The 48718-nt window shown below is 69.8% G+C and carries 35 protein-coding genes and 3 pseudogenes; 19 read left to right on the plus strand and 19 right to left on the minus strand.

What is annotated here, in order from left to right:
* The 4 genes from ACH4FH_RS36305 to ACH4FH_RS36320 form a co-directional block, all read right to left on the minus strand.
* Nucleotides 1-1456 (minus strand): type I polyketide synthase (locus ACH4FH_RS36305; protein WP_398560245.1); only part of this gene is annotated, 1456 nt, incomplete at its 3' end.
* Nucleotides 1457-1603: 147 nt separating this feature from the next.
* Nucleotides 1604-2581, minus strand: a complete 978-nt coding sequence (rfbB, locus tag ACH4FH_RS36310; RefSeq protein WP_398560246.1) for a dTDP-glucose 4,6-dehydratase — start codon at nt 2579-2581, stop codon at nt 1604-1606.
* 4 nt (nt 2582-2585) lie between these two features.
* Nucleotides 2586-3461, minus strand: coding sequence for a glucose-1-phosphate thymidylyltransferase RfbA (gene rfbA / locus ACH4FH_RS36315; protein WP_398560247.1), 876 nt, complete (start codon nt 3459-3461; stop codon nt 2586-2588).
* A gap of 234 nt (nt 3462-3695) precedes the next feature.
* Nucleotides 3696-6443 (minus strand): ATP-binding protein, encoded by a 2748-nt coding sequence (locus tag ACH4FH_RS36320; RefSeq protein WP_398560248.1) that lies wholly within the window; start codon nt 6441-6443, stop codon nt 3696-3698.
* Nucleotides 6444-6879: 436 nt separating this feature from the next.
* On the opposite strand from ACH4FH_RS36320, the gene ACH4FH_RS36325 reads away from it, so the two are divergent.
* The 4 genes from ACH4FH_RS36325 to ACH4FH_RS36340 all read left to right on the plus strand — a co-directional run bounded on the left by ACH4FH_RS36325 (nt 6880) and on the right by ACH4FH_RS36340 (nt 10268).
* Nucleotides 6880-7716 (plus strand): metallophosphoesterase family protein, encoded by an 837-nt coding sequence (locus tag ACH4FH_RS36325; protein WP_393894097.1) that lies wholly within the window; start codon nt 6880-6882, stop codon nt 7714-7716.
* Nucleotides 7713-8438: a 4'-phosphopantetheinyl transferase gene (locus tag ACH4FH_RS36330; protein ID WP_393894096.1), complete on the plus strand. Its 726-nt coding sequence runs from the start codon at nt 7713-7715 to the stop codon at nt 8436-8438. Before ACH4FH_RS36325 ends, ACH4FH_RS36330 begins: the two co-directional genes overlap by 4 nt.
* A gap of 1000 nt (nt 8439-9438) precedes the next feature.
* Entirely contained in the window at nt 9439-9936 is a 498-nt protein-coding gene (locus tag ACH4FH_RS36335) for a hypothetical protein (protein ID WP_398560249.1), read from the plus strand.
* Nucleotides 9936-10268 carry a winged helix-turn-helix domain-containing protein gene (locus ACH4FH_RS36340; protein ID WP_398560250.1) on the plus strand — a complete coding sequence of 111 codons (333 nt, stop codon included), beginning with the start codon at nt 9936-9938 and terminating at the stop codon, nt 10266-10268. Before ACH4FH_RS36335 ends, ACH4FH_RS36340 begins: the two co-directional genes overlap by 1 nt.
* A 378-nt stretch (nt 10269-10646) precedes the next feature.
* Here the strand turns inward: ACH4FH_RS36340 and ACH4FH_RS36345 are convergent, their stop codons facing one another.
* The 3 genes from ACH4FH_RS36345 to ACH4FH_RS36355 form a co-directional block, all read right to left on the minus strand.
* The gene (locus tag ACH4FH_RS36345) at nt 10647-11501 is read right to left on the minus strand and encodes a hypothetical protein (protein WP_398560251.1); all 855 of its coding nucleotides are present in this window, start codon (nt 11499-11501) and stop codon (nt 10647-10649) included.
* Nucleotides 11502-11985: 484 nt separating this feature from the next.
* The gene (locus tag ACH4FH_RS36350) at nt 11986-12291 is read right to left on the minus strand and encodes a hypothetical protein (RefSeq protein WP_398560252.1); all 306 of its coding nucleotides are present in this window, start codon (nt 12289-12291) and stop codon (nt 11986-11988) included.
* Between the two features lie 210 nt (nt 12292-12501).
* Nucleotides 12502-13287, minus strand: coding sequence for a lysozyme (locus ACH4FH_RS36355; protein WP_398560253.1), 786 nt, complete (start codon nt 13285-13287; stop codon nt 12502-12504).
* A gap of 419 nt (nt 13288-13706) precedes the next feature.
* Between ACH4FH_RS36355 and ACH4FH_RS36360 the strand changes: the two genes are divergently transcribed.
* Nucleotides 13707-15008 (plus strand): DUF3103 family protein, encoded by a 1302-nt coding sequence (locus ACH4FH_RS36360; RefSeq protein ID WP_398560254.1) that lies wholly within the window; start codon nt 13707-13709, stop codon nt 15006-15008.
* A 233-nt stretch (nt 15009-15241) separates the two neighbouring features.
* Entirely contained in the window at nt 15242-15943 is a 702-nt protein-coding gene (locus ACH4FH_RS36365; RefSeq protein ID WP_398560255.1) for a FadR/GntR family transcriptional regulator, read from the plus strand.
* Between the two features lie 64 nt (nt 15944-16007).
* Here ACH4FH_RS36365 and ACH4FH_RS36370 read toward each other — a convergent pair whose 3' ends face one another.
* A complete protein-coding gene (locus ACH4FH_RS36370) occupies nt 16008-17867 on the minus strand; it encodes a GMC family oxidoreductase N-terminal domain-containing protein (RefSeq protein WP_398560256.1) in 1860 nt (619 codons plus the stop codon).
* Complete coding sequence (locus ACH4FH_RS36375; RefSeq protein ID WP_398560257.1) at nt 17864-19222, minus strand: hypothetical protein; 1359 nt, start codon at nt 19220-19222, stop codon at nt 17864-17866. The genes ACH4FH_RS36370 and ACH4FH_RS36375 overlap by 4 nt, the downstream gene beginning before the upstream one ends.
* A gap of 403 nt (nt 19223-19625) precedes the next feature.
* On the opposite strand from ACH4FH_RS36375, the gene ACH4FH_RS36380 reads away from it, so the two are divergent.
* A complete protein-coding gene (locus ACH4FH_RS36380) occupies nt 19626-20123 on the plus strand; it encodes a MarR family winged helix-turn-helix transcriptional regulator (RefSeq protein WP_398560258.1) in 498 nt (165 codons plus the stop codon).
* 934 nt (nt 20124-21057) lie between these two features.
* Here the strand turns inward: ACH4FH_RS36380 and ACH4FH_RS36385 are convergent.
* Both ACH4FH_RS36385 and ACH4FH_RS36390 read right to left on the minus strand, forming a co-directional pair.
* On the minus strand, nt 21058-23124 hold the full coding sequence (locus ACH4FH_RS36385) for a cellulase family glycosylhydrolase (RefSeq protein WP_398560259.1): 2067 nt from the start codon (nt 23122-23124) through the stop codon (nt 21058-21060).
* 240 nt (nt 23125-23364) lie between these two features.
* Nucleotides 23365-24318, minus strand: a complete 954-nt coding sequence (locus tag ACH4FH_RS36390) for a hypothetical protein (RefSeq protein WP_398560260.1) — start codon at nt 24316-24318, stop codon at nt 23365-23367.
* Nucleotides 24319-25132: 814 nt separating this feature from the next.
* Here ACH4FH_RS36390 and ACH4FH_RS36395 point away from each other — a divergent pair.
* Both ACH4FH_RS36395 and ACH4FH_RS36400 read left to right on the plus strand, forming a co-directional pair.
* Nucleotides 25133-27760 carry a LuxR C-terminal-related transcriptional regulator gene (locus ACH4FH_RS36395; protein WP_398560261.1) on the plus strand — a complete coding sequence of 876 codons (2628 nt, stop codon included), beginning with the start codon at nt 25133-25135 and terminating at the stop codon, nt 27758-27760.
* 228 nt (nt 27761-27988) lie between these two features.
* Nucleotides 27989-30601 (plus strand): LuxR C-terminal-related transcriptional regulator, encoded by a 2613-nt coding sequence (locus tag ACH4FH_RS36400; RefSeq protein ID WP_398560262.1) that lies wholly within the window; start codon nt 27989-27991, stop codon nt 30599-30601.
* 115 nt (nt 30602-30716) lie between these two features.
* Here ACH4FH_RS36400 and ACH4FH_RS36405 read toward each other — a convergent pair whose 3' ends face one another.
* Complete coding sequence (locus tag ACH4FH_RS36405) at nt 30717-33467, minus strand: LuxR C-terminal-related transcriptional regulator (protein ID WP_398560263.1); 2751 nt, start codon at nt 33465-33467, stop codon at nt 30717-30719.
* Nucleotides 33468-33985: 518 nt separating this feature from the next.
* On the opposite strand from ACH4FH_RS36405, the gene ACH4FH_RS36410 reads away from it, so the two are divergent.
* Nucleotides 33986-34333, plus strand: a complete 348-nt coding sequence (locus ACH4FH_RS36410; RefSeq protein ID WP_398560264.1) for a winged helix-turn-helix domain-containing protein — start codon at nt 33986-33988, stop codon at nt 34331-34333.
* A 130-nt stretch (nt 34334-34463) separates the two neighbouring features.
* On the opposite strand, the gene atpD is transcribed toward ACH4FH_RS36410, so the two are convergent.
* Together atpD and ACH4FH_RS36420 are read right to left on the minus strand one after the other, a co-directional pair.
* Complete coding sequence (gene atpD, locus ACH4FH_RS36415) at nt 34464-35882, minus strand: F0F1 ATP synthase subunit beta (RefSeq protein ID WP_398560265.1); 1419 nt, start codon at nt 35880-35882, stop codon at nt 34464-34466.
* Between the two features lie 153 nt (nt 35883-36035).
* Complete coding sequence (locus tag ACH4FH_RS36420) at nt 36036-36512, minus strand: ATP-binding protein (protein ID WP_398560277.1); 477 nt, start codon at nt 36510-36512, stop codon at nt 36036-36038.
* A gap of 411 nt (nt 36513-36923) precedes the next feature.
* On the opposite strand from ACH4FH_RS36420, the gene ACH4FH_RS36425 reads away from it, so the two are divergent.
* A complete protein-coding gene (locus tag ACH4FH_RS36425) occupies nt 36924-39089 on the plus strand; it encodes an AAA family ATPase (RefSeq protein ID WP_398560266.1) in 2166 nt (721 codons plus the stop codon).
* Nucleotides 39090-39180: 91 nt separating this feature from the next.
* Entirely contained in the window at nt 39181-39573 is a 393-nt protein-coding gene (locus tag ACH4FH_RS36430) for a response regulator transcription factor (protein WP_398560267.1), read from the plus strand.
* Here the strand turns inward: ACH4FH_RS36430 and ACH4FH_RS36435 are convergent.
* Both ACH4FH_RS36435 and ACH4FH_RS36440 read right to left on the minus strand, forming a co-directional pair.
* Nucleotides 39564-39953 carry a hypothetical protein gene (locus tag ACH4FH_RS36435; RefSeq protein WP_398560268.1) on the minus strand — a complete coding sequence of 130 codons (390 nt, stop codon included), beginning with the start codon at nt 39951-39953 and terminating at the stop codon, nt 39564-39566. The genes ACH4FH_RS36430 and ACH4FH_RS36435 overlap by 10 nt on opposite strands.
* A 119-nt stretch (nt 39954-40072) precedes the next feature.
* Nucleotides 40073-40294, minus strand: a complete 222-nt coding sequence (locus ACH4FH_RS36440) for a hypothetical protein (protein WP_398560269.1) — start codon at nt 40292-40294, stop codon at nt 40073-40075.
* Between the two features lie 19 nt (nt 40295-40313).
* Here ACH4FH_RS36440 and ACH4FH_RS36445 point away from each other — a divergent pair, with 19 nt between their 5' ends.
* The 3 genes and pseudogenes from ACH4FH_RS36445 to ACH4FH_RS36455 all read left to right on the plus strand — a co-directional run bounded on the left by ACH4FH_RS36445 (nt 40314) and on the right by ACH4FH_RS36455 (nt 42305).
* A complete protein-coding gene (locus ACH4FH_RS36445) occupies nt 40314-40718 on the plus strand; it encodes an HNH endonuclease family protein (protein WP_398560270.1) in 405 nt (134 codons plus the stop codon).
* 34 nt (nt 40719-40752) lie between these two features.
* A pseudogene (locus ACH4FH_RS36450) lies at nt 40753-41238 on the plus strand (FAD-dependent oxidoreductase); the annotation flags it as partial.
* A 263-nt stretch (nt 41239-41501) separates the two neighbouring features.
* On the plus strand, nt 41502-42305 hold the full coding sequence (locus ACH4FH_RS36455) for a maleylpyruvate isomerase family mycothiol-dependent enzyme (RefSeq protein WP_398560271.1): 804 nt from the start codon (nt 41502-41504) through the stop codon (nt 42303-42305).
* Between the two features lie 375 nt (nt 42306-42680).
* Here the strand turns inward: ACH4FH_RS36455 and ACH4FH_RS36460 are convergent.
* A pseudogene (locus ACH4FH_RS36460) lies at nt 42681-42904 on the minus strand (DUF5133 domain-containing protein).
* Between the two features lie 652 nt (nt 42905-43556).
* Between ACH4FH_RS36460 and ACH4FH_RS36465 the strand changes: the two are divergent.
* Together ACH4FH_RS36465 and ACH4FH_RS36470 are read left to right on the plus strand one after the other, a co-directional pair.
* Nucleotides 43557-44114 carry a hypothetical protein gene (locus ACH4FH_RS36465; protein WP_398560272.1) on the plus strand — a complete coding sequence of 186 codons (558 nt, stop codon included), beginning with the start codon at nt 43557-43559 and terminating at the stop codon, nt 44112-44114.
* A 56-nt stretch (nt 44115-44170) separates the two neighbouring features.
* Nucleotides 44171-44662 (plus strand): hypothetical protein, encoded by a 492-nt coding sequence (locus ACH4FH_RS36470; RefSeq protein WP_398560273.1) that lies wholly within the window; start codon nt 44171-44173, stop codon nt 44660-44662.
* Nucleotides 44663-45612: 950 nt separating this feature from the next.
* On the opposite strand, the pseudogene ACH4FH_RS36475 reads toward ACH4FH_RS36470, so the two are convergent.
* Together ACH4FH_RS36475 and ACH4FH_RS36480 are read right to left on the minus strand one after the other, a co-directional pair.
* A pseudogene (locus tag ACH4FH_RS36475) lies at nt 45613-45888 on the minus strand (DUF418 domain-containing protein); the annotation flags it as partial.
* Between the two features lie 112 nt (nt 45889-46000).
* Nucleotides 46001-46561 (minus strand): TetR/AcrR family transcriptional regulator, encoded by a 561-nt coding sequence (locus tag ACH4FH_RS36480; RefSeq protein WP_398560274.1) that lies wholly within the window; start codon nt 46559-46561, stop codon nt 46001-46003.
* 120 nt (nt 46562-46681) lie between these two features.
* Here ACH4FH_RS36480 and ACH4FH_RS36485 point away from each other — a divergent pair, with 120 nt between their 5' ends.
* Both ACH4FH_RS36485 and ACH4FH_RS36490 read left to right on the plus strand, forming a co-directional pair.
* Nucleotides 46682-47368, plus strand: a complete 687-nt coding sequence (locus ACH4FH_RS36485; RefSeq protein ID WP_398560275.1) for an SDR family oxidoreductase — start codon at nt 46682-46684, stop codon at nt 47366-47368.
* A 183-nt stretch (nt 47369-47551) separates the two neighbouring features.
* Nucleotides 47552-48556, plus strand: a complete 1005-nt coding sequence (locus ACH4FH_RS36490; protein WP_398560276.1) for an NADP-dependent oxidoreductase — start codon at nt 47552-47554, stop codon at nt 48554-48556.
* Nucleotides 48557-48718 lie beyond the last annotated feature (162 nt).

The raw sequence follows: 48718 nt of genomic DNA on the forward strand, positions 1-48718 counted from the left end.
CGAATACCGCGCGCCCCGTCGCCAACGAGAAACCCACATCAACCGGCGACACCCCCGGAGACAAGGCCACATGCTCACGCAACCGCTCCGCCTGCCCCCGCAACGCACCCACCGACCGACCCGACACCACCCACGGCACCACCACGCCAACACCACCCGGCACCGCGGGATCCTTTGGCTCCGCGGACCCTGACCAGCTCGACAGCACCATGTGGCAGTTGGTGCCGCCCATGCCGAACGAGCTGACGCCGGCGAGCAGCGGCCCGCCGTCAGCGCGCCGCCACTCTTCCCGTTCCGTCTGGACCCGGAGGTTCCATGCGTCCAGTGGAATGGCGGCGTTGGGCGTCTCGAAGTGGAGGCTCGGAGGGAGTTCCTGATTCTGGAGGGACAGGACGGCCTTGAGCAGGCCCGTGATCCCGGCCGCCCCCTCCAGGTGGCCGACGTTGGTCTTGGCGGAGCCGACCCGCAGCGGGGTGTCCGCTGTCCGGGCCCCGCCCAGAACGGTTCCGAGCGCTGCCGCCTCGACCGGGTCACCGACCTTGGTACCGGTGCCGTGCAGCTCCACGTACTGCACCTCGGCCGGATCGACCCCGGCGAGCCGGTACGCCTCGTGCAGCACCTCTTCCTGACCCGCCTGGTCCGGCGTGGTGAGGCTGAGACCGCCGCCGTCGTTGTTGATGGCGGAGCCCTCGATCAGGCAGTGGATCCGGTCGCCGTCGGCGACCGCCCGCGAAAGCGGCTTCAGGACGACGAGAGCACCGCCCTCACCGCGCACGTAACCATTGGCCCGGGCGTCAAAGGTGTAGCAGCGGCCGTCGGGTGACAGGGCGCCGAATTTCGATACGCCCGCAAAGCTCTCGGGGGCGATGTTGAGGTTGACGCCGCCGGCCAGCGCGCTGTGCGACTCTCCACGCCGGAGACTGTCGCATGCCATATGGACGGCGACCAGCGACGACGACTGGCCGGTGTCCACGACCATGCTGGGGCCGCGCAGCCCGAGGATGTACGAAATGCGGTTGGCGATGATGCTGCGCTGCAGTCCGGTCAGCGAGTGCTGGGTGACGGCAGGCAGACCCTGCTGGTGCTGCAGGGCCGCGTAGTCGTCCGCGATGGCACCGACGAACACACCGGTCCGGCTTCCTGTCAGCGAGGCCGGGACGGAGCCCGCGTCCTCCAGCGCCTCCCAGCTGAGTTCGAGCATGAGGCGCTGCTGCGGGTCCATGGCCGCGGCTTCCCTCGGCGAGATGCCGAAGAACTCCGGGTCGAATCGATCGACCTGGCTGAGGAATCCACCGCGGCCGGACTCCGGGGTGAGTCCGGTGGTCCGGCAGCGAGCCTCGGAGATTTCGGTGATGGCGTCGACACCGTCACGGAGCAGTTTCCAGAATTCGTCCGGCGTGGACGCCTGCGGAAGACGGCAGGACAGCCCGACGACGGCGATCGGATCGTTTTGCATCTCGGGATTCCCAGACATCACGATTCGGATCGCCTTTCCACAGAAAAATCAACGTTAAAGAATAAGTGGGTAACTCATGGGAGGTTATTCAGCCACCGTCAGCGAACCAACCTCTGATCAGCGAAATGACCCCCTCCTGCGCGTATCTCAGCCTTGGGGGCGCCTCAGCGGTTCCCACCAGTCACGGTTCTCCGTGTACCAGCGGATGGTCGCCGCCAATCCGGTCTCGAGCGAGACCTGAGGGGCATATCCCAATCGGCTGCAAATCTTGTCGATATTCACCGAATACCGACCGTCGTGCGCCTTTCGGTCAGGCACCCGATTCACCATCGAGTCGTCCAATCCGAAAGCATCGAGCAGCCGGTCCACGAACGCACGGTTGGTCAATTCCGTGCCGCCTCCGATGTTGTAGATCTCGCCCGGTTCACCGCCCTCAGCGACCAGGGCGATCCCCCGACAGTGGTCTTCGACATGGAGCCAATCCCGGACGTTCCCGCCGTCCCCGTACAGCGGCACTTTGCGGCCGTCCATCAGGTTGGTGATGAACAACGGGACGAACTTCTCCGGATGCTGGTACGGGCCGTAGTTGTTCGAGCAACGGGTGACACAGACTGGCAGCCCGTGCGTTCGGTGGTACGCCCGGGCCAGCAGGTCCGAAGACGCTTTGGACGCCGAATACGGGGAGTTGGGCTGGAGCGGCTCCTCTTCGCTCCAGGAACCCGCGTCGATGGAGCCGTAGACCTCGTCGGTCGAGACGTGGACGAACTTCGGCACCGCAGCGTCGGTCGCGGCCTGCAAGAGCGTGTGGGTTCCCACCACATTGGCCATCACGAACTCGGCCGAGCCGGCGATCGACCGGTCGACGTGGGACTCGGCGGCGAAGTGGACGACGAGGTCCGTGCCGCGCATCAGTTCCTCGACCAGCGGTCTGTCACAGATGTCGCCCCGGACGAAACGCAGCCGGGAGCTGGCGACCGCGGCCAGGTTCGTCTCGTTGCCGGCGTAGGTGAGCTTGTCCAGCACCACCACATCGGCCTGCGCGAATGCCGGGTAAAAGCCGGTCAGCGTCTGCCGTACGAAGTGCGAGCCGATGAAGCCCGCCCCTCCGGTCACCAAAATGCGCACGGGGCTATCTCACACCTTTCGACGCGACGTCTTTCAGGTACTCGCCGTACCCGGACTTGTTCAGTTGAGCTCCCAGCGCGTAGCAGGCTTCCGCGTCGATGAAGCCCATGCGGAATGCGATCTCCTCCAGGCAGGCGATCCGCACCCCCTGTCGCTGTTCCAGGACCTGGACGTACTGACCGGCCTGGAGGAGCGAGTCGTGGGTACCGGTGTCGAGCCAGGCGAAGCCGCGGCCCAGGTTCACCAGCTGAGCCCTGCCCTGCTCCAGGTAGATACGGTTCACGTCGGTGATCTCGAGTTCACCCCGGGCGGAGGGGCGCAGGTTCTTCGCGATGTCGACCACGTCACTGTCGTAGAGGTACAGACCGGTGATGGCCAGATCGGATCGGGGGTGGGACGGCTTCTCCTCGATGGACAGCAATCTCCCGCCCTTGTCCACCTCCCCGACGCCGTAACGCTCGGGGTCACTCACCGGATAGCCAAAGAGCACACAGCCGTCGACGTGTCGGGTGTGGTCGTGGAGCAGCTTCGAGAACCCTGGACCGTGGAAGATGTTGTCCCCGAGGGCCAGCGCCACCGATTCACTGCCGATATGGTCGGCGCCGATGACCATCGCCTCGGCGATCCCATTGGCCTGCCGCTGCTCGGCGTACTCGATGTTGAGCCCCAGGTTCGACCCGTCGCCCAACAACACCTGGAAGAGCGAGAGGTGATCCGGCGTCGAGATGATGAGGATGTCACGTATGCCGCCCAGCATGAGCACCGACAGCGGATAGTAAATCATCGGCTTGTCGTAAACCGGAAGCAGTTGTTTTGACACCGCGCGCGTCAAAGGGTGCAGCCGGGTGCCGCTGCCACCGGCGAGCACAATTCCCTTCACCAGGACTCCCAGTGATCGAATACCTGCATTTCTGACTTCTCCGATGTGGCGGTTGAACCGGCTGGAAGTGAGGTCGGAGCAGCTGCGCCGGCACAACCGAAACTATCAACGCAGGCGAGACGAAACCGACTTCAGAGATTCTTTTAGGGGTTTCTCCGTGCAGGACAGGGGGTGGGACGGCGGACGCGACCATTCCCCGTCACCATCCGTACCCGGTTGATTCCGTTAAGCGATTCAGGAGGCCACGGTGATGTGCTCCGCGCTCAAAGCGAAGTTCATCGTGAGCTGTCGCCGCCCCCGGATATTCAGCTTTCGGTAGACCCGGGTGAGGTGCTGCTCGACGGTACTCACCGTGATGTACAGCTCGGCCGCGATCTCTCGATTCGTGGAGCCCTGTGCCGCGAGGGCGGCCACTCGCGTTTCCGAATCGCTGAGCTTGGAGATCGGGCTGGACCTGTCGTCGTCCGGCGGAGACTGCTCGTACGCTTTGAGGCACCCCGGACGGATGGCTTCGCACAGGGCGTCGGCCCCGCATTCCTTGGCCATCTGCCAGGCCCGGTCCGTGATCACGCCGGCTCTGCTGAACTCGCCCAGCGCGCGGTGCGCCCGTCCGAGGTCGGCCAGGGCACGGGCCAGTTCCAGCCGGTCGCCGGAACTCTCCAGCTCCGCCACCGCCTGGGCCAGCGTTCGGGGCCGCAGCGCAGGCTCGCTGACGGCCGCGTGCATACGCAGGGCGGCCCCCCGGACGCGGGAACCACCCGCTCTTGTCAGCTGACTCCTGATCAGGCGCTCGGCGGGCTCGCGCTCGCCGATCCGCAGCCATGCCTCCGCGGCGTCCATGCTCCAGGGCAGGAGCACGGGCTGGTCGACCTTCCATTGCTCGGCGAGTCGTCCCGCCGTGAGGAAATCCCCCAGCGCGGCGTGCGCCCGGCCGGTCGCGAGGTAGTAATGCCCCCGCGCCCGCAAGTACTTCAGTCCGTAGACGCTCCGGAACACACTGTCCCGCACGGGGCGACTGATCTGGCGGGCCGCGGCGCTCAGCCGCCCCATCGCCGTGTAGGCCAAGATCTGGGTGGCCAGGGCTCCCGCAGCGAACACGCTCCCGACCTCCTCCGTTACGCCGTCCAGCGAAGCAGCCGCGCAGTCCACCGCCTCGTGCAGATTGCCCTGCCAAAGGAACATCTCGCCACGGATCATGGAAAGGATGGTCCGCCACCCTGGCGTCTGCCACCCCCGGGCCTCCCCGGTCAGCGACCCCCACCACGCTTCGATCCCGGCCGACCGGTCACCCCGGACCAGCGCGGACAGGGCCGTAGCCGCCGGCTCGAACGTCGCCTCGGTGAGTGCCAAGAGCTGGAGCGATCCCTCTGCAACGAGGACAGCCGGCTCATTGCGGAGCCGGCGTCCCGGGAGGGACACGGCAGATGCCGCCGGAGGGGCAGCCACCGATGTCAACGACGGGGGGGAGAGTGAGGTGTTGAGAACCCTGTACACGTCGGCCGTATCGGGAACGTTCTCCCCTGCACCATCGAACCGGTGCAGGGTCCCCCGCGCGTCGTCGAACCGCCCGAGTGCGAGAAGCAGACGGGCCAGCGGGCCGGCGCAGGATTCGGGCAGCGTCCCGGCACGCAGCAGCGCCAAGGGCTCCACCAAGTGGCCTTCGACGGCGCACGGGTCCAGCCGCAGCAGAACGGCCGCGAGCCGGAGCCGGATTTCGACGCGGTGCGCCGGGTCGGTGCAGGCGCCACAGGCAAGTTGCAGGAAGCGCACCGCAAGCGGTGCGTCGCCCGCGAGAACCTGCTCGGCTGCGCACCTGAGGACGTCGACGGCCCACTGGGCGGACGAGACAGAGGCGCCGGCGGCCAGCAGGTGCCCGGCAACCTCCGGACTGCTGCCGCCCGTGCGGTGCAGCAGCTCCGCCGCACGGTGGTGCAGAGCAGCGCGTACCTGCGGCGCCAATTCGTCGAGCAACGTCGACTGCACCAACGGATGGCGGAACCTGCAGCCGTCCACCAGGCCGATCGCGCCGAGTGCCTGCAGGCCTCCGTTCACCGCGCCGCGGCTGACGTCCAGCATGAGGCTCAGCAGTTCGGGCGACGCGGCCCGCCCCAGCACCGACAGGCCCTTGAACAGGTCCTCCGCGAGCGGCCCGGAACGCTTCAGAAGGCTGCGCACCGCCGCGACGAACGCCTCGCCGACCCGGGGCTCACAGGACGCCGGGGTCCGCCCGACTGCGGCCGCGCGGTGATCCTCCGTCAAAGACCTAAGGAGAAGCGGATTCCCACCGCTGACCGCCCACCAGGCGGAAGCGCACCGCTGCGACTCGGTCGGCCCGAGCGTCCCGTTGAGCAACTCGGCGACGTCCTGGGGGTTGAGCGGCGGAAGGTACATACGGACAAGGTTCGGCTGCTGCAGGAACAGCGTGCGCAGCGCCGGATCATCTCGGCGCGCGTGCTCGGACTCCGTCAGGACGAGCAACAGTGGCGATGCGCGTGCGAAGGACACGGCGGCAAGCAGGTGGCGCAGCGTCGCCCCGTCGACGTACTGCATGTCGTCCACCATGATCACCACGGGGGTGCGTCCGGCAAGGTCGTGCAGCGCGAGGCAGAAGGCACGTGCGCCCGCCGGGCCGACGGGCGCGTCGGGGGTCCCGGCGGCGCGCCGTCCGGCCAATACGGTGCGCAACGGCTCAGCCACACGGGCCGGCAGAGCCGGTTCATCGAGCAACTGTCGCAGGCCCGCCAGCGAAATTCCCTGCTCGTCTCTGGTTCCGGTGATGCGAAGAACGGTGGCGCGGCAGTGTTTCAAGTATCGCGCAAATTCCGAGAGAAGTGTCGTCCTGCCGAATCCGGCCGGGCATTGGAGGACCACAGTACTGGCAGCGCCGGAGAGGCATCGAGAGAACTTCTCCCTGAGTTCCCTCAATTGTTCGCCTCTGCCGACCGACGCACCCAGCGCCCCGCCATCGTTCATCTCTGCCATTTTCGGCAGTCACTCCTCCATGAAATCCGCCACACACCGAGGGGCGGTCAGGGCGTTTCGGCTCCAGCTGAACTCGGTGCGAACAACCTTCCGAACCCGAAAGGGGGGTTCACCTCGCGAATGTCCGTGATCGGATTCCGCTCACATCCCCCGCGCCCTGGGGGTATTGGTCGAGATGGCGCCGCACCGCCCCGGGGTCCGCGATCGAGCGCCTCCCCGGTTCCGAAGTCTCCCAACGCACAAGGGTGGGGACATGAGTAATGATCACTCATCTCGTACGCAGAGGCGTCCGGGCACCCCTACGAAGACAGCGGCACGGGGGGGGAGGATAGGGGTACGCGCAAGGAGACCGGTCGCCGTAGCCTGGTGCCGTGATACCTCTCCACAGACTCAAGCGGGACCGTCTCCACTCTCGCCTTCCTGGCCGCACCGGCTGATGCCCCACAGCCAACTGCTCGGCATCAGCGACCTGCACGTCGCCTTTCCCGAAAACCGAGCCAGACTTGAGAAAATCCGCCCGGAATCGGACCACGACTGGTTGCTGGTGGCCGGCGACGTGGGCGAGATGTTTGCCGACATAGAGTGGGCGCTGGGAACTCTGCGCTCCCGCTTCCGCAAAGTGATCTGGTCGCCCGGCAACCACGACCTGTGGACCCCGAGGGAGGACCCGGTCCAGGACCGCGGCGTGCAGCGCTATCGCCGCATCGTCGACATGTGCCGGCGCCTGGACGTCCTTACCCCCGAAGACGCCTATGCGCAGTGGCAGGGGCCGGACGGACCGGTCACCGTGGCCCCCCTGTTCGTGCTGTACGACTACTCCTTCCGCACCTCCACCGCCGCCACCAAGGAACAGTCGCTCGCCCAGGCGGAGGAGGCGGGGATCGTCTGCTCTGACGAATTTTTGCTGCATCCGGACCCCTACCCGAGCCGTGACGCCTGGTGCCGGGCCAGGCTCGCGGAGTCCGAGCGCCGACTGTCGGCCTGCGACCCGGATGTCCCCACGGTGCTCATGAACCACTACCCACTGGTCCGTGAGCCCACCAGGGTCCTGACACACCAGGAGTTCGCCCAGTGGTGCGGCACCGAAGGTACGAGCGACTGGCATGTACGGTTCCGTGCCACCGCAGTGGTCTACGGGCACCTGCATATCCCCCGCACTACCTGGCACGACGGTGTGCGGTTCGAGGAGGTCTCGGTCGGCTATCCACGTGAATGGCGGCGCCCCGGCCACCCGCGCACCGTTCCCCGCCGCATCCTTCCGGCGGGATCATGAGCGTCGGCACCGGAGGCCGTGGCCCGTCGGCCGGCACGCCGACCGACGGGCCGTCGCTGATCCGCGCCATACTGCCGGACTCCGTCGCCTCCGCCGAGACCACAACAGACATCACGGGCATCCCGCTCCCTCCTGAGGAGCAGGCGCTGATCCGTACGTCCGTCGCCGGCCGTCGTGCGGAGTTCACCACTGGGCGTACCTGCGCCCGCCGGGCCCTGGCCGAGCTCGGGATGCCGACGGGCCCGATTCTCGCCGACCCACGCGGCGCTCCACGGTGGCCGTCCGGAGCGATCGGCAGCATCACCCACTGCGCCGGATACCGTGCCGCCGTGGTTGCCCTCACCTGCGACATCGCGACCCTCGGCATCGATGCCGAGGTCAACCAGCCCCTGCCGGCCGGTGTCCTGGACGCGGTGGCTCTGCCGGCGGAGCGGATGTGGGTCCACACGCTGCGGCGCGTCCGCCCGGAAGTGCACTGGGACCGCCTGCTCTTCAGCATGAAGGAGACCGTCTACAAGGCGTGGTACCCGTTGGCTCACTGCATGCTGGACTTCGATGAAGCGCACCTCACCGTCGACCCGTCGCAGCGTACGTTCACGGCCCGGCTCCTGCGTCCCGGACCGGAGCTCTTCGGTCGGCCGGTGACCGGGTTCTCCGGGCAGTGGCTGGCAACCGAGAGTCTGGTAGTGGCTGCTGTCACCGTGCCGGTGGCCGACCCGTGAGCCCGCAGCAGCCTCACAACGGGTATCACCGACTGCCCGCACACAGCCCCAGCCGACCGCTGAAGGCCCCTCGCGTTCATCCGAGCGGGATCAAGCCCGTGTTCCCCGAATGCGTCGTCCCACACGCAGGCAGAAGGCAAGGGATGTGGTGTGTCTAGGACCTCAAAGAGAAGAAGTGGGGGCCGGGCCAGCGGTCCCCCTCCCACTACAGCTGGAACTAGTGACCTGAGCCAGAGATTCGGTGGCAGTAGGCGGCGACCTTGTCGAGGATTTCGTCGGCGGTCTTCGTCCAGGTAAAGGTCTGGGGTGCTGCGGGTTCGGTGACGGTGCCCCGCGGCCCAACCGACGAGGAAGGGAGACCGGAATGAGCAGCGCGAGCAGCAGTCTTTCGCGGCGTCGGGTGGCGCGTTCAGTGGCGGCGGGACGAGAAGCGGTAGTCCGGCGCACGCCGTCTCCCGCTCCGCGACCAGATGTTGTGCTCATGCATCCTCGGTCGGTCCACTGCTCCCTGTGGCGACAGCAATCGGTCTTCTCGAGCGCCTCTCTCCTGAACGCTACTGGGCCGCGTCCGCGACCCGAGTAGGCATTACTCAGGTCGCGGACGCGCTCAACATCCAGGCTGGGGAAGCCTGCCTTAGGGGCAGCGGTCTGTACGCGTGGGCGAGCGGATCGCAGGCCGTGCCCGGGTGCGCGTCATCGAACGCCGAGCCCTGCGAGGAAAGACCAAAGACGCAGGGAAGCGACGGACGATGCTCGCGCGCTCCTCCCAACTCGGTGCGGGTGCCCTGGTCAACGCCACCACGTCGCGGTCCGGATCCGGTGGGCCGTCGACTGCTCCGTGGCGCCGTACCGGAAGCCGGCGGGGTCCGGCGGAGGTGCCGAAGCGGGGACGCGGCGATCACCCTTCCACTCAAGGAAAGTACTTGCCCACAAGGAAAGAAGATAGTAACTTTCCTGCCAGGCAAAAAATTGCTCGTACGGAAAATAAGGAGGAGCTCGAATGACCGATCGACCGAGTCCGGAGCAGGCCGCTCTCGCCTTGCAGGGGGCACGAGAGCATCAGGGTGCGGCATTGACGGGGCGCCGGGAGCCAATGCGGGTGAAGGTCGCGTTCGGCGTGACAGGGCTGGCGTTCGGCGCCTGTTACGACGTGTTCAACGACCCCGGTTCAATCCCCGTCCTGGCGGTCGCCGCCACGACCTGGACACACGCAATCGCTTCCAGAACTCCGCGCGGAGCCGCTCTGCTCGGCTACGGCACTGCCGGGGCCCGCAACCGACCTCCTGCCTACGTCCTGGCCGTGCTCGCCGTGGTCGCTCTGCTGATGGCCATCGGCTACTTCAGCATCAGCCCCCACACGGCATACCTGAACGACCACGTGCCCTACTGGCACACGATGGGCATGCTGCTCCTGATTGCGGTGACCACCGCCCTGGCTCCCCTCGATTCGCGCTTTCGGATGTGGCTGTTCAAGCTGACCTCGAAGCGGGGGGTGTAGTGGCCGCGACATCCATCGACCCCCTTCTGGTCGATCCGACGCGGCTGTCGATCCTGTCCCTGCTGAGCACGGCGCGGTGGGCGGAGTTCGCCTTCGTCCGCGACACGGTCGGCCTGTCCGACTCGGCGTTGTCGAAACAGGTCGGCAAGCTGAGCGACCACGGATACGTAGAGGTCCGACGCGGATACGTCGGGCAGCGGGGCCGCACCTGGATCAACCTTGCACCGGCCGGCCGTGGAGTCCTGGAGAGCCACATCTCGGCTCTGCAAGAGATCATCACCCAGGCCCGAGCGACCGGCGAGGCACACACTCCTCCGTCGTCCAGAACCTAGAGGCAGAGCGGAACTCGTCCAGCACCGCGAAGCGGATGCTGCCGTACTGACCCGTGGCGACCTCGTTGCCGGCCTGCCGGGTGGCCCACTCGTCGACAACCAGCGCGACGCGCCCATGCCCCCACCGAGGTGTTTTCTTGCACGCCTCAAGCGAGACACCGAAGTCCACAACGTGCAGGAAAGTGTGTCCCTGAGTCAGGTACCCCCCGGGATGCACCAGGCGGAGCTCTGCCCTGACCTTGCACAGCGGACCACGGCCGTCCACCCACACCTGGCGGCGAAGAGATCCGGACCCGTCGTCGCCTACCCCCGCCACAGCGGGATCGCCCCAGGCTGACAACGAATCTCCGACTCGGATCACCAGTGGTTTCGGACGGATCAGCGGGCGGCGCCCGAGCTGTCTCCGACCTTGAGGGAAGCTTCGTCGACTGCTTCGAAGTCCTCGCCGCGCAGTCGCTTGAGCGCGTTCAACTGGTCGTTGTCCCAACGCTTGTCCTCGTCGCCGGAGACGAACCAGCTCGAACCGTTGTCCGCGACGAAGGCGCCGTAGCGCTGGAGCGCCTTGGCGATCACGCGTGCCTGCGGCGGCAGGGCTGCGGTGTGCACAGAGCTTTTCAAGCGCAGCCGCAGGCCCATCGGCGACAGGCTGTCGTCCGTCGCGGATCCGGCGTCGTGACGGGCCGGCCAGAGATGCGAGGTGTCCGACCGGGGCACGGTGATCCGCAGGGCGTGGTCGATCTCCCCGGCTGCCACCTCGACATAGCGCACGAGTCCCGGCAGGATCGGCAGACCTGCCGCGTCCGCTGAGGTCCAGCCCTCTGGGCGCAGCGCGTTGGAGCGGAGGTCGAAGACCGCCCCGGATCCGGCGTGCCACGAGTGCCCTGCTGCGGGCGTGGCGTCGTACAGCTCATAGGACCTGCACCGGTGCCGGTCCAGCACCACGACATGGCGGTCGCCGTCCCCGTGCGGTCCGTTCTCGATCCGTGCGTCGGAGGGGATGCGATAGCCCGCGGGGTCGGACTCGTCGGCGTAGTCGAAGGTGACCTCGGATTCCGGGGCCGGGCTGTCGAGTGTGGTGACGGGAATGCCGAACGGTTTGCCGTCGATCGGTCCGGAACCGAAGTCGGGGTGCAGCGGTTTCGCCGCCCCGATGGCTTGTACGTAGGTGTCCGACCGTGCGTGGCGGGGAAGTTGATCGGCCGGTGTGCGCCAGATGCTGGATGCCGGCGCCACTTCGTCGCAAGACTGCTGTGCGGTCGCCGCCCGGCCCGGCGGCTTCCTCGATGGCTCCGAGGAAGGGTGGGCAGCGGTCCGGGGCCGGGCGGGCGCAGATGGTGCGACGGCAACGTCGGAGGGGAACGCCGACGGCCCGAACGAGGGGCGGGCCGACCGGGTGGCGCCTGCCTGGTGTCCCGAGGGGTCCGGCTCGGCGGCGTTCGCACAGGCCAGATAGCCGCTCACCATCGCTGCGCCGAGGATCGCCGAAGAGGCCAGGAGATGTCGTCGTGTCGGAGGTTTTCTGTGCGTCATGAGGGATCTCTCCGCGCCCACCCGGTGCCAGGGTCCGGTTCCGGGAGCAGCGCACGTCGGGCGGTGGCGCTCGCCAGGAGACGCAGGTACCGCGCATGCCTTCGGATGTCGACGGCGACGCTAGTCGAGTCGGATGCGTCGGCGTCAGAGTCCGGTGCAGCAGCAGGGAAAGTTGAGTAATCCCTGCTCACCGCCGGTGGCTTCCGGGACGGCCGTTCCCGGCCGCGAAGTCCCGTGGACGCGCCTTCCAGTACTCCCGCGACTTGGGGGTGCACTCGGCTTGCTCCCCGACCGCCCAGGTGAGGGGTGCCGCGACGACGCAGACGGCCAGGAGGACAGGGCCGCCCGATGCCGCCCGGCGGCACGGGCTGGCCCGGCATGGCCGGGCCTGGCCATCGTGGGTATTCTCCCGGATGTAGTTTCGCTCGATCTGCCCTGCGGCGGCGAGGACGGCGAAGAACATGGCGCCTGTGCCGTTGGGGTCGTAGCGCACGGTGCACATCTGAAGGGCGAACCCGAGCCGACTGTGGTCCACCGCGGCGTTTCGGCGATCAGGTTGCGGCCCTCATCGTCGAGGAAGAGGACCGCTCCGGCCGGGTCGGCTCCTCGTTGAGCTTCCCTTACGGGGCCGCCCGCTCGTCGGTCCAGTACTCCGTCGCCGTCCGACGGCGGAGTTGGCCGACCACTCGCGCCGGGGGTGTCGTCACCCCTGGGCGAATGCCTTCAGCTCGTCGTAGGAACCGTGGAAGAGGTCTTGGTCGCCGGGGAACGTACCCGAGTCGGCAAACTGCCAGAAGGTGTGAGCCGGCCAGCCGGCCGGGAGGGTGCCGGGGGACGCGGCATACCGGGCGACCCACAGCGGGTTGGTCCCGCCGAAGCTGGTGTCGCTTCCGGTGCAGCGGGTCCACCAGTCGCTGGTGGTGTAGAGGACGGGGGCGCGTCCGGTGCGGGCCTTCATCGTGTCGCTGAACTCTCTGATCCAGGACACCATGTCGGCCTGCCCCCGGCCGTAGCAGGCGTCCGGGCCGTACGGGTTGTGTTCCAGGTCGAGAGCCGGCGGCAGCGTGCTGCCGTCCGCCGTCCAGTTCCCGCCGTGGTCGACGAAGTGTGTGGCCTGCTCCGCCGCGCCGGAAGTGTCCGGACGGGCGAAGTGATACGCGCCGCGGATCATGCCAGCGTCGTGAGCGCCCTGGAACTGCTCCGGGAAGGTGGGGCTCTGAAAGGTGGCTCCTTCGGTCGCCTTGACGTAGGCCCAGCGGGCTCCGTCGTCCCAGGCACCCTGCCAGTCGACCGTGCCCTGGTGGCGGCTCACGTCCATCCCGGGGACCTCTTCGGCACCGGCCGCGGCGGAGGTGCCGTGCCCGGACGCCGCGGCCCGCGCGGGCGGCGGGAGGGTCAGGAGCGTCGCGGAGGCGGTGACGGTGGCGAGAGCGGTGAGCAGCGCTGTGCGCAGGGCACTGTGGGGGCGTCGACGTGGAGACAGGGGCATGTGGGGATGCCTTCCGGTGGTGTGGTCCGAGGGACCGGGAGTGGTAGGGAGTAACCCGTGGGCGGCGGAGAAGTGCCTGCGCAGCACGGGCCGTTGCGTCCATGACGCGGTGATCTGAAGCGAACGTAGGGGCGTGGGGGGCTCAGTGACCAGCCCCCTGCAACGATCACGTGCGTCTCCGGCCGAGGACATGCAGCTTCGCTGCAATCTCCTTGTATCGAGGCGTAGTTGAGTAACGAATACCCATGGCAGGTGTCTCCCTCATGGCCCTAATGAGACCTCGGCGCGGAACGCGGTGTGGGTGTGCGTCCGGGACGGTCACGGCCCACAAAGCGGTGACGTCCCACTGCCGCGCCGAATCGTGGACCGAGGCGGGCGCGACATCCGAACGCTCCGCCGCGAGCAATGGAGAGAAAACCATGTACCGGTCTGGACTGATCAGGACGGCGGTGGCAGTGGCCGCGTCGTCCGTGTGCCTGGTGAGCGGAGCCGCGGGGGCGTGGGCGCAGCCCGGCGCACGTACCGCGCCGTCCGGGGCACAGCCCACGCGGGCGGACGCCGTGCAGGACGCGAAGCAGGCGGCGGCGCGGAGCCTGCGGGAGGCGTACGCCGCCGGCCAGGTCGAGGAGACGATGTCCGGCCTGTCGGCCTCGGCGGACGAGGTGGGACTCGATCGACTGCCGGTCCGGTCGACCAGCAAGTTCCGCGCGTCGGTGAAGTCCTCCAACAACGCGATCCTCGCGGCCAAGGGACTGCCCGCCTCGACCGGCAACGTCCTGCAGGTACGGCTGGCCAACCCGCAGGCGCGCTCCGCACTGGCCAAGGGCGTGCAGCCGCTGATCGCCGCGGAGCCCTCCGACCGTGGGGCCGATTCACTGACCGCGTACCGGCCCGACGGCACCGCGGTGAAGCTCGGAGCCACGGCGCCTTCCGACGTCCCGGTGCTGATCGTGGGCACCGACGGCGACCGAATCGTGGCGGCCGGCATGACGGTGATGAGCGAGGGCTTCAAGGCCGCCTGGCCTCAAGCAGGTGCCGACTCCAGCGGCGACCACTCCGCCCTGAAGCCGCGGACCGCGGCCGCGGCCCGGCCCGCCTCACGCACGGCGCCGCTCCCCCGGCCGGCCGACCACGAGGAGCCGGCGGCAGACGCGTCCGGCATCGCCACCGCCAAGGCAACCGACCCCTCGCAGGGCAAGGACGTCACCCGCATCAATGACGTCTCGTTGCTCCAGAGCAACGAGGAGCCGTTCTGGAAGGGCGGCGCCGAGGCGTTCGCCGTCGTCGGCGGCTGGGACAAGAACGACAAAGCGTTCGCCGAGCCCACCCTGCAGATGCCTTACCTCGACTCGACGGGCCTCGCCTACCACCCCAACCAGAACCTGATCGACTGGAGCCACTTCGGCTACGACTCCGCCGACCTGGTGTTCCTGGAGGAAGACGACGGGACCAACTACCGGGACCTCACCAAGGCGATCGTCGACGCGCTGCTGACAGTCACCGGCTACGGCACGACCGGCATCCCGCTCGCCAACACCATCATGGACGCCATTCCGGAGAAGTGGTGGACCGATGAGACGGATGAGCTGGACCAGGTGTACTCGGTCAGCCACGCCGCCATCGCCAGGGCGCAAAGCTCCGGCGCCGCCGGCCTCACGTACTCCGGCGCCGGCGGCAACATCGCCCTCGGGCTGAGCAACGTATTCATCCCCAAGACCTGAGAGGGGTTCCGGCGCACCCGGAACCGCCAGACGAAGGCCCGCCGCAGACGCGGCGGGCCTTCGCCGAAGGGCAGGCGGGTGCACGAGTGGCCACGAGCCGAACGGCACCGCCGCCGGTGCCGACGGGATCGGTCGAGCGGGCAGAGTTGACGGGCTGCTGCCTCATTGCTTCACTACGGAATCCCCAGTGGCTGAGCCACTGGTTCAGCCGGCCGGACTCCTGGAGACTTCCCATGCCTGACGAGACCCTCGCACGTCCGTCGGTGGTCGACCTGCTGGAAGCACGACTGCGCGACGACATCCTGGACGGTGCACACCAGCCGGGGTCACTGCTTCCCCCGGAACGCGATCTCGCCGCGCGCTACGGCGTCAACCGTACGACGCTCAAGCACGCCCTCACCCGCTTGGAACAGGCCGGCATGCTGCGTACCCGGCACGGCATCGGCACCAAGGTCCGAGACGTCCTGAAGGTAGGCGGCGCCGAGCTGCTGCCGATGCTGGTGACGCGGGACAGCACCTGGCTCGCGGAGGTCTTCGAGGCCCGCCGGCACATCGGCACCCTCATCGCCCGGCGCGCCGCCACTCGGCGCACCGCTGCCCAGGGGCGACGGTTGTCCGCGCTGCTGGCGACAGTGGCCGAGGCGGCGGACGGTGACGCCGCGCAGCTCGCCGACGTCGAAGTGCACCGGGAACTCGCCCGGGCCACCGGCAACAGGGTGTATCTGCTGCTCACCAACACCTTGTTCAATGCCTATCTGCCCGTGCGGCTCGCCCTGCGTGCGCCCTTCGAGCAGCCCGCCGAGGCCGCCACCCAACTCGCCCCGCTCGTGGAGGCAGTACGCGACGGCCGGCCGGAGGACGCCGAGCGCGCCGCGGAGCGCTATCTGCGGGCCACGGAAAAGCAGATGCTGCGTTCCCTGGAGACCACACACTGATCGGCGGGCCGGTCCCGCCGGGCCCCTCCCAGGCGGCCACGGCGGGCGGTCTTCGGCTCGCCGGTCAGGAGGCACCCGCCTTGAGCAGTGCCGTGCGGCTCACGGCGAGGGCGGTGGCCATGATGGAGAGTTGGGGATTCACCTCCGGGCAGCTGGGCAGGGCAGACCCGTCTGCGATGAGTACGCCGGCGGTCCCTCGGAGCCAACCGTCCTCATCCGCGGGGCACACCTGCGCGTCGGTGCCGATCGCGACCGTTCCGGTGGGATGGAAGGCGGAGAGGTGAAGCTGCCGGGCCGAGAGCGTGCGCACCGTCTCGTCGAGTTCGTCCGCGGACCTGGCCCGCGGGGCGGTGGTGACGCCCGTGAGGACCTCCTCCGCGCCTGCGGCGAACAGCAGCCGTCCCATGGCGCGGACCGCCCTCAGCAGGCGGTTCCCGTCACGCGGGTGGAGGGCGTACCGGATCAGTCCGCGGCCGCCCACCCGTCCGGAGGGGCGGTCGGCGACCATCGCGCCGAGGGTCGCCAGAGAGCCCGCGTCCGCCAACTCCGCGCGCAGTTCCTTTCCGAGGCCGGGGAGGATGAACGAGCTCATGCCCGGCGGCCCTCCGGTCGCCTCGATGAGGATCCCGTCGCTGTGCAGTTCCTCCACGCCGACGCTCTGGAGCACCCCCCGCCATGACTCGACGGGCTCCGGAAACCGACCGGCGACGCTGGTTGCGGGGTGGATCGCCAGATTTCGTCCCAGCCGCGGATGGCGGGCGAGCCCGGATCGCCACAGCAGGGGCGGGGACTGCAGAGCGCCTGCCGCCACCACCACCAGCGGGGCGAGGATCTCGCATTGGCTGCCGTCCGGCCGCCGGACGACCACACCGCAGGCTCGCGGCCCGCCCGGACGATCCGGCTCCGTCAGGATGCGCAGCGCCCTGGCCTCGGTGACGATCCGGGCGCCGGCCCGGCACGCGTCGGGGAGCACGGAGAGCTGGACGCTCTGCTTGGCGCCGGTCGGGCAGCCGACCACGCATTGGCACGAGCCCTTGCAGCCGGTCGCGTTGCGCCGCAGCGGCGCAGCCTGCCACCCGAGGCGCTCGGCGCCGCGCAGGGCGGTACGGCCGTTTCGGCCCAGGAGGTCGACGGGTGGGGTCGTCACCCTCAGAGTGCGTTCCACGTCATCGAGGCAGGCGTCGAACGCAGCTGTGTCAGCGATGCCCAGTCCGTAGATGTCGCGCCAGCGGGCCAGTACATGGTCGGGCGTGCGGAAGCACGTCCCGGAGTTGACGACGGTGGTGCCGCCCACTGCGCGCCCCACGGGAATCAGTACAGGCGGATTCCCGACAGCGAAGGTGGCCCCTCCGTCGCGGTACAACTCCCCGAACCTGTCGAGGGGCACCCGCCGTGCGAATTCCACGGTGGTGTGCTGCCGCCCCTCTTCCAGCACGATCACCCGCAGGCCGGCCTGGGCGAGCGTGCGCGCGGCCATCGCCCCGCCGGCACCTGATCCGACCACCACGGCGTCGGCGGTCGAGCGGTCCGGCCACGCGCCCGAAGGCACGCAGTCCAGCGGCGGGTCCTCCGGTGCCGTGGCGGCGGAGTCGGCGGCGGGTGCCTGGTGGAGCATGCGTGCCGTGCCCGCGGCCAGGAGTACCGGCATCTTCAGCACGTCGAACTGCGCCAGCAGTCCGGGCCGCCGGCTGATCGCGGCGAGCAGGTCCTCCCGCTCGGCGGGCAGCAGTTCGCCGAGCCGGCGGCCGGTCCGCAGGACGGCGTAGGCGTCGACGGCCGATGCGGCGCCGTGGACCGCCGCACGCGCCGCGACCGGCATCCTGCCGAGCAGGGCCGTGAGCCGCGCAGGCACCGAAGCCGCCCAGGGCGAGTGGTCGTCCTCCGCCAGCAACGTGGCGATCAGTCCCTCCAGTGCGCGGTTCATCGCTCCCCCACTTCGGCGTGCGCGGTGCCGCTCAGGCTCCAGGTGGCTTCGGTGCGCCAACGGCCCCACCAGCGCTCCAACTCGACTCGTGCGTCCGACGTCTCGCTGTTGCGGCACACCGCCGTACTGCCGTCGGGGTCGGTGTACTCAAGGGCCAGGGTCCGGTCCACCGGCTGGGTCACCCGGACCCGGATGCGACGCAGGCCGGACCGCCCGGTGACCGTCCACGACGGCAGTCCGATCCGGGCGCGGAAGCGGCCGGCCCCCAGCCAGCCGACGGCGCTGCGCCCCGCCGTCCGCGGCCAGGTGCCCCCATTCCTGCGCAGCCGGAGGAACACGGTCGGCGGCAGCCTGCGCAGTCCCGCCTTCTTCGAGACTGCGGCCACTATTTCCAGAATTTCCCCCGAGCCGAGGTCCGCGTGCAGCCAGGCCCATCGCAGGGCGTTGCCCTCGCCGTAGATCCGGGCGTCGGCGCCCGGTGCCGCTTCGAGGGGCAGCCGTCGTCCCTCGTGCGTGACGCTGCCGGTGTAGGTGGCGGACGGTGCGCTGACGAGGTGGGCGGCGGGAAGCAGCCCGCGCCGCCAGGCCCAGCGGGGAAAGGTGTACAGCGCGGCGCTTCGGGAGCGCCTGGTGAGGTCCCAGGCGAGTGCCCCTGTCGTGCCCCGCAGCCTGTCCGGGCCGGCTTCGACCCTTTCGGCGGCGAAGAACTGCGGTACGGGTCCTGCCGATGGCGCCACCGGATCCGGTCCGAACCGGGCGTGTTGCGGGGGTGCGTCCGGCGGGAAGAGCCCGACCCATCCGTGCGCGTAGGCGGACGATCCGTCGGAGGGTGCGGTCAGTTCATGGTGCAGCCACAGGCCGGTACCGGTCACCGGGTCCGTCACGGTCGTGTACCAGACCTCGGTCCGGCCGGGCTCGCCCTCCCAGCGGCGGGCATGCAGGGATGCCGGTTCATCGCTCAGGCGGGGCCATCGGAAGCTCGTCACGAACGGCACCAGGGAGCGCGCCACTTCGAACCGCAGCAGACCGTGTCCGGCCTGCTGCCCGCCTTCAAGCAGGACGAACGGAAGGACCGTCAAGGAGGCCAGCGGTCGTCGGGGGGAAACGGATTTCCAGCCGTCGAGCGTGTAGTGGCGTCCCCTCACGGTGAACCGCATGCGGTAGCGAATGCGGCGCCGGGCAAGGGGCGAGATCTCCATCTCCCCGCACACCGGCACGTCCACGGCGAGTCCCTCGATCCGCACCCGACCTTTGATCCGGCCGTCCGTCGTGCGATGCGGCAGCAACATCCGGTCGGTGCGCACCGCGAGGTCGAACCGCATCCGTCGCCCGGCGGATTCTCCTGCAAGTTGCACCGAGCCCCTCATGGTTTCCCTGAATTCCGTCGACCGGCCACCCATCGCTTCTGCCTCCGATTGATCCGTGTACCGGGGGGCCGACGCACACACCGCCGCTCGCCGAAGACCTCACCCAGTGGGTTAGTGGCTCAGTCACTCAACCACTATCGGATGCCCCTGACAAGACGCTCCCACCCCTCCCCACCCTTGCGTTCGGCGCGGACGAACCGCTCGACATGGAGCCGCCGTTGCCCGCATCGCACGCATCCCCGCCCGCCCGTCGCGGCCCCACCGACCAACAGCCGGACGCCTCCGACGGGCAGTTGCCGCTCCGCCCTCGTGGCGCTCGGCCGACCCTCCGGCTGCGCCGTTAGCACAACCGCATTTGCGCAACCGGGGTTGTCGAATACACAATGGCGCTGTGCCCGAACCTTCCTCACATGCCGTTGCACCCAACGATCTGGACACCGGCAGCCTCGCGCTCTTCGTCGGCTTCGCCTCCTCCCAGCTGGTGCAGGAGCAGCTCGCCGAACAGGGCTTCGGCGATCTCCGCTTCTCGCACGGCTACGTCTTCCAGCACCTCGTCGACGACGCCCGGCCCACCGTCGGGGAACTGGCGGCCAAGCTGGATATGACCCAGCAGGGCGCCTCCAAGGCCGTCGTCGAACTGGAGCGTCTCGGGTACGTCGAGCGGGTCGCCGATCCGCAGGATGCCCGCGCCCGCCGTGTGGCGCTGACCGCCCACGGGCGCGCAGCGGTCGCCGCGGCGCGACGCGCCCGGAGCGCCGTCGATGAACGCCTGGCCGCCCGGTTCGGCGCGGATCGGCTGGCCGAACACCGCGCTCTGCTGGCCCAGTTGCTCGACGAACTCGGCGGCACGACCGACGTCCGGCGTCGCAGCGTCCACCCGCCCGCCTAGGGTCGCCCTTCGCGTGGGTCGGGCCTCGTGAACCCGGCCCGGCCCTGCTGAATGGCCCTGGTGTTCAGCAGTCGCGGACCGGGTTGTCATGGCTGAGCCCGCAGGCCAGGCGGGCTCTCTGGGCCGGCCCATGGGTGGCCGCGAGCGCATCGTGGAAGCCCCGCCACTGCACCCGGGTGTTCTCCACGGCCACCCCGACGGGCGGCGATGTTCAGGGTGTCGTGGGTGATCCGGCCGGCACAGCCGCCGGGCAACGACGTGAAGCACCCCGTGGCGAGGTCGGTCGGGCCGGTGGAGATCGCGGCCGGGGCGGTGAGCCGGAGGAAGGACGTAGGGGTGGTCCGCCCCAGGCCCGGTGGATTGGCCGTCCCGGTGGCCCGTTGCGGGCCGGCATGTCGGTCCAGTTGCCGTGCGAGTAGACGCCCTGGCTCCCGTGCAGGGCCCGACCCAGACCTTCCAGCGCCGCGTACTTGGCGCGCCCGGGTACCGCCAGCGCGAAAGGTGCTACCCGGTTCGAGGCTCGCGTCGTGCACGTCCACCTCGCCCCCGGAGGGCCATGCCCGCCCCCTCGGGCGACGCGCGGGAGAAGTCCGCGCGAGTTGGTCGAGAGAGGCGGGCTGCAAGCACACATTCCCGCTCCGGCCGAGCGTGCAGGCGAGTGCCGCGCGAGTGATCCGCTCATGTTCGGCGTGCTTCCCGCAGGACAGGGGCCGGAGGGCAGGGTGCGGGCGCGACGCAGCTGGCATGTTCGTCTCCTGAGCAGGGGGACGGGCGAGGAGCAACGGCAGGTCCCGGTACCGCACTCCTCGCGTAACTAACGGAATAGTCGTAGGCCCGCGGTGCGGGGCTCACGGGCCGGGGCACAGAACGGGCCTGCAGGACGAGCGCCCGGTCCGGTGGTCCCGGCCGAGCGCCTGCTCCGGCGGACCGTTCGTCAGTGATCGAGCTTGCCGAGGAGCTCGACAGGATTCTTGTGGTCCCGAACGATGCTCTGGTTGAGCTGCGACTGGATGCGGGTCAGGTCGGCTTTGTCGCTCGCGCTCGGGTCGGCGACGACGACCGCGTAGTGCCAGGTGTCGTCGGTCTCGCCGGTTTCCGGGTCGTCCCAGACCATGAGCCGGTGTCCTCGTGCGGTCGAGGCATCCGTTCCGGAGTCCTGCGTGATCATCACCTCGTCCGGGAGATTCCTGGGCGCCTCGTCCTGCGCACCGAATCCGAACCGGGTGGTCTTCTCGGTGATCACCGCAGTCGACGCGGGGTTGAACTGCGGCGGCAGAGTGATTTCGGTCGGGGCGCTGGAGTGCCGGCTGCGCCAGGTGACGAGGGCGAACCTCTTGCCCTTGAAGTAGTGGGCGTCGGTGCCCTGCGGAGCGATCCCGTACCAGTCGAGCGGGGCCTGCCAGCCGTCCTTGGCCATGTCGTTGTAGGTGAAGTTCATCAGGTCGCCCTGCACGGCACGGGGGTAGACCCGCTCGGCGTTGGCCGGGTCGATGGTGAACGACACCGGTCCGCTGCCCTTGTTCACGACGGAGAAGTTCTCGTCGTTCCAGCCGTCGCCCTTGGTGATGACCTTGTCCGGATTGCCGTTCATGATCTCGTGGTGCTTGTCGTGGTAGATGTCCCAGTGCCACTGGGTACCGGAGATCAGCGGGGTGTACGGGTCGATGCGGTTGGGGCCGTTGGCGGCCTTCCACTGGTCGCTCTGTTCCATGCCCTGGTAAGTGGCCTTGATGATCCGGTCGGTGTCCTTGGCGCCGATGCCATTGAGCCACATCCCGTACTCGGAGAGGAACATCGGAATGCCTAGATACCGGGCCTCGTTGCGGACGTCCTGAAGCTGGGGCAGGTAAGTGTTGTTGTCGACCCCGTCGGGATTCGGCCCCATCCGGCCGGAGTCGTAGAAGTGGCTGTTGAAGACGAAGCCGGGGCCGGGCTTCTGCTTGAGGTAGTGGCCGCCGGTCGCCGGGGCGAAGACGCCGGCCTGGGAGTTCCAGAAGACCAGAGGTTCGGCGAAGACCTGCTGCGTGCTGAATCCGGTGTCGTCCATGACCTTGCGGACCCGCTTGTAGAACGGCCACAGGAAGTCGTTGTCGAACTTCGACCAGTCGCTGCCGACGACACCGCCGTCGGCCGGCTCGTTGAAGGGGTCCACACCGAGGAAGTGATCACGATCCTCGGCGTGCAGTTGGGGGCCGAGGTACTCCAGCGCCTGGGACACCTGCCACACGAAGGCGTCCTGGACCCGCGTCTGCTCCGCCGGGGTGCCCGCGGGGAGCGGCCCGGCCGGGCCGCCGAGGTTCTTGATAGGAGAATTCTTCCAGAAGCTGCGGTAGGCGCTCCGGATCAGATCGTTGGTCTGCAGGTTCATCGCCCAGTGCGGACACACGACCCCGCAGTACTCCTTCCCCCCGGGCACCGCCCACCGCGGCGCGCCGTTACCCGTGAACCAGGAGTCCTTATGCCACAGGTGCCGGGAGTACAGATCCTGGTGCCAGTCCAGCAGGACGTACATTCCGCGACTGGTGGCCTCCCTGATCTGTGCGGCGACCTTGTCCAGGTAGTCGTGGTCGATGACGCCCGGCTTCGGGTTGACGCCCTCCCAGGAGATCAGGAAGCGGACGACGTTGGTTCCCGTGAGGTTGCGCATCTGCTGGAAGGCGGCCGCGGCCTCGTCGGTGGTCTTGAACGGCTTGAAGCCTGCCTCGGCGGTCTTCGTCTCACCGGAGGCGTTCCAGCCGCGCAGGGATACTTCCCGGCCGGTGCCGTCCCGGAAGACCTTGTCCGTCACGGAGACCTTGCCGGCAGGGCCGAGATCCCGGACGACGGTCTTGTCGCCGATGCTGATCCGGGAGAATCCCGGCTGCCACTCGTAGTCCAAGCTGTGGTGCACCTCGCCCGCACGGGCCGGCGACGCGCTCATCGTGGCGACCACGCCCAGCAGAGCGGTGAGGAGGACGGGAGTGCGCCGTATACGGGAGGCGGCGCGGGCCTTGTGATGCATGCTGTTGCCTTGTCTTGTGAGGACGGATCGAGAACGCGGGACGAGGGAGCGGAGAACGGCTTCAGCCGGCAGTCAGGTACATGGCGTCATGGCCTTGGTGTTGCGGCACTTCCACATGCCGCCTCCGGCGTTCCAGATGCGGCCCAGGCAGCGGCCCAGCGCGATCTGTCCGTAGGCGTTGGGATGCAGGGATTCCTTGAGCTCCCCTGCAGCGCTCCGGTGTTGAAGTAGCGGGCCCAGTCACTGCCTGCAGCGGAGGGCGGGTGTGCGGCGTCGGCCATGTGCGTGCGCTTGGAGCAGGCCTCGCGTCCGTGCAGTGCGTCGCTCAGGTCGAGGAAGTCGGTGCCGTTGGCCTGGGCCACGGACCGGAGTCCGTCGTTGATGCGTGGCATAAGGGTGTCCCGGGCCCAGTCGAGGTCGGCGTTGAACATCGGGCAGCCTCGTATGTCCGCGCCCGGACTCCGGATAGCGCATCTCCGCCCCGCGCGGCAGCGGGGACGGGTAGGACTGCACGACCAGGTGGTAGTCCGCGGGGGCGTATCCCGCCCCGGCCATCGCCGCCCGGATTTCCTTGACCGGCCTGTCGACCGCCGCCATGGCGGTGGCGAACCGCGCCTGTACCTGGGCCCGCTGGGCGTTGCGACAACTGCCGGATCCGGTCAGGTAGCCGGTCATACACGCCTGAAGAATGTCGCCGAATCCGACGTCGTTGCCGCCGATCGACAGCACCACCATCTGCACACGGTGCGACCGCGCGACCTCGGCCAGGGCATCCGCCTGGGGCCGCTCGCCCTCAAGAGACTGCCCGCCGTGCGAGAGCCGCCAGATGTTCGGGGACTCAGCACCGGAGCAGGCGAGGTTGATGGCCTGGTCCACCGGGATTCCGGTGCTCTTGATCTCGGCGACGTCCGACCGGAAGCAGCCCCCGTCGGTGGTCCCGTAGACCTTGCCCGGGTCGTATCCGTTGGGCACCGCGGCGCGGTCGGTACCGCTGCGGTCGCCGAACGGGTCGTCGCTGTTGCCACGCCACCGGCCGGCGTTGCCCGCGATGTAACTGTCGCCCAGTGAGACGACGGCGGTCGGCCCGGTCGGCGCCGCCACCGCCCGGGCGGGTGTCACACAGGTCGCGGCCGCGATGCACAGCAGGGCAAGGACTTGGGGCATGGCGAGGGGGCGGGGTCTGGCTCGGCGCATAGGATTCGGTGCCTTCGGATCGAGAGGTGTGGGGGCGCACGTCGCCCGGGGACACCGAGCCGGACGCACCCGCGCCGGGCCCTGCGGTTCGGACCAGGCCTCTGCGTCCGGCCGGATGCCGCCGTTGGCTGCCGACAGGTCCCCGGCCGGTGCGGTGGCCCCAGGGTCGGCCCGGAAAGCGGTCCCCGATGGAGCAACGGCTACTCAAAGGCGCGCGTCCGGCGTGCATTTCGCCGCCGGAGCCCCGCCCTTGGCGGCGCGTCGCGGCGTTCCGCCGGGTCCGGGGCACGAGGTACTGGCCGAGGGGGCTGCCGGGCGCCACAATGCCGCGGGTACGGGCAGTTCCGCCGCCCGTACACGGAGTATTCGTGCGGAGTTGAGTAATCGCTCCCCTGGTCGGTGCCGGGACGGATACCGAGACTGGCCGGGACCATTGATCACTTGGCGCCGCCCCGCACTGCCCACGCGGCCGCCCCGGACCCGAGGAGGAGGTGGGGACATGTCCGCACCAGCACGCCACCGAATCCGGCGCACTCCACCGACGCCGGGACGGGCGGTCGGTGGGCCGCCGCGGGGTCGGCCCCACCGTCTCCGCATCCGTCCGTCGCCGCGCTGAGCTTCCGGTTCCCCGCCCGGTCACGCACACCCCTGCGCCCGGCCGCCTCGGCACGTACGCCCCGGCAGACACTGCGCACCCCTTCTCCGTACCCGGCCCCGAAGCGTCCCGTCACCCTGGCGGCCTGCTCCCGTCTTCCGCACGCGTCGTGCTGCCCGGCCGTCGACGAGCCGGTCCTGATTCTCAGCACAGGAACTCATGAATACTCTTCCGCTGCCCCCTCACTCCCCGGTCGCCCGCCCGCAGCCGGTGCTCGCCACCGGCTCGCCCTTCGTCGGCAGGGTCGGCGAACTGGAGCAGATCCGTCGCGTGTTGTCATCCCGGCAGGGCCCGCGCGGCGTTCTGGTCGCCGGCCCGGCCGGCATCGGCAAGTCCCGGCTGCTGCACGAGGCCCGGGCCTTGGCCCCGCGCCGGCAGCTCGTCAGCCTGCACCCGCGTGCCGACGCCACGCTCTCCGGCCACAACACGGGCCGGCGCCCCTCCCCCGCTGCCCGAGCCCTGGCCGATCTGGTCCGGGCCACGGGGCGGGACCCGGCGTGCGCCTGGCTGCTGAGCGTCGACGACGCGGACCTGCTGGGGTCCGCGCTGTGGCCCCTGGTGTACGAGGCGGCGCGTCATCCGGCAGGCAAGGTAGTGCTCTCGGTGACGGGCGACGGGCAGCCCCTCCCACCGGAGATCCAGGCACTGTGGAGCGACCACGCGCTGGTGCGTATGGACCTGCAACCGCTCGACGCGACGACAGTCAAGGAACTGACGGATTCGCTGCTCGAAGACGGGCTGGGGCAGACCAGCGCGGCGCGACTGGCCCAGTTGTGTGCCGGCAACCCGCGGCTCCTGCGGGAGGTTACCCGCACGGCCGTCGAGCAGCGCTTGCTGGTGCGGTCGGAGGGCTGCTGGCATTTCCTCCATGAACGTCTGCCCGTGCCACCGTCCGTACTGGAGCTCGTGGACCCTCAGTTGCAGCAGCTCGGCCCGATGGGCCGGGAGGTCCTGGAGCTGGTGGCCCTGGCCGGGGAACCGCGCCTGGCTGCGGTCGAGCGCTTCTGCGACGCCGAACAGCTGGAGGAACTGGAGCAGCGCGATCTGCTGCGCACCGTCGATGACTCACCTGCCGGCTGCGGTGAACCGCGCGTACGCATCACCCACCCGCTGGTCAGCTACGCGCTGTCCTGCGGCCTTCCGCCGCTGCGCCGACGGCGCCGGCTGCGGGACTGGCTCGCGGCGCACGGCGGACCGGCGGAGATGATGCGGCACGACGACTGCCTGCGCCTAGCCGAATGGCATCTGGACGCCCTCGAACAGCCGCCCAGGGCGCTGCTGGACCGGGCGGTCGAGCAGAGTCTGCACGAGCAGGTGCTGCCGAGCGCGATCCGGCTCACGAAGGCGGGCTGGCAGCACTACCCGGGTGAGGACACCGCCGAACTCCACGCCCGGGCGCTGACCGCCGGCGCCGAGTTCGCGCAGCTGACGGAGTTCGTCGCGACCGTCCACAACAGTGCCCCCCAATACGCCCGTGCCCTGGAACGGGCCGAGGCACGCGCACTGCTGCTCCAGGCCCGGTACGCGGAGCTGGACGCCGTGCTACCGCTCCTGCCGGAGGGCGAACAGGACTACTACCGCATGGCCGCCCGGTACTTCCAGGGCCGTTTCGGCGAGGCACACGCGCGGGCGGAGGCACTGCGCCGCAACGGGCCCGACGACCACGCCCTGGAAGCCGGGCTCATCATGATGGGATCGCTGTGTCACATGGGGCTGCCGGACCAGGCACTGTGCCTGTACCGCACGCTCCGCTCGGAGCTCGACCGCACGCCCGGCGGCCCCGCCAAATTCCACGCCGACTCCCTGGAGGAGCTGCACGCCTCCGCTCTTCACTACTGCGGCAGGTTCGACGAGGCGGAACAGATCTACTGGCGCGAGTACGAGCAGGCCGTGGAGAACCACCACGTGCGCATCGACGCACAGCGTGGCCTGGCGCTGGGGCACCTGCTGCACGATCGCGGCAACATCGAGGGAGCCCTGAAGTGCTTCACGTTCACCTCCAGTTACCGGGTGGGATGGCGGCAGTGGCACGTCAAGGCGGGGATCCACGCCGCCCTCGCGATCAGCTCACTGCCGCTGGACCGGCGGGTGGCGGACCGGCTGCCCGACGACCTGACCGCGGACGAGGCCGGTCACTGCGCGATGTTCCTGGCGGTGGTGCGGGCCCGGCGGCACCACGAGCGGGGGGAGACAGCCCTCGCCGAGCGGGTCCTGCACGACGCGGTGGCGCGGGCGCTGGAGGACGCGGCACATGCCGACGCGGCCATCGGACTGCACGAGTGCGCGCGGCTGTCCCTGCCGACCCCGGTGCCTCCTGCCACCGAACTGCACTTGGAGGGAGCCTTCCTGCAGACGCGGGCGGCATACGCGGAGGCGTACGCCGCCCGTGAGCCCAAGTTGATGGGACGGGTGGCGCGGGCCTTTGCGGAGATGGGTGCCGGCCTGTTCGCGGCCGAGGCGTACGCCGAACTGGCCCGGTTCCACCAGCGCTGCGGGGGCGTCAAGGCGGCCACCGCAGCCACCGCGCGGGCCCGGGAGCTACTGAGCGGCTGCGGACCGGTGGACACTCCACCGCTACGCTTCCTCGGCCGTTCGGCGCTCCTGTCGGACCGCGAGCGATTGATCGCCGGACTGGCGGCCCGCGGGTTGCCGGACAAGGAGATCGCCGGGCAGCTGTGCCTGTCCGTACGTACGGTCAGCAACACCCTTTACCGGGTCTACCAAAAGGTCGGGGCGGTGAACCGCCGGGACCTTCGCGCGCTGATGACGCAGCGGGACGGTGGGTGATCCGTGCCCACTGAGCCGCCGTCCGGGCCCCGTGGCCCGCGGACGGTCCGGCGCGCGGTGTGTGGTCCGGCCACGGCTCATGGCATTGACGGCCGACAGCTGTGCAGGGTACCCATGCTCGTGGCAGGCCTTCAGGCCCGGCCGTTGCCCCCACGATGATCGGCAGCCTGCGGTGCCACCGGCCGACCGCCGCAGCGTCCCGGCACCGCCGATGCGCAGGAAGCACCGATGAAGACAACGACTCCCGACCGCCCCCGGCGCGAGCAGTGCTGGCCGCTGCTCGGCCGCGATGCGGAGCTGGCCGAGGCAGGCCGCGTCATCGAGGACCCCCACCACGGTGGGGTGTTGGTGACCGGGCCCTCCGGCACCGGCCGCAGCAGACTGGCTCAGGAGTGCTGGCAGCAGGCCGGGCACCGAGGACACCCCCGGCTCCGCGTCACGGCGACCGCCGCCGCGCGCTGGCTGCCCCTCGGCGCTCTTGCCCCACTGCTCCGGCGCGGCTCCGACGGTGCGCCCGCCCTCGACACCGAGGGGTTGCCGGGACGGCGACGGCCCGTGCTGCTTCTGGACGACGCACACCATCTGGACGACGCGTCGGCCCGGCTGCTCGCTTCCTCGCTGCGTGGTGGGCGGATCGCGCTGGTCGCCACGACCGACGCACGGGGTGCCGCCGCTCCGTGGCCGGAGCACGCCCTGCAGGCCGTCCGCCTGGCGGCTCTACCGCAGGCAGTGGTGGGAGAACTCCTGGAACGGGTGCTGGACGGTTCGGTCGAGCGCAGGGCGGTGCGCCTGCTCCACGAGGCCAGTGGGGGGCGACCTCGCGACCTGCGGGAACTGGTGGACGACGCGGTGCGGCGGCGGGCGCTGGTGCCGGAAGGGCCGCTGTGGCGGCTGGTGGGCCCGCTCACCGCCACCCCGAGGCTCCACGCCCTGGTCGAGAGCCGTCTGCGTCGCCTCGACCCGCCGCACAGCGCGTTCCTCCAGCGGTTGGCGGTGTGCGGGCGCCTCGCGCTGGACTCCGCGGAACGGGCCTCTGCGGAGGTCCTGGCGGACGAGGGCTGGCTCCGCGTCGTGGCAGAGGGGTCGCAGGAGTGCGCCGAGCCGACCGGTCCGCTGTACCCGGAGGTGCTGCGCGCGGGGCTTCCGGCGCAGCGAATCCGTCGCATCCTGCGGGACCAGGCCGCACGCCCGCGGGCGCTGGACCCCGGCCCCGCCGGACTGCTGCGCTCGGTGTGCTGGCGCCTCGAAGCGGCCGACGCCGTGGACCCGGGCGAGCTGGAGCGGGCCGTCGTACTGGCCCGCCGGGCCCAGGACCATGCGGTCACGCTGCGGTTGGCCCGGGAGCTGGCCCAAGTGCGTCCGGAGCCCCGCACACTGCTGCTGCTGGCCGAGGAACTGTACGAGGGCGGCCATCCGCGAGAGGCCGAACGCACGGTACGACGGGCGCTCGATGAGGCCACTCAGGACGACGACCGGTTGCTCGCCGTGGTGGTGCACGTCCAGAGTCTGGCGTTCGGCCTGCTGCGGGTGGACGAGGCGCTCGAGGTCAACTCTGCGGCCCGGCGGGCGTTCGCCGGTCACCCGGATTTGGCTGTTCTGGAGGCGAACGAGGCCGCGCTGTGGAGCCTGCTGGGAGACGTACGGCGCGCCGAGCGGTCCCTGCGGAACGTCCCTACGGCGCCCGGAACCCCCGCTTCCGCCCTCGCGGCGGTGCCGCGCGTGTACAGCCTGACGGAGTCGAGCCGCACGGGCGACGCGGTGCGGGCCGCCCGGCAGGCGCGGGCCCACGGCCGGGTGGAGACCGGCGCCGACGGCGTGGCGCACCCGGCGTTGTTGATCGGCGCCGAGGCCCGTGCGCTGGCAGAGTCCGGGGCACTGTCAGCGGCGGAAGAGCTGGCTCGGCAAGGCTACGACCAGGCCATCGATGCCGGCGCAGGGCGCGCCCAGACCTGGTTGTCGGAACACCTGGGCTGGATCTGCTACCTCGGAGGCAGGCTGGGCGAGTCCCGGGTCTGGTACAGCAGCGTGCTCGCGCACGCTCGCGAGGTGGGGCTGCGCTCCGGTGAGTGGGTGGGTCTGTGCGGACAAGCACTGACCGCGGCGGTGTGCGGCGAGGTTGACCGCGCGGAACTGTGGTGGGATCAGGCTCAGTCGCTGCGCCCGGGTCGCTGGTGGCGTCCGGAGGCGGCCATGGTCAGCGCCTGGCTTTCGGCAGCGACCGGCCGGCCGGCCCGGGCCCGGGTCGAGCTCATCGAGGCCGCCGGGGACGCCTCTCGGCGGGGGCTGCGCACCGCGGAGTCCCATCTGTGGTGTGACGCGGCCCGGCTGGGTGCGGCGCGGGAGGCGGTGGCGCCGCTGACGGAGTTGGCGGCCGGCTCGGACAGTGCGCTGGCCGCCGCACGCGCGGACCTGGCGCGGGCGCTGGCCACCGGGCGGGCCGGTCAACTGGAGTGGTGTGCCGGCCGGCTGTCCTCGCTGGGGGCCGGGCTGCTCGCCGCGGAAGCCTGGAACACCGCCGCCACCGTGCACACCAGGGCCGGCGCCGCAGCGTCGGCACGCGCCGCCCGGGAGCGCGCGCTGGCGCTCACGGGCCCCGGTGGCGCCCGTACTCCCGGACTGGTACCGCCGGCGGTGCGCTGTCGGCTCACCGGACGTGAGCTGGACGTGGCTCTGGCTGCGGCGAGTGGCCTGAGCAGTGAGGAGATCGCCCGGCGGCTGTCCCTGGCGGTCCGCACCGTCGTCAATCACGTCCAGCGGATCTGCGCCAAGCTGGAGATCAACGACCGGAGAATGCTGCGCACCGCGATCCACCGCATGCCCGGGGAGCCTGCTGCGGGCTGACGCGGCGCCGTCAGGTGCGCGGCCGCGGGGGCCGGAGCAGGCCGCCCGTCGCCGTGACGGTGACGGGCCCCCGCCCGCGCCGCCGCAACCGGGGCGGTTCCACGGCGCCCTGCGGTCATTCCCACCATCGCAGCACGCGGTCGAGTTCACCTCGCGAGCTCACCCCGAGCTTTGCGTAGGCCCGTTGCAGATGGTTGTCGACGGTGCGCACCGACAGCACGAGCCGAGCGGCGATCTCCTGGCTGGTCAGCCCGCCCGCCGCCAGGTGCGCGACATCCCGCTCGCGGTCGGTGAGCGGGATGGCCTCGATCCGGTGCGGCAGTGGCGCGCTCACACGGTCCGTACCGCAGCGCTCCAGCAGCCTGCGGGACAACACCGCGGCGGCCGCGGCGGTACGCGACTCCCCCACCTGGGCCGCGAGCGCCGCCGCCCCGGCGGCGGCCTCGGCTCCCGTCATGTCGGAACCCAGCCGAGCGCATCGTTCGGCGGCCGCGTGCAGCATCCGGTGGTCCTCGTCGGCGAGCCCCGCGGCCAGCTCCGCCCTGGACTCGGCGAGCGGGCTGTCGCCGGCCGCGGCCAGTTCCGCAAGCCTGGTGCGCACCTCGCAGGCGGCGCCGAGCCGCGCGGCGTCCGCCAGAAGCCACCCCTCGTATGAGGCCATGCCCGTCGCTCGGGCACCGGCGGCGGCCTCCAGCAACAGCCGCTGTGCCGCCGGGCTGGCTCCTCGGGCCGCGTTCTGCCAGGCGGTCGCGAGCTGCCGGATGAGTCGGGACGCCTGTTGGCGTTCGCCCTCCGGGCCGCTGGTGGCGGCAAGTTCGCGCTCGGCCAGGTCGGCACGCCCGGCCTGGGCGTGCACCGCGGCCAGCCCCGCGCCCGCGAACACCACCGCCCGTCGGAAGCCGTGGCCTCGCGCCAGGCTCAGCGACTCGGTGAACCAGTCGTGCGCGGCACCGAGGTGACCGGCGATCAGTTCGCAGCGCCCCAGGTGCGCGGCGATCCAGATCTGCGGTGCCAGGGCGCGGGCCGCCACCGCTTGGGCGAAGGCCGCTCGGCCCACCGCACGCGCCTCCCCGCCTCGCCCGGCCTCGGTCAGCGCCGCGACGCGATAGATGGCCGGCCCACTGGCGTGCGACGAGGGGCTGCCCGGCCGCTGTTCGCGCTCGGCCGCGACGAGTTCCTCGTGCACGTCGCGGGCCAGGTCAACGGCCTCACCGGTGCGGCCGGCGTAGCCGAGGGCGAGCGAACGCTGCAGCTGTGCCCACAGTCGCAGCCGCGGGACGGTGATCTTCTCCGCGTCGGCCAACAGCCGCAGTGTGTCGGGCACGCCGCCCGCGTTGAGCCGGTAGGCAGCCTCGTTGACGCGCAGGACCCGCCGGCCGCCCGCGTCCAGCCTAGTGGCGGCACGGGCGTTGACCTCCAGGGTGCGAGCGGTGTCGCCCAGCCCCCAGTAGAGGTTCTGGGTGCGTTCCATGGCGACGGTGAGTATGTCGTCGTGGCTCTGGGCCAGGCGTTCCGCGGCGCTCAGGGAATCCTCGGCCTCCGCCCATCGGCCGGTGTGGTGGTATGCCTCCCCGCGCAGCAGCCAGACCTCCAGGACCGCGTCGCACCGCGGGACCCCTGCGAGCAGTTCGACGACCTTGGGGTAGTCGCGTACGTGGCGCGCCATGCGGGCCGCGGGGAGCAGCGTCTCCAGGCCGACGGGAAGTCCGGCGGCCAGCCGCCAGGAGGCGAGGCGCAGCGCGTCCTCGCGCCGGTGGGCGCCCATTTCGACAAGGTGGGCGGCCTGGTCGCGGTAGATCGCCCGACGGCGCGCGGCGGATGTGCCGCGACGCACCACTTGGCCGTAGAGGGGGTGATCCAGCAAGCAGACGACGCGCCTGCGGTCCATCCGGATGCGGATCAGCCCGTCCTCCTCCAACGCCTCGACGTCCTCCGCCCGGTGGCCGCCGTGCACCAGGGCGTCGGGTGAGAGAGGTTCGCACAGGGCGAGAAGCTCCAGCACCCGGCGCCGGCGTCCGTCGAGGCCAGCAAGTCGGCTGCGGACGATTTCGGTCAGCCGGCTTGTGCCGGTCAGCGGACCGGTGAGGTGCCACAGGCCGTTCTCGCGCACCAGCCCGGCCGAGTCGAGGGCGCCGGCGACCAGTTCGCGCAGGACCAGCGCGTTGCCGCGTGAGGCGTGGCTCAGGGTGCGGAGCGTGGCGTGCTCCACCGGCCCGCCGAGTACTCCGCGGACGAGTTCGGCCGTTTCGGCCGCGTCGAACGCGGCCAGGTCCAGGCGGTGGCTTCCCTCTTCGTGCTCGAAGGACTCCACCACGTCCGACGGTGGCACCGGAGTGCGCACCGTGCCCACCAGGAGGACGGCTCCGGTCCGCACCAGGTGCCCCAGCAGCACGGCGGAGGCGTTGTCCAGCAGGGGGAGGTCGTCGACCAGGACCACAGTGCGCCGGCGGGACCCTCCGTCTGCGGGGTGCGAGGCGAAGGCTTCCGCCGCGGCGTGGAAGGTCCGCACCGGGTCGTGGACAGGCGCGTCCGGCGGCAGCAGATGCCCGAGCGCCCCGAGCGGCAGCGCGGCGTCCGCGGTGGTGGCCACCACCCGCTCGGTGCGATGACCGGACCGTTCCGCGTCGCGCAGAAACTCCTCCGCGAGCCGGCTCTTGCCCACACCGGCCGGGCCGTACAGCAACAGGACACAGACCTCGGCGCTGTCGAGGTGGGTCCGGAAGGCGGCCAGCTCTTCGGCGCGGCACGCGAACGGCCAGCGGTGGCGCCGAGCGGCTGCGGCGGGGAGCGCCCCGTCACGGGCACCGGCCGCCGGGCCCTCACGTGCGTTGTCGTTCGGTCCCGAGGATGACCGGGGGGACGCCACCTCATGCTCCCTGCTCGTCGTGCCCTGCGCTGGCGACCGACCGGCCGCCCCGTAGCGGGGGCGGACCTTGGCCGGCCCACCCCCAGCTTGTCCGCTGCGGGCCATCAGCACATGAGTAAGGGTTGCTCCCGTGGTGCCGGATCCACGACGCCGGCAGCGCGATGCCCCTCCCTCCCCGGCTGCGCACTCCCCGCCCGCGACCACCGCGCGGGAGCTGCGGCATCCGTTCTCTCGCCATGCATCGGTCGCCCTCTCCGACGGCCGGCAGGGGAGTTGAGCACTGACGACCGATGACAACGGACCCGGTGTCCGCACGGATGGGCCCCGGCACGGCCCATGCAGTCCACGAGAGACAGCTACGGGAGACAGTCCCGGCCCCCGTGGCAAAGAGGCGATCACGTATCCTACTGGCACACACTCGGCATCCTCGCCCTGATCGTCGTGGCCACCGTGCTCAGCCCGGAGGACCGGTGGTTGCGGGCCCGGCTGCTGGCACGCACACAGAAACAGGCAGCCAGGTGACCGACACTCCCGAGGATCCGACGCCGGTGGATCCCGCGCTGGTGGATCCCACCCGTCTGTCGATCGTGTCCGTGCTGTCGTCGGCACAGTGGGCAGAGTTCGCCTTCGTGCGCGACACCGTCGGGCTCTCCGACTCCGCCCTGTCCAAACAGGTCAGCAAGCTGGAGGACCGCGGGTACCTCGAGGTGAAGCGTGGCCACGTCGGCAAACGGCCCCGAACCTGGCTCAACCTCTCGGAGGCGGGACGGCGCGCCCTGGAGGGTCATCTCAGGGCCCTCCAGAACATCGTGTCCGCCTCACGCCGGGCCGGGGAACAGCACACCAGCGAATTCCCGCCCCCCTGAGCAGAGCCGCGACTCCGCTCCGGTCCGCCTCGTCCCTGGCAGGTCGCCGCGCGCAGCGGACCGTCGGGGAGCGCGTCCGGCGGGCACCGGGCCCGGGGACGCACTCAAGAGTCCCCGGGCCAGGGCTCCTTCAGAGCATCGCCTTGGCGTTCCGCTCAACGTCCTCGATGCCACCGCACAGGAAGAACGCCTGCTCCGGGAAGTGGTCGTAGGCCCCGTCGGCGATGGCGTTGAAGGCGTGAATCGACTCGTCCAGCGGTACGGTCGAGCCGTCCATGCCGGTGAACTGCTTGGCGACGTAGGTGTTCTGCGACAGGAAGCGCTCGATCCGACGCGCTCGGTGGACAGTGGTCCTGTCCTCCTCGCCGAGCTCTTCGATACCCAGAATCGCGATGATGTCCTGAAGGTCTTTGTACTTCTGCAGGATGCTTTTGACGCGTGAGGCGCAGTCGTAGTGCTCCTGCGAGATGTAACGCGGGTCCAGAATGCGGGACGTGGAGTCCAGCGGGTCGACCGCCGGATAGATGCCCTTCTCCGAGATCGGTCGGGAGAGGACCGTCGTGGCGTCGAGGTGGGCGAAGGCCGTGGCCGGAGCCGGATCGGTCAAGTCGTCGGCGGGGACGAAGATCGCCTGCATCGAGGTGATCGAGTGACCACGGGTCGAGGTGATGCGCTCCTGCAACAGGCCCATCTCGTCAGCCAGATTCGGCTGATAGCCCACCGCGGAGGGCATGCGGCCGAGCAGGGTGGAGACCTCGGAACCGGCCTGGGTGAAGCGGAAGATGTTGTCGATGAAGAACAGCACGTCCTGCTTCTGCACATCGCGGAAGTACTCCGCCATGGTCAGACCGGCCAGCGCGACGCGCAGACGGGTGCCCGGCGGCTCGTCCATCTGACCGAAGACCAGCGCGGTCTTGTCGATGACGCCGGAGTCCGTCATTTCCTCGATGAGGTCGTTGCCCTCACGGGTGCGCTCGCCCACTCCGGCGAACACCGAGACGCCGTCGTGGTTGTTGGCGACGCGGTAGATCATCTCCTGGATGAGCACGGTCTTGCCGACACCGGCACCACCGAACAGACCGATCTTGCCGCCCTTGACGTACGGGGTCAGCAGGTCGATGACCTTGACGCCGGTCTCGAACATCTCCGTTTTCGACTCGAGTTCATCGAAACGGGGCGGATGGCGGTGAATCGGCCGGCGCTCGACAGTGTCGGCGGGCTCCTCTGTCCCGTTCAGGACGTCGCCGAGAAGATTGAACACCTTGCCCTTGGTGAAATCGCCGACCGGGACCGTGATCGGGGCGCCGGTATCGGTCACCGGGGCCCGGCGGACCAAACCGTCAGTGATCTGCATGGCAATGCATCGCACCAGGCCGTCCGCCAAATGATGGGCCACCTCGAGCGTCAAAGTGCGCCGCTCGCCCGCGAAATCCACGTCCACATTCAGCGCATGGTGAATCTCCGGCAGTCCGTCCGAGGGGAATTGCACGTCCACGACCGGCCCGAAAACGCGGGCAACCCTGCCGGTGACATCAGTGGCGGTAGCCATGAGGGGGCACTCCTTGCCTTCGCGGATGGGGCTCGCCCCATCTCGTCTCACGCACAACCATAGTTGTGCAACTATAGATTCTCAACTTGGGTTGCATATATCTGGCCACACCCCGTCGTCACACGAGCCACCCGGCCGCGCCCGACGCCGCCCTCACTCCACGCGGTACGCGCACCGACCCGGGTCCGGCCGGGCCGCACCGGAGGCCAGGGCCTCCACGACGGCCCGCCCTCGACCGCGCTCATCGACCCCGCAGCCGGCAACCCATTCGCCGCGAGTGAGCGCGGCACCACCATCGGTCACCGAGATACGGACCGCCCCCTGCGCCGCGGCGCCCCTGAAAGGGTCAAGACACAGATCAACCGGGGGTGTCGCGTGCTCCACCGCGTTGGTCACCAGCTCAGATATGACCACCAGGACGTCATGCCCCCGCTCCTGGCCGACGCCCCAGTCGGCCAAGGCGCGGCGCGCCAGGCGGCGCGCCTTGGAGGGAGCCAGCGGACCGCGATCGAGCGCGAAGCGCACCGCGGCGAGAGGCGCCCCGCCGGGCGCCGCAGCGAGCAGGCCCCCGCCGGGGACGGGCACGGTGACCCTCACCTCCCCTCCGGCGGCTGCGTCGGACCGGCGCATGAAGGACACGAGACTCACCTTTGTTCGTAGCGAAGTGGTGTGAACTACCGCTCCAGCGTCAGCGCGGCACTGCGCCCCGAACATGAGCATTTTGTGCCCAAAATCGCTCGAAGTCCGCGGCTGCCATCACCATCGCGCCGCCCCTGCCCACCGGATTCACCCCTCGGCGACCTCGCTCACACCTCACGCACACTCCCCAGGGCGCATGAGCAACCGCGGGCCGAGGCCGATACCCCAGGCGATGGCGTCACCCAAGCACGTTCCCCGATGCCCGGCCGGAGCCGGAAAGCTATTGTTGGGCCAGGTCGCGGCGGCGCGATGCGGTGGCTGAGAGTGACGCATGTGCACGCTGCGTTTTCTCCCTCGTACCCGGCGGAGGCGCTACGCGATCACCTGCCACGTGGAGACGACATGGAAATTCCAGACGTTGCGCGAGAATGGCCGCTCGTGGCGAGGTCGGAGGAATTGCGCAGCTTTCGGCGCATTCTGCGGGCAACAGACTCGGAAGGCTGTGTCATCCACGGCATGTCCGGGGTCGGGAAATCTCGGCTCGCCGCTGAATTCTGGCGGATCGCCCAAAATTCCGGAATGCCCACCCGGAAGGCGATAGCCACCGTCGGTGCCGCTCAAGTGCCGTTCGGAGCCCTGGCCCATCTGCTACCCGCGGACCTGGACCCGGAGCGGCCGGTCCGGGCCTTTCAGTCGGCCGCGCAGTCCTTCGCCGGTTCGCACGGCGGAAAGCTGGTGCTCTGGCTCGACGACCTGAACCTCTTGGACACGACCTCCGCCGTGCTCCTGCGGCAACTGCTGGATGCCGGAACGGTGTTCCTCGTCTCGACGATCCGGAGCGAGACCACCCCCGGCGAAGCCATCAGCGGCCTTGCAGGGAATCTTCACCGCTTCGATCTCGAAGAACTCTCCCCGTCGGAGACTGCGACTCTGCTCGAAGCCGCTCTCGGGGCCCCGGTATCCCTCTCGACCCAGCACCACCTCTTCTCCGCCATCCGCGGAAACCCGCTCTATCTCAGGGAGTTGGTCCACGGCACCCTGGAAACCGGAGCGCTCTCCTTCGACGGGGAGGTCTGGCATCTCGCCGAGACACATACCGGCGTGACGCGGCGTCTGCGCGATCTGGTCCAGGGCCGCCTGCTCCACATGCCGCCGGCCGCCCGCCACCTGCTGGAAGCACTCGCGCTCTGCGAGCAGGTGTCCGAGGCCGATGCGGTCGACATGACCTCCCGCGACATGCTGCAGAGCCTCGAAGGCTCCGGTCTCCTCGTCGCCACCGCGGAGGGACGCCGCACCACCGTGGCTCTGGCTCACCCCATCTATGGCGAGGTGCTGCGAGATGCCCTGCCGACGATGCGCCGACGTACCCTGCTGCAGGAGCAGATCGCGCGCACCCGCAGATACGGAGGCCGCCGCCGCGGTGACGCCATCCGGCTCGCGTCCTGGGAACTCGCCGTCAACGGAACCACCGATCCGGCGCTGCTGGTCAAGGCAGCCGCCTTCGCGGCCTTCGGCAACGACAACGAGCAGGTCGTCTCCCTGCTCGAGAAGCTTCCGGCACGCAGCAGGAATCTGCGGTCGGACCTGCTGCTGGGCAACGCGCAACGAAATCTGGGCGCGTGGGAGGAGGCCGAGACCGCGTATGCGCGGGCGAACCGGCATGCGCGCAGCGAGCGGGAAAAGCTCATGACAGCGGGCGCACGCACCTTCAATCTCTTCTGGTCGGGCGCTCAGGTCGACCGGGCACTGGCCGTGAACGACGAGGCCCTGACGCGCCTGTCCGGCTCCGGGAGCACCACGATGCTGCTCACCAACAAGGGCCATATGCTCGCCGCTTCGGGAGACCCTGTCCGTGGTCTCTCTCTGCTGTCCGAGCTGCCCGACCGCATCGACGACGCCGCGGACCCCGTGCTCTGGCTCCTCTGCGCCACGTGGAAGGCCGCCGCCTCCGCCGCCGTCGGCAGGACCGCGCGCGCCATCGAGTTCGCGGAGCATGCGGTGAAGCAGGCCAATGCCGCCCAGGGGACCGGGGATCTACCGCATCCGGGATCGCAGGCACTCACCCTGGTCATGGCCCTGTCGGAGGCGGGCCGTTTCGACGAGGCGGCGGCCGTCGGTGCGGCTACGCACGAGGACGTGGTGCGCTCCGCGGAACCCATGCAATACCTGTGGCTCTGCCTGCACATGGGCAGGTCGGCCTGGATGGCCGGCCGCCCGGGTACGGCTCGCCGACTGTTCGCGGAGGCTCTCGCGAGGGCCCGCGCGCGCCGGCACACCAAGGCCACGCAGATCATCCTCTCCGGGCTGGCGGCCTCTGCCGCTGTGTTGGGGGACACGGAAGGGGCGGCGGGAGCCCTTCGGGACATCGCCGACCAACCCCCCATGGGGTTCTTCGCCGGTCAGGAACATCTGGGTGAGGCGTGGCTGCTCGCCGCCCAGGGACGGCTGAGTCAGGCCCGGTCCGTACTGATGTCGGCGGCCCGCGCGGCGCGCGACGCAGGGCAACTGATGTCCGAAGGGCTGCTCACCGATGTCGCGCGGCTTGGCGCCCCCCGGACGCCTGGGTGAACTCGCGGACCTGTGCGACGGTCGCCTGGCACCGGCTCGTGCGCGTCTCGCCGCAGCACTGGCGGACCGGTCACCCGATGCTCTCAGCGAGGTGTCGGACGAGTGTGACGCCATGGGCGCACCGCTGCTGGCCGCCGAGGCGATGACCCAGGCCAGTACTGCCTGGCAACGGGCGGGCGAACCACGGCGGTCGACCTCCGCGGCCAACCGAGCCCTCGCACTGACCGGGAAGTGCGAGGGCGCGCAGACTCCCGCCCTCGTGCTCTCCGCTTCCGCAGCGGCGCTCACCAAACGGGAGGCCGAGATCGCCCACCTCGCGGCAGCCACTATGCGCAGCCGCGAGATCGCCGAGCTCCTGACCATCTCGGTCCGGACGCTCGACAACCATCTGCAGAGCATCTACGCCAAGCTCGGGGTGACCAACAGGCGCGAGCTCGCCCGGAAGCTCGGGGAAACAACGCCCCGCTCCTCCGCTCACCCCTGATCGGCGCCCCGGGGAACGTTCCTCGTCGACGACCTCGCCCTTGCCTCGACCGGAGCGCACAGCCAGTCGACGACCTTGTCGTTCTGCCGGAAGAACGCGGCGTTCGTGCGCGGCCGCGACAGCGACCCCAGCGCGCCCGAGGCCGCATGGTCGCCGAGAGCGACGAGCCGGTCGTCCCGCGTCCCGTGGCGGTCGAGGACGTGGAACGTCTTCTGGCAGGTGGCAAGCTTCGCCCCGTGGGCGGGCGTGGCCGGTGTGGTCACCCGGACAAGTCCGTCTCCTGCCAAACGGCGCAGCAGCCCCGAGCCATCCGCGATGGCGTCGGAGTCAGGCAGCCAGGCGTCCACGAGGCGTGCCGCCCGGGAGCGCGGACGGGTCAACGCGCACCTCTACCCGGCATTCCGTGCCGGATCGGGAACGGTGGCCGGTGCCGCACACGGCGTCCACCAGTGCAGTCCGGCGGGGCCTGCCGGGGTGGCACGGGCCACCGGAAGATCGTTCAAGCATGGCATCGCCGCTGGTCGGCGAACGGAACCTGGAACCGGCTCCTGCGTCTCCCCCGCTCCACGCTCCCGGAGAGCTGCCCGCCGCCTTGACCCCGGAAGTCGACGTGCTTGACCAGACGGAACTGCCGCTTGCGCAGGATCTCGTAGAAGGGAGAGCTCGCCGCCTTCCACTGCGCGGGGCGCGAGGTGGTGACCATGTAGAAGGGCACAGCCACAGCCCGATCAGTGCTCATCGTGAGCGGAGGGCCCGCGGGTCTGGACATCGACCACATGGAGCCTCTCGCCGAAGCCTGGGACTCCGTCGCCTCGAAATGGACGGACGAGCGCAGCGAGAGGTACGCCAACGACCTCGACGCCCATCGCAGCCTCGTAGCCGTCAGCTCCGGCCCCAACCCCTCCAAAGGCGACCAAGACCCCGCCGAATGGAAGCCGCCCGCCAAGTGCGCCTCCTGCACATACGCCACCGACTGGGTAACCGCCAAACCAGGCTGGAAACTCACCATCGACCACGCCGAAGGCAAGGCGCTCGCCAAGCTCGCCACCAGCTGCACCGAAGCGACGGTGAAGTTCACAAGGGACGGTGCGCGCGGCGCTGTGCGCTGTGAAGGTGGCGACGGCCGAGCAAATCCAGCAGGCTGATGTGTCCCGGCACGGACAGTGCGGAGATGGTGTGCGCAATTGCGGCGGCCACGTCGAGGTGTACGCCCAGCTCCGCGCGCCGCTGGACTGGCACACACACCTGGACCTGGCTGACGTCGAGGCCGTGCGATCGAGCCTGCTGGCTCTGTTCGACGGCTGGGCCACTCCCGTCCTCGACCTCCTCCGCCACGGCACCGCTTTCGTCCACCGCCCCCTCTACGTCCTGCCCGTGTCCCACACCTGGACCCACGTCTTCGGGGTGACGCTGCTGGGCGACGCCGCCCATCTGATGCCCCCATTGGGGGCGGGCGCGAACCTCGCGATGGTGGAAGGCGCCGAACTCGCAGAGTCCATCGCCACCGGCCCTGAGGATCTGGGCGAGGCCGTCCGCGCCTTCGAGGAACAGATGTGGGCACGGGCCGGCAGGTGGGCGGAGATCACGACGGCCGGTCTGGAACGCCTCGTGAGCCCGGACCCCTCCGAAGCCCTGGCCCTCTTCGACCAAGGCCAGTCATCCTGACTGCAGCAGCTCATCAGGGGCCCTCTATCAACGGAAGGCTGGGGCAACCGCCGGCGAGGGCCCCCTATAAGGCGGGCTGCCCGGTGACTCCGGACGGCATTAAAATAGGAGGGCAGGCTGGCGTTTCGGCGGCGAGTGCGACGGCGGGGGCGCCGGTTCCTGAGACCGGACCGGAAGGCCGCGACGGCGGCACGCTGTGGCAGGCTGCGGGAAGAGGCCCGGCCGGCCAGGCGGCCGGACCGCCGACGTCAAGGACGCAACTGATGAACGTGCCGGATCCGGGGCTGACTTCCTCCCACGTCACCCGTCGCGAGGCCGTCGCAGCGGAGACCGCGAAGTTCGTGGCCGCGCTCGCGGGCGCGAGCCTTGCGACCCCGGTCCCCAGCTGTCCGGGCTGGACGCTCCTCGACGTGGTCAGGCACACCGGAAGCGTGCAGCGGCGATTCTCGGCGCTGCTGCGGGAGGGCTTCCAGGAACCCCCGCGCAGCCGCGAGATCGGGGAGCTGCGGTTGCCGGATCACGAGGACGGCTACCCGGAATGGTTGACGGCAAGTGCGGCCGAGGCGGACGAGACCTTCACGGCCGTCGATCCGGACGCCCCGATGTGGGCCTGGGGTGCCGATCAGCACGCCCGGTTCTGGGTACGGCGGATGCTGTTCGAGACGCTGGTGCACCGCACCGACGCGGAAACCGCTGTGGGCATCCGGCCCACCGTCGACCAGGGGCTGGCGGCCGACGGCGTGGACGAGTTCCTGGTGAACCTCCCCTTCGCGGCGTCCTTCGCTCCCGAGGTGGCCCGCCTCCGTGGCCAGGACGAGACCCTGCTCTTCCGCTGCACCGACAGCGAGGCGGGCTGGCTGGTCCGGCTGCGGCCCGACGGCTTCGGCGTCGAACCGGCCCACGGTGACACGACGACGGCAGCCGCATCGGCCGACGCCGCCGTCCACGCGGCCGCCGCCGATCTGCTGCTGCTCGTCTACGGACGCCTCGACCGCCGCTCGGACGCCTTCACGGTGTACGGCGACCACGATCTGCTCGAGCGCTGGTTCGCCCACTCCGCGTTCTGAGAGCTGAGAGCCGGGCACCAACCGACCGACGCGTTGCCGCGAACTGCCGGACCATCCCCGGAGGGCGCCCGGGACGACCCGGGCGCCGACGGCCCCCGCCCCGGCGTGCAGGGCCAGTTCCGCCGGCTAGCTGACTCGTACGTGCAGGTCGCAGCGCTCCTGGTCACCGCAGTTTGCGAGCCGTTTGACACCGTAGTTTGCGAACGAAGGTTCGCTGGGCATCCAGCAGCGAAAGGCCCCAGGTCGTAGGGGCTGGGCAGTTGGCCCGTCCGGCCAACTAGAGCGCCACACTCGCCTGCAGTACGGAAGGAAACCCCCGTTTGCGCCACTGGCCGGACGCACGGGAGCGGGAGCCTTGAGGTGCCGGGTGCGATATCAGTGCGCGAGCAGGGAATCGTCCTCGACGCGCGCTCCGGGGAGGTGGTGGCGTGCGGCGATCAGTGCTGTGTCGACATCACGTGTCCCAGTGGAGATACACAGGGTGTAGGCATCGTCCATGCGCCGGCGCACCAGGTCGCTGCCTTCCTGGGCGTGCAGCAACCGAAGAGTCTCATACTGCTCAACGAGGTTTCGCAGCACCCAGGGTGGGCCGGCAACATAGCCGCTCCTTCCGCTTTGAACATCACCTCACGGCAGCGGATGCCCGCCATTGGGTGGCGCATGCGCGTCATGTGCGACACGGCAGGTCGGCAGCTCGGTGGCCTCAGGAGCCGGTACGAGATGGGCGCCTGAACACCTGACCACCGGCAGAGTCGAGTTACCTGGCCGGCTCGCTCATCTCGCGCACCGCAGCGGTAAGTCATGAAGTGGAAGGGTCGCCCCGGCCTGCACCGGTGGCCGGGTCGCAGACGCCAAGCAAACGCCGCTAGCAACAGCACTCACCAAGAAGCTGCCACGCCGGCAGCGACCGCAACAGGTTGGGAGCGGCACCGTACGACGTCACGCCAGGAGTTCGGTCAATCAGGCGTTGGGCGGGCTGTTTCCACGGCCCTTCCCCGGGCACTCGCTTGACGTTCCACGGTATCGAGGAGGAGTGCCCACGAGGGCGCTCTGTGGCTCCTCGGCACGACGGGGCACGCCGTTGCGAGACGAAAGCACTACGTGTAGCGGCAGCGGCATCCCGCTTGCGGTGGCAGCCGTAGCGGGTGTTGTCGACCACCGGCCGGGAGAGTGCGGGCCGCGCGCCTTGAACGCACGTTCCGGTCGTGGACTTCTCACTTTTCGTGTCAGCAATTGAGAGCGGAGGACCGGATGTCCCCTGGAACGCTCATAGCGATCATTGTGCTTGTCGTAGTGGTGATCCTGGTGTGCGCGCTGGCGGCACGGGTGTTCACGCGGCGCCGTCGCCTGCAAGCACGGTTCGGGCCGGAGTACGAGCGGGCCGTGGAGACCAAGGGCAGCCGCAGGGCGGCCGAGCGCGATCTGCGTGAGCGCGAAGAGCGCCACGTCGCGCTGCACATCAAGCAGTTGTCGGCCTCGGCCCGGGACCGGTACGCCCACGAGTGGGACCGTGTGCAGGAACGGTTCGTGGACCAGCCCGACGACGCGGTCCGCGAGGCCGACCGACTGGTGACCTCGCTGATGAGTGAACGCGGCTACCCGACCGAGGGTCTTGAACAACAGCTGAGCGACCTGTCGGTGGAGCACGGGCGCACCTTGGAGCACTATCGCGCCGCCCACGAGGTGAACGGCCGCAGCACTCGGCGCGAAGCAACGACGGAGGAGCTGCGGGGTGCGATGGTTCACTACCGCGCCCTGTTCACGGAACTGCTGCGCGACGTCCACCACCCGGCGGAGGGCGGCGTATGAGCCGGCACAACATCCGTCAGATAAGGCGCGGCCCCAACGACGAAGGAGGCGGACAAATGGAACGGCGAGATGTACCAGAGGTCGGGGCGGACCGCCTGTCCACCGAAGACCTGGCAGGCACGCGGCAGGACGTAGGCAATGGGGCTCACGGCGCCCGGGGCGAGGCACCACCGGTCTTCCCGGGGGAAGCCACCGCGACCCTCCGGGGGGCCTCTACGCCTGAAGGCGAAGTCCGGGCCTCCGCGCCGGAGAAGAACCGGCACTCGGAGGCTCAGGAGACGGAGGCGCCGCTGCTCGGCCTCAAGCAGGAGGAGTTCCGCAGCCGATGGCAGCGGATCCAGAGCGAGTTCGTCGATGATCCGCGCGAGGCGGTCGGTGCGGCGGACACACTGGTCGCCGAGGCCATGCAGGCCCTTGCCGCCACCTTCTCCCAGCACAAACAAGGGCTCGAAGGCCAGTGGCACCGTGGCGAGGAAGTAGAGACAGAGGAACTCCGCGTCGCCCTTCAGCGATACCGCTCGTTCTTCAACCGCCTGCTCAACACCTAAGGCCCGCGCACAGGCCGGCGCCGCAGTGCGCGGCACGCCAGCCGAGGGCTGCTCCCTGCCGCCGTTCGCTCTGCCCGCCGCACTCGCTCCGCCCCGGTCGAGGTGATCCCCGATGGACCGGGGCGGGCGCTGGAGCCGAAATTATGGGCAGAGGTCAGCCTTGTCGATTGTCCACGGCTGAAACGGAGTGGGGGGAGCGCTCCGAGAAGGCTCCCGATCCCTTGATGGCATTGGCTCTGGCAACAGCGCCCAGCAGGGTCGCCTAAAGTCTCGGCGGGCGCACAGCAGGCATCGACACCGCAGCACGATCGTCTACCGACCCCGCGGCCGGGCGGGCGCTACGGTACCGCGTCGGGATCGACGAGACCTTGCGCTGTGATGACGTTGCAGGGTGCTGCCACGAGTGAGGGTCCCGTGATCGCGAAAAGAGGCCGGCCCGGAGCACCGGCCCCGGACCGGCTGGGGGCCTGTGGGCAGGAGCCACCGTCCGACCCGACCGCTGACTTCGGGGCGGCCGTTTCGGTTTCCTCGAGCGTCGCGCCGGACGCGGGGTTTGGGTCTGCAGCCTTGGACCACCCTGCGACTCATGGTGCGGCCGTCGGTCTCGGGAGCTGAGGTGTACGAGATCTCGCCACGTAGGACGGCCTTGGGTTCTCGTCGAGTTGCCGCTCCCCCGCGGCCAGCGCCAGGGTGGCGACGTGTTGCCGACGACGCTGGTCAGGACGCGGGCCCCGGACATGAAGCGGTCGACGCCAAAGAGGAGAAGCTCCTCGGAATTTCTGCGCGCCGGCGCAGCGGTCGGCGCGCCGTCCTGACATGCCGTGTTGTACGTCCAGCAGGGCAACGGCTTCCCCGCCGACTTCTTTGCCGAGGTGGCCGCGCCGCTTGCTTGATCCGTGAACGGTCCAGGCCGAGGTGGGACGTGGAAGCGAGCCACCCGGCCGGCCTCATCAGATGTACTTCGCTGGCTTGGTGGCGGCGTGGAGCAGATACTCCAGGGGCCCGCGGCGACAGAAGCGGGACCAGATCGCGGCGAACACGATTGCCCCGAGGACGAACATGAGCAGCGGCACTCAGGACCGCTGGGTGCTGGTCCCGCCGGGCACGGACAGCACGGACTGTGCGACGAAGTGGCCGACGTAGGCCGTCAGGGACATGGCTCCCACGGCGATGACCGGTTTCGCCAGGCGGCGCAGTCGCGGCAGGCCTTCCATCGCCACCGTCGCTCACCAGGCCACGCCATCCGGTCGTGCGGACGTGCTGGGCGAAGCCGGCTGCGCCGTCGGCGACGTGGCAGCGAATGTCCCCTCGGCGGGCTGCCCGGCAGCATGGCACTGATCAGCCGGCTGCCGTCAATGCCGCGCGCGAGGCGGTGAGGATCTCCTCGGAGAGCGGGGAACCGTTGGTGGCTCGGGCCAGGACGAGTGCGCCGAGCATGGTGCACAGCCGGGTGATGCCGTCCTGGTCCTCGGTGGTGAGCCACTCGGCGAAGTCGCCCACGCCTTCGGCGTAGATCCGGCGGGCCTCATGCTCTTCGACTTCGCGCGCCATGTCGGTGACGAGTGCGGCGACGGGACACCCGTCCGCCGGGCTGTCGCGGTGTCCGAGGGAGAGGTAGGCGTCGATCAGTGCCTGCTGGGCGGCGACGCGCTGCCCACCGTGCTGCTCGAGTCCGTCCTTGTGGTGCCGGGTGAGTTCGTCGAAGGCGTGGGCAGTGGCTTCGTCGATGAGCGCCTCTTTGGAGGCAAACTGCTTGTAGAAGCCGCCGTGGGTCAGACCGGCCTCCTTCATGACATCGGCGACGCTGACGTGAGTCCCCTTTTCCCGGAACAGGCGAGACGCGGTTTCCACGACCCGCCGGCGGTTCTCCTCGGCCTGCGCCTGCGATACGCGGCCCATCGGCCACCTCCCGATTGGATGTCGACTGGCATCTATCCTAGACCAGTGGTTAGATTGTGGATGTAATCTAATTTAGCCGCCGCCGGTCGCTCACCGACGGCTGTAACGCTGGGAGTGGGCATGAAACTGAAGGACGCAGTCGCGGTGGTCACCGGCGCCAACCGGGGGCTCGGACGGCATCTGGCCGCCCAACTCGTGGAGCGCGGAGCGACGGTGTACGCGGCGGTCCGACGCCCCGAGACGGTGGACCTGCCGGGGGTCACCGCGCTGCGGCTCGACGTGACGGACGAGGAGTCGATCCGGGCTGCGGCCCGCACCGCGTCCGACGTGACGCTGCTGGTGAACAACGCCGGAATCTCTACCGGAACTCCGCTGGTCGCGGGCAGCCCGGACGCGGTGCGCCTGGAGATGGACACGAACTTCTTCGGTCCGCTCACCGTGACGAGGGCCTTCGCCCCCGTGATCGAGTCCAACGGCGGCGGTGCCGTGCTCAACGTCCTCTCCGTCCTGTCCTGGCTGCACCCGGCCGATCTCGGAGCCTATGCGGCGGCCAAGGCCGCAGCGTGGGCGCTGACCGGCGCGGCTCGGGAAGAACTGGCACCCCGCGGCATCGTGGTCTCGGCGCTGCACGTTGGATACATGGACACCGGCATGGCCGCGAGGGTTCCCGCCGACCAGAAGGCCGACCCCGCCAAGGTTGCCGCGCAGGCCCTGTCCGGTATCGAGACGGGACTGCCCGAGATCCTCGCCGACGAAATCACCCGGCACGCGAAGCAGAGCCTGGCCACATCGCTGAACGCGGTGTGAGACGCGCATCGCTCCACCGGTGGCCTTGACGCCCGGCTATGGATACGGCGCCGGCGACGGCCGCCCACCGCATCGGCGGGGGCGCCAGGAAGCCGAAACAAACACCAAAAGGTCTGTCGTACTGGTATTAGCCCGGCCCGCACAGTGGCCACGTCCCCATGCGGACGGGAAACGGAGACGACGATGAAGGCTTTCATGATCGAGCGGTACGGCGACAAGAGCCGCGGTCGCATCACCGAGGCCCCAGACCCGCAGGTACGCGCCGACGACGTCCTGGTCCGGGTCCACGCGGCGAGCGTCAACCCGTTGGACTTCAAGATCCGCGACGGCGCTTTCAAGGCGATCCTGCCGTACCGTCTCCCCCTCATTCTGGGGAACGACCTCGCCGGGGTGGTGGTCGAGGTGGGATCGGACGTCACCGGGTTCGCCGTGGGCGACGAGGTCTACGCCCGGCCCGACAAGGACCGCATCGGCGCCTTCGCCGAACTCATTGCCATCCACCAGAACGACCTGGCACACAAGCCGACCGCCCTCACCATGGCGGAGGCCGCCTCCCTCCCCTTGGTCGCCCTGACATCGTGGCAGGCACTGGTCGAGAAGGCACAGGTCCAGCCAGGCCAGAAGGTCCTGATCCACGCGGGCTCCGGCGGCGTCGGCACCATCGCCCTCCAACTGGCCAGGCAACTGGGCGCGCACGTGGCCACCACCGCCAGCGCGGCCAACGCCGACCTGCTCAAGGAGCTCGGAGCGGACGTCGTCGTCGACTACCGGACACAGGACTTCGAGGAGGTACTGGACGGCTACGACGTCGTCCTGGACACCCTCGGCGGCGAGACCCTGGAGAAGTCCCTGCGGGTCCTTAAGTCCGGCGGCAGGGTCATCAGCATCGCCGGACCTCCCGACGCAAACTTCGCCCGCGAGCTCGGCGCGAACCTGGTCCTGCGGCAGGCGATGAATGCCCTGAGCCTGAAGACCCGGCGCCACGCCAAGCGCCAGGGCGTCACCTACTCCTTCCTGTTCATGAAGGCCAGTGGCGACCAACTGCGCGAACTCACCCGGCTCATCGACGCCGGAGAGATCCGCCCCGTCGTCGACCGCGCCTTTCCCTTCGACCAGACCCGCGAGGCGATGGAGTATGCCGAGAAGGGGCGCGCCAAGGCCGGCAAGGTCGTCGTCGCGATGGGGTGACGGCCCCAACCATGGCAGTGCATCGAGGCTGGGCATGCTCATCCTCTTCACGTTCAAGCGGCTGATTAGTCAACTTGACCCGGCCCTAAGGACCGGGCTTGGAGGTAGGGCGCCACTGGCGGTGACGGGGCCTCCTCCGTCCGGACACCCCTATGGGGTGGC

Source organism: Streptomyces sp. NPDC017993, assembly GCF_044328065.1.
In the GTDB taxonomy this organism is placed as follows: domain Bacteria; phylum Actinomycetota; class Actinomycetes; order Streptomycetales; family Streptomycetaceae; genus Streptomyces.

Bases quoted from the DNA above. Each gene is read 5' to 3' on its own strand.
- ACH4FH_RS36320 (WP_398560248.1), bottom strand. From the start codon at position 6,443: ATGGCAGAGATGAACGATGGCGGGGCGCTGGGTGCGTCGGTCGGCAGA.
- ACH4FH_RS36325 (WP_393894097.1), top strand. From the start codon at position 6,880: ATGCCCCACAGCCAACTGCTCGGCATCAGCGACCTGCACGTCGCCTTT.
- ACH4FH_RS36330 (WP_393894096.1), top strand. From the start codon at position 7,713: ATGAGCGTCGGCACCGGAGGCCGTGGCCCGTCGGCCGGCACGCCGACC.
- ACH4FH_RS36335 (WP_398560249.1), top strand. From the start codon at position 9,439: ATGACCGATCGACCGAGTCCGGAGCAGGCCGCTCTCGCCTTGCAGGGG.
- ACH4FH_RS36355 (WP_398560253.1), bottom strand. From the start codon at position 13,287: ATGCCCCTGTCTCCACGTCGACGCCCCCACAGTGCCCTGCGCACAGCG.
- ACH4FH_RS36360 (WP_398560254.1), top strand. From the start codon at position 13,707: ATGTACCGGTCTGGACTGATCAGGACGGCGGTGGCAGTGGCCGCGTCG.
- ACH4FH_RS36365 (WP_398560255.1), top strand. From the start codon at position 15,242: ATGCCTGACGAGACCCTCGCACGTCCGTCGGTGGTCGACCTGCTGGAA.
- ACH4FH_RS36370 (WP_398560256.1), bottom strand. From the start codon at position 17,867: ATGAACCGCGCACTGGAGGGACTGATCGCCACGTTGCTGGCGGAGGAC.
- ACH4FH_RS36385 (WP_398560259.1), bottom strand. From the start codon at position 23,124: ATGCATCACAAGGCCCGCGCCGCCTCCCGTATACGGCGCACTCCCGTC.
- ACH4FH_RS36390 (WP_398560260.1), bottom strand. From the start codon at position 24,318: ATGCGCCGAGCCAGACCCCGCCCCCTCGCCATGCCCCAAGTCCTTGCC.
- ACH4FH_RS36395 (WP_398560261.1), top strand. From the start codon at position 25,133: ATGAATACTCTTCCGCTGCCCCCTCACTCCCCGGTCGCCCGCCCGCAG.
- ACH4FH_RS36400 (WP_398560262.1), top strand. From the start codon at position 27,989: ATGAAGACAACGACTCCCGACCGCCCCCGGCGCGAGCAGTGCTGGCCG.
- atpD (WP_398560265.1), bottom strand. From the start codon at position 35,882: ATGGCTACCGCCACTGATGTCACCGGCAGGGTTGCCCGCGTTTTCGGG.
- ACH4FH_RS36420 (WP_398560277.1), bottom strand. From the start codon at position 36,512: ATGCGCCGGTCCGACGCAGCCGCCGGAGGGGAGGTGAGGGTCACCGTG.
- ACH4FH_RS36425 (WP_398560266.1), top strand. From the start codon at position 36,924: ATGGAAATTCCAGACGTTGCGCGAGAATGGCCGCTCGTGGCGAGGTCG.
- ACH4FH_RS36455 (WP_398560271.1), top strand. From the start codon at position 41,502: ATGAACGTGCCGGATCCGGGGCTGACTTCCTCCCACGTCACCCGTCGC.
- ACH4FH_RS36465 (WP_398560272.1), top strand. From the start codon at position 43,557: ATGTCCCCTGGAACGCTCATAGCGATCATTGTGCTTGTCGTAGTGGTG.
- ACH4FH_RS36470 (WP_398560273.1), top strand. From the start codon at position 44,171: ATGGAACGGCGAGATGTACCAGAGGTCGGGGCGGACCGCCTGTCCACC.
- ACH4FH_RS36480 (WP_398560274.1), bottom strand. From the start codon at position 46,561: ATGGGCCGCGTATCGCAGGCGCAGGCCGAGGAGAACCGCCGGCGGGTC.
- ACH4FH_RS36485 (WP_398560275.1), top strand. From the start codon at position 46,682: ATGAAACTGAAGGACGCAGTCGCGGTGGTCACCGGCGCCAACCGGGGG.
- ACH4FH_RS36490 (WP_398560276.1), top strand. From the start codon at position 47,552: ATGAAGGCTTTCATGATCGAGCGGTACGGCGACAAGAGCCGCGGTCGC.